Consider the following 57,671-nt stretch of genomic DNA (forward strand, 5'->3'; position numbering starts at 1 on the left):
ACAAATAGAAACTAGTCGATCTTTCCCGTCTTTAATTTTGATCTCCCATAGCTGAGTAGTTCTCCCTTTGTGTAAAAATCGGGCGGTGGCGTACACAAAACCATCCTTTACGGAACGCGTGTGATTGGCACTAATCTCTAATCCACGAACTATGAATTTCTCTGTATCGAGAAAGATATAGCTCGCGGCGCTGCCTACAGATTCCGCGAGCGCGACACTTGCTCCGCCGTGTAAAACACCATCGGGTTGATGGACTTTGGGAGTGACGGGCATCCTGGCGGTGAGGTAGTCCTCCCCTACATCGACATACTCAATATCGAGGGTTTCCATAAGTGTATTCTTACTTATCTGATTGCAGGTGTCGAGAATAGTTTTAGAGTCCATATCTTTACTTCTTTTAATTGTAAAGGTCGGCAAGAATGGTTAGAACCGTCAGTTATTCTCATACAAATTCGTACGAAACAGTCAATGAATTGACAGAAAATACTAAGAACATCTGGCTGTGTTTTCACGGGTTGGGTTACCTCGCGACTTATTTTAAGAAGTATTTCCAGAGTTTGAGTACAGACGAGAATTATGTTATCGTTCCTCAAGCGCCTTCAAAATTTTATCAAGGTAAGGATTTTAAACATGTGGGAGCCAGCTGGCTCACACGCGTAGATACTCAGCAAGAAATGAAAAACAATCTCAACTATATAAATGCCGTGCTTGAAGCTGAGAAGATCCAAGGCGATCAACGTCTTATTCTTTTCGGTTACTCTCAGGGCGTTTCCATTGCTACCCGATTCCTGAAAAACTATAATGACCCTATCAAGGCACTAGTTTTACATAGCGGTGGTGTTCCTAAAGAACTGACTGCGCAAGATGGAGATCATTTTAAATCGCTATGCTACAACTTCTACCACATCATGGGAACTAAAGACGAATATGCGACTCCAGAACGCCGTAGAGAAGAACTGCCTCGATTAAAAATGCTTTTTGGTACGGATTGTGAAATGCTAGAACCAGAAATCAAACACATTGTACACGTGCCCACTCTAGAAAAAATTGCTATGCAACTAAGCTCATGAAAATAGTATTTGCCACCCACAACCGTAATAAGCTGGAAGAAATTCAGCAACTGGTTCCAGATAATATCAAACTTGTCAGTCTGGATGATTTAGGCCTAGACGAGGAAATACCAGAAACGGCCGATACCATCGCCGGAAACGCCATCCAAAAAGTGGAGTTTTTGAAATTGCGAACAGACCTACCCATTTTTGCTGATGATACCGGTTTGCTGGTAAACGCGCTGGATGGTGAGCCAGGAGTTCACACCGCTCGATATGCTGGTGAGAACAAAGATAGCAATGACAACATGAGGTTGTTATTGAACAATCTAGAGCCTTTTAACGATCGCAGTGCGAGATTTGTTACCGCCATAGCTCTAGAAATAGACGGTTGTCAAAACCTCTTTGAGGGGGTTTGTGAGGGCACGATTGTCAACAAACAACAGGGAACCATGGGATTTGGTTACGATCCTATTTTTCAGCCTGAGGGTTATGACATCACTTTTGCAGAAATGAGTATGCAGGAGAAAAGTAAAATAAGTCACCGCGCCAAGGCGTTTAAAAAACTCGTTGCTTATTTGAGCGAGGAAGTTAATAAGTCTTAACAGAATTATTATTACCCGTCCACGCGACGTATTTTAGCAGCATCAATGAAATACTACTTTATTCTTTTATTGACTTGTCTCTTATCAAGTCAGCTTGCATTCTCTCAAGAGCCTGAAAATAACGGTACTGAAAAGTCCATGGTTAGAGGTCAAGTCCTCAATGCTAAAGACAATCAAGAGCTTGATAACGTGAATATCGTAAACCTGAACCAAGTAAAAGGAACGATCACCACACCCGACGGCAGGTTTGAAATACCCGCAAAAGTGAATGACACACTTTTCTTCTCTTATTTAGGTTTTGAAACAATTAACGTACGCGTGACTGAAGACTGGCTTAAATATGGTGACGTTACGATCTCCATGACCGAGAAAGGAATCGCCCTTGAAGAAGTGGTTGTCAAAGAATCTACTTTAACCGGATATCTTGAAATAGACGCTAAGCGCGCCCCTATCTACAACACGCGTCGCTACAGCATCAATGGACTGAATACAGCCTATGAAGCAGGAGACCAAGAACCAGGAGCGGTTACTAAGGTCTTCAACTCTATTTTTAATCCAGCCGATTTCCTTTATGGCGTATTCAGTAGAAAAGGAAGTGAAATGCGCAAACTGCGTCAGATTAAAAAGGAAGATGAAATCCGAAACTTGCTTCAAAGTAAATTTGATCGAGAAACACTCGTGAGTTTATTGGGAATGGAAAAGGCAAGCATCGATCGTATTTTAACCAACTGCCAGTATTCTAAAAAGTTTATTGAAGAAGCAAACGATCTTCAAATCCTCGATGCCATGAGTGAATGTTACGAGGAGTACAAAGTTCTAAAAAAGTAAATCAATGAAATATCTAGTTCTAGCCAGTTTGGTTTTGAGCCTCGCCACATCTTGTGGTTCCAAAAAAGAAAATGCCAAAAAAAACATCGCAGACGCACCGGTCTCCAGTTATGCAGAATCCATAACGGTAGATGAGTTGAAGGAACAACTTTATTACTACGCTAGTGATGAAATGGAAGGTCGCTATACTGGTGAACCTGGTCAAAAAAGAGCGGTTGAGTATCTAAAGTCCCAATATGAGAAAATGGGAGTTTCTGGTGGTATGACCGATGGAAGCTATTTCCAGACCATTCCGGAATCCTACTTCAAGCGAATTGAAAACGATTCTGAAAATGTGCTTGCCTTCATTAAAGGAACTGAAATGCCTGAAGAAGTTTTGGTACTTTCTGCGCACCTGGATCACGTGGGTATGGAAGACGGACAAGTCTTCAATGGAGCAGATGATGATGGTAGCGGAACTATCGCTCTACTCGAAATCGCAGAAGCTTTCAAAAAAGCGAAAGACGAAGGTTACGGCCCAAAACGAAGCATACTATTCCTTCACGTAACTGCTGAGGAAATAGGACTGCACGGTAGCCGTTATTATTCTGAAAATCCGGTATATCCATTAGAAAATACGATCGCCAACCTCAACATCGATATGATAGGCCGCATTGATCCAAGACTTAAAGATGATCCAAACTACGTGTATTTGATTGGTAGTGATATGCTTTCCCAAGATTTACACGACATGTCTGAAATGGCTCATAAAAAATATAACAGTCCTTTAAAGTTGGATTACAAATACAACGGTAAAGAAGATCCCAACCGTTTTTACTACCGTAGTGATCACTACAACTTTGCCAAAAACGATGTACCTGTAATCTTTTACTTTAATGGAACCCATGAAGATTACCACAGACCTTCAGATACTCCAGATAAAATTGAATACGAACTCTATCAAGACCGCATTCAACTGATCTTTTACACGGCATGGGAATTGGCAAACGCTGAGAAAAGGCCGGCACTGACGGTCACGGATTAAAAACTTAAAAGTTTAGAACTGAGGCAGTCTTTTAGCTGCCTTTTTTGTTTTGGAACTGAGCGAATCTTTTCTTCTATAAAAAGAAATATTCGCTATAAACTTATGATGTTATATTTACTTCATTGTTCACGAATCATAACTCGACGATAACAGATGGAGAAGAATTTCAACCAAATAACCTAAATATTGATTCTAAAATAAGTTTATTACTGGTAGCTATTTATGCTTTACTCAGTTCTTGCTCTGAAGAAAATAATTTGAAGTCTATATCACAAGATTTTGAAGATAATAGAGATTGTTTTGAATCAGTTCTGGAATTTATAGAATCAAAATACATTCCTGTTTATTTAGAAAACAATTATTCTAGACTAGTAATTCATCCTTCAAAAGCTAAAATAAAGGCACGAGGGAACATACGTTACGATAAAATTCTTGATAGCTTATTTAAGAATTATAAACTTCAGACCATAAAGATTAGTAATTCATATTGTAATAGCAACGAAGATTTACAGATTAACTTTACGTTCTCTTCTAATTTTGTTTGGAAACACGACTATTTTGTAATTTATCGATCCTGTGATAAATACACTGAGGCTAGTGGGGAGAACAATAGCTATTCTTATCTAAATATTGACGAAAACTGGACAATTGAAGAAGATAGAAATTCCTTATTTTAATATGCTTTAAGTTACTCACGCTGCCAGCGAGATACACCCAGCATCCACTCAAGATCAAAAATCACAAAACAACAATCTCTGTTGCTCGAACAGAGATTTTTTGAATTCTTGAATTCCCAAAAAATGAAAGTGAATCATAAATAGAAAATGTGGTCTAAATTTTTGATGTTATATTCACTCATTAATCACAGAGTACAACTCCGTGCCAGCCGAAAAGATATTGTTAAGAAAACCAATGGTAACATAGATCTTGAAAAAATATTTTTTTTAGAAGGTAATATAGTCATATTTGTGGCACCTCGAAAAGCCGGTGAATTACTAGTTGTAAAACACTTTTCATAAGGTTTCAGCAAAAAGAAATGATAATATCAGACAGTTCAAATTATAATTACAGCATATCCACTTATGAAGATGGAATTTATATACCTATTGAAATAATATTAGAGGGTTTTCTTGCATATGAAACTATTACAATAGAATATAAAAGTCACAATGGAAGTTTTGTTGAACTATCTTTTTGTAAAGAAACAGGGATTCTTTACAACATTTCGTTTATAAACATACACGATTCCGTGTCTCAAAACAGTACTTTTTTAAACAATCTGACTTCATATGGAAAGGAAAAGAGCTTATTGAGATTAACTTGCGTAGATGTTAAAAACATGCAAAATCTTCAATTACTTGATAAGGGATTATCTCTATATCAAGTTTCATCAAATACGTTGGTTATTTGTTTTGATTATCTCGGAACGCCATCATACTATTCTGTAAATAAATTTGAAAACGGATTGGATTATTTGATAGAGGCGGAGGGTAATGTGATCGGACTCATACTAAAGTTTAAAGATATCATAATCTGGAATGACTTTAAGTAAAATCAGTCCCTACGCTACCAACGACCTGCCCTCGGTGTTCACACAAGAGTATAATCCTAATTCAAATCAAAGCTTCTGTAATATTACCCAACGCTGGCGCCGAGTTGCACTCGGTGTCCACACCTGAGTAAACTGAGAATCTGATTTAGGAAACCTTACTAACCATCACTAACTTCTTTTAACAACACCTTTTAAACTTCGTTTTGTTTAGGTTATATCTTTATACCTTAAACAAATTAAGGTGTATCTACAATCCATAAAAACAGTTCAGAAGTTGCCCATCCCGCTCACAGAGGCTTGGGACTTCCTCACCAGTCCAGACAATCTCAAGTTGCTAACGCCTGAGGAGCTGGACATGAACATCCACTATGGCAGCGAGCGCAAGATCTATCCCGGCCAGCTCATTGAGTACACCCTCAAGCCCCTACCCTTTTTCAAAACCAACTGGGTCACGCATATCACGCAGGTGAAGGAATTGGAATTTTTTGTGGATGAGCAAATGTACGGGCCCTACGCCACCTGGCACCACAAGCATTTTATCAGAGAGATTCCCGGCGGCACGCTCATGGAAGACGTAGTGCATTACCGGTTGCCTCTAGGCTTCATCGGCAAGTTGGGGTTGCCGCTGGTTCGTAAAAAGCTGGAAGAGATATTCCGCTTTCGCGAAAGCGCACTCATCTCACACTTTGGTGCATTTCAAGAGCCCACAGATCATCAAACCACACCAGAAGAATCTACAATGAAACACGAAATACTTAATTAAATGTCTAAAAACATATTACTCATAGGCGGAAGCCACGGAATAGGAAATGCGATTGTAGAACAAATCCATGAGGGAAACAACGTATTTGTAGCCTCACGTGAAAATGAAAATCTGCCTGACGGTGTCACGCACATCAAGTTTGACGCCCTCAACGATGAACTGGACGCTAGTCAGCTACCAGAATCGCTGGACGGATTTGTCTACTGCCCAGGAAGCATCAATCTGAAACCTTTTAAGATGTTGAAGCAAAAGCATTTTGAAGATGACCTGCAAATCAACTTTCTATCCTTGATCAAGGTCACGAGAGATGTGCTGCCATTGCTGACTAAATCAGGTAACGGAAGTGTAGTCTTCTTTTCCACCGTTGCTGTGGGCAGGGGAATGCATTTCCATACCAGTGTCGCCGCTGCAAAAGGTGCTATCGAGGGCTTTGCCAAAGCACTTGCCGCAGAATATGCTCCTACCGTGCGTATCAACGTGATCGCGCCGTCGCTTGTGGATACACCACTAGCAGGTCGCTTGTTGAGCAGCGAGGACAAAAAAGAAAAAATGGCAGACCTGCACCCGCTCAAGCGTGTGGGAACTCCTGAAGACATTGCCGCACTTTCCGTATTTTTATTGGAAGACAAATCCAGCTGGATCACTGGACAAGTTCTAGGGGTCGATGGTGGTAAGTCTACTTTGAATATGGGATAATGGCAGATAAAGTAAATGTATTTTGGTTCAGGCGTGATTTGCGTTTAGATGATAATGTGGGCTTTCTAGAAGCCTTGAAATCAGACCATCCCATCTTACCTATTTTTATTTTTGACAAAGAGATTCTGGATAAACTCCCAGAAGACGACGCTCGTGTCACCTTTATTTTTGGGGAACTGCAGCGCATGCGGGTTCATCTTCAAGATGAAGTAGACAGCTCGCTCGCGATGTACTACGGTAAACCAGAAGAAATTTGGAAGGAACTTGTTTCAAATCACGATATTGCTGCGGTTTACACCAATCGGGATTATGAGCCGTATGCCAAAGAGCGAGACGAGAAAATCAAAAATCTGATAGAAGACAACGATATTGAATTTCACACTTTTAAAGACCAAGTCATCTATGAGAAGGATGAGGTCGTTAAGAACGATGGCGCTCCTTATGTAGTCTATACGCCCTATAAAAATAAGTGGCTGGAACACTTTCGTGAAGAACACGGGTCTGGGGAGGATCTTAAAATCTATTATACCAGTAGCAATTTGGATAATTGTATTAAAAACAGCCGATTGCCCAATCTCTCTTTAAGCGACATGGGGTTCAAGAAAAGCAGCATTGAGATTCCAGAATATACAGTCACACCTACTCTGATTGAGAATTACGATAAAACTCGTAATTATCCCGCCAAGGAAAATGGAACCTCACGACTAGGTGTTTATTTGAGATTTGGTGTGGTGAGCGTCAGAAAGATGGTCAAAAAAGCAGATCAAGCCAAAGACAAAACTTTCCTAAGCGAACTCATCTGGAGAGAATTTTTTATGCAGATTCTCTACCATTATCCGGAAACAAAGGACAACGCTTTCAAATCAAAATACGATCGCATCGACTGGCGCAACAATGAGGACGAGTTTGAAAAATGGAAAAAAGGCGAGACTGGCTACAAACTAGTTGATGCTGGTATGCGTGAACTCAATCAAACCGGTTATATGCACAACAGGGTACGGATGCTGGTGGCAAGCTTTCTATGTAAGCATTTGCTAATTGACTGGCGCTGGGGTGAAGCTTATTTTGCGGAGAAATTGTTGGATTATGAAATGTCCAGCAACGTAGGAAACTGGCAATGGGCCGCAGGTAGTGGTGTAGATGCTGCCCCTTATTTCAGAATCTTCAATCCTGTTACTCAAAAGGATAAATTTGACAAGCAAAGAGACTATATTAGTACCTACGTTCCCGAACATGATACTGATGATTATCCAGAAATGATGGTCGATCACAAAGAGGCGCGGGAACGGTGTTTAAAAACCTATAAATCTGCACTCAATGATTAAGTTTTACCTAAAACTTGTATTTTCTATCGCTATAATTGGCTGTTTAGCTTCTGGCTGCAAAGACAGTGATGCCGATTCTGATCAGAAGATCACATCACCTAAAAATCAATCTTCAGAACTAACTACCGACGTTTCAGATTCCAAAGAGACGACAGAATTGCGTGTAATCAGCAGTTCAAATGACGAAGGTAATGATAACAATTCCACTTACAATCCTAATAAAGTCCCAGCAGATTTAAGGGCATTCAGCTTGTCCGAGGCTATGGTTCACAATGATATGAAAGGTATCCAATTAAGGATGACCTTAGAAGAGCTAGAGGCCTACAATGTCAAAGCTAATCAGGTCGTTGAGAAAATTAACACGACTGATGTCAATGGCAATCTGCGCACGCGTCGAGTCACCATAGGAGGTGTACCAGTTATCGAGCTTTCTCTATCAGGAAACATCGTTAATGCGATTACTTTTTTGAGTCCTAATGCCACTCCCAAAAATATGATAGGAGTTGATCACATGTACAATGCTCTAAAAAGTAAGTATCCTAACCCTGCAGTAAGCGGCAATCAAGTGAAGGTTTCTAATGATGGAAAGAGTTTAATTTTCACCATGGAAGCCGATAGTCCAGACGGAGTAACTATGCCTGATAGCGCTCAGATCGTTGAATTTACGGTAATGAATCAAATTGAATCGTGAGGAAATTAATATTGTCTGGTTCAAGCGTGATCTTAGAATTCTAGATCATGAACCGCTTATTTTAGCGGCACAGTCAGAATTGCCTCTGCTCTGCATTTACATTTTAGAACCCATGATAATTAATGACGCTCATTACAGTGAGCGTCATTATAATTTTATAAAGGAATCTATCCAAGAGTTGCAATCTCAATTAAAGTTGAAAGGTGGCCATTTACTAACTATACATGGAGAGGCGGTCAAGACTTTTAAGTCGCTCAGCAAGTTGTTTAAAATCAAGACTATTTTCTCTTACCAAGAAACCGGGCTCTGGAACACTTTTCAGCGTGACTTGACATTAAAAAAATGGTTCAAACAGAATCATATTCAATGGAATGAGTCAGTGTCAAACGGCGTTATTAGAGGACTGAGCAATCGCAAAACCTGGAAGGACAACTGGATCGATTTTATGAATGCGCCACTTCAAAATCCTGATTTGAATGAGGCAAATTTTATATCTACTGATACCTTCAAAAAACTAGAATCCCGATTTGAATTGGTTGATCTCAAAACTCCTAACGATCATTCATTTCAAAAAGGCGGGACCCAAACCGCTCTCAAATACCTGGATAGTTTTTTCAAGCACCGCATTCTGGAATACAACAACCAGTACTCTAAGCCCTTGACCAGCCGAAAGCACAGCAGCAGGCTATCGCCTTATCTGGCTTGGGGTAATCTAAGCGTGCGCATGGTCATCAAAATGGCGGGACAGCAAAGAATAAGTGCTGGCAAGAAAAGAATTTACGATTCATTTCTATCGCGCATGCGCTGGCAGGCGCACTTTATTCAGAAGTTTGAAATGGAACCAGAGATGCAGTTCCGCAGTGTGCACAGCGCTTATCGTGACCTCAACAAAATATCTGATTCAGAACTTCAGAAAGCTTGGCGTGAAGGGAAAACAGGCTACCCTCTGGTGGACGCTGCAATGCGATGCCTTAACGCTACGGGTTTTGTCAACTTCAGGCTTCGGGCGTTATTGGTGAGTTTTTTCACGCATCATTTATGGCAGCCGTGGCAAGATTGCAGCGAGCATCTCGCACAGCAATTTTTAGATTTTGAGCCCGGCATCCATTACCCACAGTTGCAAATGCAGGCTGGGGAGACAGGTATCAATACGGTGAGAGTTTATAGCCCGGTGAAAAACAGCTGGGATCATGATCCAGAAGCCAAGTTTCTCAAAAAATGGGTGCCAGAATTAGCTCATCTACCTGTTCCTTATATCCACGAGCCTTGGAAAATGCCGCCTTTAGAGCAGCAATTTCACAATTTTGATTTAAAGCGCGATTACTATGAGAGGATTGTAGATGTTTCGCTTTCGCGAAAGCGTGCTCAAGACACACTCTACGGCATTCAAAAATCCTTTAAAGCACAGGAAGAATCTCGCCGTATCGTGGCCAAGCATACTAATCCCAAACGAAAAGTTTGGGTAGGCAGTGAGGGGTTGAAATAAAAATCCCGAGGGTTGACCTCGACAGGCACCGGGTTACCGAAGCCTTAGAAATGAAAGTTATTACCCTAAAATCGACAATCTCTTAACTAATAACATTTACTTTTCAGCTGCTTCGAGGCATTTGCAATACAATGGAACATAAGTGCAACTGTTATCACAAAACCTAACCACCACGATACAGGTAACTCTCCACTAGAATATAAAAATCCGAACCAAGTAACAATGAGTATGCATAAATTATATACGCAAACACCTATTAAAGCTAGGTTTGTCATACCTAATATCCAGTAAGTGGCAAAGTGATCTTTGAGATCTATAAAAATCTTGACTGCAAGTAAAATTGTGATACACATCACATATTTGCCTTCTAAATTGAATTCATTTGCTCCGAAATATATCCATTGTAAAACAACGATCGCAGCAATGCAAATGATATACTTATATATTCTATTTAGCTTTAAATTTTTAATTAGATATCACTTTAAAATTTTTTAATTTAATTCTTAATTATTTGAGTACTTGCAATTAGTTTAATCTTTACAAAGTAAAATAAAATGTCAGTTCGTGCGCAGTCGAGAACGATTTAATATCTCAAATTCAAAACTGTCTCGACTGCGCTCGAGGTGACAATTATTTTACACGTCTAGCTCCACTAAAAAAACCTGCCAAGTATTAAACTTAGCAGGTTGAATTTTAACTTCGACTTCAATTATGATAAAAATTGATAGCTTTCATCATCAGGTATTATGGTTTTGATTGTTCCTTTTTATTCTTAACATATTTCTCAAGCCACTGATGTTGTTCCCACAAGACGTGCATCAAGCTTTCTTTAGCAGCGTATCCGTGAGATTCTTTGGGCAGCATCACGAGTCGGGCGGTAGCACCTAAACCTTTCAATGCGTTGAAATAACGCTCACTCTGTAGCGGGTAGGTTCCTGAATTATTGTCTGCTTCACCATGGATGAGGAGTAAAGGTTCATCCATTTTCTCAGCATTCATAAAGGGTGACATCGTGTTGTAGATATTGGGATCGTCCCAATAACTACGCTCTTCACTCTGAAAACCAAATGGTGTCAATGTCCTGTTATAAGCACCAGAACGAGCGATTCCCGCCGCAAAATCATCACTATGAGAAAGTAAATTTGCTGTCATAAAGGCACCGTAACTGTGACCTCCCACTCCTACTCTATTGCGATCGATGTAACCTAGATCATCTACGGCATCGATAGCTGCGCGACCATTTGCCACGAGTTGGGGTATGAATGTGTCGTTAGGCTCCTCTTCTCCTTCTCCCACAATCGGGAAAGCGGCATCATCAAGAACTGCGTAACCTTGAGTCAACCAATACACAAAACTCCCATAATAGGGATAGATGAATTCGTTTGGATTTTGAGTATTCTGACCTGCGCTGTTTTTGTCCTTATATTCTCGAGGATACGCCCAAACCAATAAAGGCAGCTTCTCGCCACCGTCCTTATCATAATCGGCTGGTAGGTATAAAGTTCCCGAAAGATCCAGTCCATCATTACGTTTGTAGTTCAAGACTTCTTTATGAACACCACTCAACGCCTTAAACGGATTCTCAAAATCGGTGATTTGCTGGGGTGCTTTTTTACTGTCCAGATCCCTTATGTAATAATTGGGATAATCAGTAGGGGATTCAATCTGGACCAGCATGGTTTTATCATCAAAATCGATCATGTCGACCAGACTTTCCTTCTTACCTTCCATTTTTGACGTATAGATTCTTTTGGTTTTTTCCGTTTTGAGGTTTTGCTCAGCCACGAAAGGGAACTGTCCATCTGGAGTGTAGCCATCTCCCACGAGAAATGCTGTGTTCCCATCAAGAGCTAGAACTGATCTACCGTAGTCATTTTGTTTGGTCGCAAAACTGCCGGGATCTGCGTAGGCGTCTTGGTAATTCAGATCATAAAGCACTTTGGGCTTTGCAGGTAATTTGCTAGGATTGAAATGATAGACCTTACGATTTCTCGTATTCCACCAGTAATCGTAAGCAATTGCATTATTCTTGTCTCCCCAAGTGATACCGCTGTAACGGTTGATAGTCCTTAAAATCTCTTGTGGTTTTCCATTATATGGAGATTTCAATTGATACACCACATCTCTGTATTCTACCTCATTTTCAGGATCGCCTTCGTCCAGCGCTTCTGCATAAACCAGCGTCTTGGGCTGATCGGCACGCCAGGAGAAACGTCTTTTTCCTTTACGGGTCGCCATGAATCCTTTGGGCATTTCTTCCATTAGAGGAACCTCATTGACTTGTTTCACCAAGTTTGCATTGGTATCATAAATCTTCACCGTGTAGGGAAAACGACCGTAAGTCACTATGTAAGAAAAGGGACGCTGCATTTCTCTCACCATAATTTCAGAACCATCTGGAGAGAAACTCAGGCTGCGGTACATACCCGCTGGCAAAAAATCGTAAGCGGTACCGTTCATGTTAACTTTAATAATCTCGCTACGCGCCAGCTGCTCAAAATTCTGCTCGTCATTAGTGTTTTTGAGCAGATCTTGATAGGTGCGGTTTTGTGCCTTGCTTCCATCACTTACTGATATGGTAGGTCCGGTAGGCGTTATATCACCTGTTTCAATTAGTGGCTTGCGATCCGCGGGAAGCATTTTGACCAGTATCGCGCTGTTGTCTTTCATCCAGCTTATAGGATTCCCCATGTTTGCATTGACTGCGGCCGGAGTCATTTTTTTAGCACTCGCTTTATCAACGTTCAGCATCCAGACTTCGGTACCGTCAGAAACCGTATTTGTAAATGCCACCATTTTGTAGTCTGGTGACCAGTTGAGATTGGAAATTTTTGCCTTTGCTGGCAATCCTGAAATCTTGCGTGGCTCGCCACCAGCGACATCAGCTACTTCCATTCGTGTGATGAAAGTCGTTCTACTCCCTATGTTTGTTTTGGGGTTGATACGCAAACCTCCCAACCGCAATTCTTTTTCAGACAGCTGGTCGATGCTTTTATAGGTATCCCGGTAGGCTAGGATCATTTTATCAGCATCTTTGTCCATAAGCACGCTGGGAGGACGCTCAAAGTCAAAGAGTTCCATGATTTCTTTGGGTGGTTTTTGATACTCAAGATTTATTTGAGAGTACGCTTTCGCGAAAGCGAGAACTCCCAGAACTGCAGTTAGAATCCGGTTTTTATTCATGATTAGAAATTTTCCTAAAAATTAAGGCTAGAAATCGATTGCGGGAAAAATCGAGTCGTTAAAATAATCTTAACCCAAAATCGGGCAGCTCCCCTGTATCTTTGTAATCTATGAAAATGGATACCATTACTGCACTTGCGACTCCACCAGGAGCTGGAGCCATAGCTGTCATACGCATCTCGGGACCAGAGGCTCATCAAATTGCTGATGCGCTTTTTATCCCGATCGGGAAAAAGTCGGCTGGGAACTATGTGAGTTCTATGAAAGGGCATACGGTTCAGCTAGGGCATATTGTTAACTCTGGACGCACAATAGACGAGGTATTGCTGACTAAGTTTGCCGCGCCTCGTTCCTACACTGGTGAACATGTGGTGGAAATCTCGTGCCACGGTTCTATTTATATACAGCAGGAAATCATAGCTGCCTGTCTAGCTCACGGAGCTCGCACGGCACAAGCTGGTGAGTTCACCTTGCAAGCTTTTCTCAATGGAAAAATGGATCTCTCTCAAGCCGAGGCTGTATCTGACCTGATCGCGAGTGAAAGTGAAACCGCTCACCAAATCGCGTTACAACAAATGCGCGGTGGGTTTTCTAGCGAACTTCAAGGGCTGCGGGCGCAACTGCTCAATTTTGCCAGTCTCATCGAGCTGGAACTTGATTTTAGCGAGGAAGACGTGGCCTTTGCAAATCGGGATGATTTAAAAAAATTACTGGCCGAGTGCCAAGCGACCTTAAAAAAACTGATCGACAGTTTCGCTCTAGGAAATGTGCTCAAATCTGGGATACCCGTCGCCATTGTAGGTGAACCTAATGTAGGAAAATCGACTTTGCTGAATGCCTTGCTTAACGAGGAAAAAGCCATCGTAAGCGACATTGCGGGTACTACTAGAGATGCTATTGAAGATGAAATCAATATCGAGGGCGTGCGCTTCCGTTTAATTGACACCGCAGGAATACGGGAAACAAAAGATACCATAGAAGGCATGGGAATCCAGCGTTCCTATGCAAAAGCAGAGCAATCTAAACTGGTGCTCTATCTACTCGACGCCACCCAACTCAACACGCAGCCTCGCATCGTTCATTGTCTGATGCGCATACAAATCATGCGTGAGAAGTTCCCAGATAAGCCGCTGGTAGTCATTTTGAACAAGATCGACCAGATCACGGGACTGGAACATGCCGAGCTTACCAAAAAAATCCACGACAAATCACCGTCCACGATTTTGATATCGTTAAGCGCAAAAGCCGGTAATGGCGTAGAAGAACTAAAAAAGGCCTTAGTAGAAAGTTTCAAAAGCGGTGCGCTCTCCAGCGATCAGAGTATTGTGAGCAACGCCCGTCACTATGATGCGTTACAAAGTGCCTATTCCAGCCTTATGGAAGTCCAGCAAGGCATCGCAGAAGATGTATCCAGCGAGTTCCTAGCCATAGATATACGCGCCACGGCAGAATCGCTCGGTTTGATCACCGGCGAGATTACAAATGATGAACTGCTTGGGAATATCTTTAGTCAGTTTTGTATCGGGAAGTAATCAACTTTCTTTTTATACTCAACTAACTGTTTTTCTTTACTTTAAATATATTTATCTATTCTTTTTTGTTGCCTATTTGCCCTTTTTCAGCTATATTTGTTGTCTAATCGTTGCCTACTTTGTGTATTTGTTGCCCAAAAATGATGATTAGGAAACAAAGCGAAATGATGCACCATAACGCCCCACGTTGCACCACTTCTGCATAAATAGCACCATATATGAGTACCAATTTACACATCCCAAAAACCTGTGAATACTGCGGAAACCTTTTTACTGCTCGTACCACAGTTACGCGATACTGTTCGCACAAATGCAACAGCAGGCACTACAAACAGATCAAGAGAGAAGAAAAAGTAAAGCAAGCTTTACGAGAAACCCACAATCAAGCAACCACTACCCCACAAGTAGTTGAAACCTCAACTATTAATGTTGCCAACAAAGATTTTTTAAGTGTTACCGAAGCATCAAAATTAATAGGTGTAAGTAGATGGACCATACAACGTATGATTAAGCGCGGACAGCTAAAGGCGGTTCCCTTTGGACGCAAACATATAGTCGCACGATACCAGATTGAAAACCTCTTTAATTAATAGCCTTATGAAAGTCACACTACGCGAGCGCAAGAAAAACGGAAAAATAGCTTTGTACCTTGATTACTACCATAAGGGCAAAAGAAAAACAGAGTACCTAAAATTGTATTTATCCCTTAATCCTAAAAGTAAAGCAGAAAAAGATCTCAATAAGAAGACTCAAGAACTGGCAACGACTATTTGTGCACAGCGACAAATCGAGATACAAAACGGACACTACGGATTTCAGGATATTGAGAAATTAAAGGGAAGTTTCATAGCTTATGTTACCGCACTTGCAGAAAAGAAAAATACCAGTAAAGGTAATCACGGCAATTGGTACAGTATGTTGAAACATCTAAAGGCATTTCAAACAACTGACATAAGTTTCGACCAGGTTGATAAACAATTTGTAGAACGGTTTAAAGAATACCTCGATAAGACTGCTATTGGTAGAGCGAACAAGCCATTATCACAAAATTCTAAATATTCATATTACGGTAAATTCACAGCAGCTCTAAAGCAAGCTGTGAAAGATGGTATATTAAGAGTAAATCCAGCAACAGGTGTTGACCATTTCAAACAAGGCGAACCACAACGTGAATTTCTAACATTATCTGAATTACAGCAAGCTGTAAATACAGAATGTGAATTACCAGAACTAAAGAAAGCATTTATATTTTCTGCCCTTACCGGTTTAAGGTGGTCAGATATTGAGAAAATGCTATGGTCAGAATTGCAGCACTCTAAAGAAAACGGCTACTACATTAGATTTAGGCAAAAGAAAACTAAAGGAGCTGAAACCCTACCTATTTCAGAACAAGCTGTTCAATTATTAGGCGACCGAAAAGACCCAACAGATAAAGTTTTTCAGGGTTTACATTATAGCGCCTGGACAAATCTAAAATTACAGCAATGGATGATGAAGGCTGGAATTTCTAAAACAATCACTTTTCACTGTGCAAGACATACTTACGCTACGCTTCAGCTTACTTTGGGAACTGATATATATACAGTATCAAAATTATTAGGTCATAAAGAATTGCGTACCACACAGATTTATGCAAAAGTAATAGATGACAAAAAACGTGAAGCTTCTAACCGTATTCAACTTGATTTATAATGAGCAAAGATTTATTTTCTGATATACTTTATGTTGATACTTATTTAAAAGACCAACGTAGCGAAGTAAAATTTAAAGAGCTACTTCCAAAACTTGATAAAGAGTACAAGGAAACAACGCCTACCCAAGAAATCCGCTTTCCTAAAAAAGCATTTTCGGCAAAGCTCAAATATTATGAGAAACTCATTGATAAAACGACGGCAACGCATTTTAATGAAATGATTTCTGAACTTGATAGGACTTCAACAAATGAGCACTTACAATTTCTTTATCAGAAATGGCATAATAGATTTGTGAGTTATCTAATAAACATACAGCAGTATATCCAGAATAATGAAATGCAAGAAAAAGCTTTTGTTGTACCAGGTGCATCTGCTGATGCAGATCACACACACGCTATATTTTATTTGAAGGCAAATGCTATCTTATTGTTTCTTGAGTTACAAGAACGGTTTAATGAACACAGTAATGAAGATATTTTAACCCAAGAACAAATTCACGAACTTTACTTTAAAGAGCTACCACCACAAGACCTATATGTGGTCGATTTCAGCGGAAAGCCTATTAGTAATCCAAAACCGTCAAAAAATGTAGGCGGTAAATTCAATGCGATTAAAGCAGACCTTGACTTTAGAATACCTAATGATAAAATCTTGACTTATGCAGAGCTGGTCAAACAATCAAAAGCTGATGCGTTAGCACGTCTCGAAGAAAGACTGGTGGAAGAAAATCTTATTGATAATAAATATTCATTCATTGACAAACGTGGCAACAAACAGGTAATAGCTGCATTTTTGCTCTCATTATTTGAAAAAGGTTACTTCAACGAGCGAATTTTTCCCGATAACAAGCCGTCAAAAAAGATTGAAAGAAAGCATATCACAAAATTCTTCGCTCACAGATATGGCCCAGGTAGTAATGCTGATAAAGAGTACCGAAACTTTGAAGGTACTATGCGACCAAAATATGACAATCTACTTATCAAACATCCTTGGCTTGACCAAATAAGCTAAAAAATCATTATTTCTTAAAGTGGTATTATAACTATATAGTACCAATAGTTAATACCAATTCTATTTCAAAACGCTAATATACAGCGTGTTGTTAATACCATTTTTGCCTTTTTCTACAGTACCAAGCACATCTTCCCATATTGCACTTGCAGTTGACAATCAGCTGTGATGTTTGCGCAAACGTCCTTAATTATTTATAACAATAGAAATAATGGACGATAACATTATTGAACAATTAGACCGCATCGAAAAGATGCTGCAACAGCAACAGGCGTTGCAAAAAACGGTATTGAATTTTAACGAGACTTGTGCTTTTTTAGAACTTTCTCAATCGCATCTGTACAAACTAACGAGTACAGGAGCCATACCACATTACAAACCCAACGGAAAGAAAATCTATTTCCATAGGGAAGAACTTGACCAGTGGTTGCTACGCAACCGTATGGATACGCAGGACGAGATCGAACAGCAAGCTGCCGATTACCTAATCAATAAAGGAAGGGTACAGCTATGAATGATTTAATCCCACTTATCCTTGCGCTCTCTGAACAAATAAAGGAACTGAAAGTCTATATCCATCTCATAAGAAAATCGAGAGCAGAAGTCTTAAAAGACAATTGGGTGGATAATCAGGATGTGATGCAGATGCTTCACATTAGTAAGCGAACACTACAGACTTTTAGAAGCAACGGCACTTTGCCTTACAGCAAAGTTTCTGGAAAGTTTTATTACAAGGTATCTGATATCGAAGCACTGTTTAAGAACAATTACTATAACCATAATTTCAAAAACAATGGTAAGTAGAGCTGCAATTATAGATAAAACACATTACGGCTTAAATATTTATGCCTACGTGTTAAGACAATACTATCCCGGCACAACCGTCCTTTCCCTTTCGGGAAGGGATTGCGGGATAACGAGAAACCCCTTCAACGATGATAAGGAAACGCTTTCTGTCTGCATTAAAGATGGTATGGCAATACATACAGATATAGATCTACCAACTTTTAAAGGAGATGTGTTTGACTTTGCTGCCAAATATTTCAAGTCTAAAAATGAAGATGACTTACTGCTATGTATTTGCGATGCGTTGCATCTTAATATTAAAGTGAAAGATGACGAAGATCCACTTGCGTGGCTCAATGATGACGATAATACGTGGCACACAGATATAAGCTTTTTCAAAGCACCTATACGGAACGTTTTTCCATCCGAAACGCTTCGCCTGCATCACATTTACGAGCTTATCTCAAGTGATAAGTACAGAAGTGTAACTATTGATTTGAGAGCCATTACAGACCCTAAAATCAAACGTAAAATCAAAGCAAACAATTTGGATTACGTAACATTTTCGGGAGTTTTTGAAAGGAGAAACGACAACAATCTGGTTAAGCATTCTAATCTCATCACGATTGACTTCGACCATCTGGAAAACTTGGAAAAAACAAGACAGTTATTGTTAGCCGATAAAGCTTTTGACACAGAACTTTTATTTGCATCGCCATCTGGCGATGGCCTTAAATGGATTGTTCGCGTTGATCTTGAACAAGCAACACACGCACAGTATTTTCAAGCAATTACAAATTATTTACAATATACGTACAACATAGAAGTAGATGCATCTGGTAAAGATGTTTCCCGGGCTTGTTTTTTATGCCACGACCCTAATGCATTTCTTCACAAAAGACATAGAGCACTATGAAGAATTTTAATCCTTTAGAATGGCTGGATAAGCCTGCAAAGCAGGCACCACCCAAAGAACCTATCGTTCAGCAACCTGTACCTACAGCACTTACAAGTACTGATATTGAAAGCTATGTTTCGAGCATTGAACAGTCTGGAATTGACATTACAGGAGACTACGCAACCTGGCGAAATATAGGTTTTGCGTTGGCATCTGAATACGGCGAACAAGGCAGAGATATGTACCATCGTGTGAGCCGCAACTATACAGATTACAATCACAAGGAATGTGACGACCAATTTACCAAATGCCTTACGGCATCTGGTCACGGTATTAATATCGCAACCTTTTATCATCACGCACATAACGCTGGTATTAAGCTTGCAAAAAGCGAGAGCATCAATCCTACAGAACAAGCAGTTGAACAAAAAAGGGAACTAATGCCTGTGATACCGCAAGCGGTACACGACACGGTTCCTGAATTTCTCAAAGGAGTAATTCAGCCTGCAAGCAGTCCAGAAGAAAGAGATATTTTGTTGTTAGGAGCATTGACCGTATTAAGTGCCTGTTTTCCTAATCTATACGGTTTTTATGATGAGCGCAAAGTTTATGCAAACCTATACCTGTTTGTAACCGCAGCAGCTTCAGCAGGAAAAGGCAAGCTCAACCAACTTAAAAAGTTGGTAATGCCTATTCATAAAATGTTTAGGGAACAATCTAAATCCTTAAAGCAACAGCACGAAGCTGAAATGGCAACCTATAATATGAACAAGAACAAAAGCGACAATTTGGAAAAACCTGTTAAACCACCTGAAAGAATGCTATTTATTCCTGCCAACAACAGTACAACAGGAGTTTATCAGTTAATTTCAGATAATGAAGGACGCGGGTTAATGTTTGAGACCGAAGGCGATACGCTTACACAAGCATTCAAATCGGATTATGGTAATTATAGCGATGGTTTTCGTAAGGCATTTCATCACGAAAACATCAGTTATTATCGCAGAACAGATCGTGAGTTGGTAGATATTGAAAAACCCTGTCTATCTACCCTATTGTCAGGTACGCCCAAGCAGATTGCTTTATTGGTTCCCAATGCAGAAAACGGCTTATTCAGCCGCTTTGTATTCTACTATATGAATATTAAACCTGAATGGAAAGATGTATTTGCAACACATAGTAAGGTAGGTTTAGAAGAGCATTACACAAATTTGGGAAATCAATTTTTAGGCTTGTTCAAGACGCTCAAAAACAATCCTGAAATAAGGGTTACGCTTTCGCGAAAGCAGCAACAACGTTTTAATGAGTATTTCTCAAAAATGCAAGCTAAATATATCAGCATACAACCGATGGAGTATATCGCCACGGTAAGAAGATTAGGATTGGTGGCATTTAGAATGGCAATGATTTTTACAGCCTTACGTACAATGGAAGATGGCGACGTAAATACGGTAAAGGAATGTGAAGATGCAGATTTTGAAAATTGCTTAAAGATTATTACGGTCTTGGTACAACACAGTAGTGCAGTATTCAATGATTTACCTACTGAACCAGCAAAAAAGCGCAGACCCAATAAAAAGGAACGTTTCTTACAAGGTTTGCCTAAAAAGTTTGACCGCACCAAATATCTCGAAATCGCAGATGCCCACAACATTCCGCATAAGACGGCAGAAGGATATATGACCAAGTTTGTAAAAGATGGTATTATACATCGTGAGAGCCACGGTCAATATTTAATTCCTGACGAATAGCAGTAAATTGATCTTAAGTATAAAGAAAATCGGGCAAATCCCGATTTCTTTATTTCCGCAAATCCTGAACATTCTAAATACCCTAAATCATTGGTGTGATTACAGTTGTAAACGATATTGACAATAATTTGTTGATAACGCATATTTGTTTTTGGTTGTTTCTTTATTTCCTTTTATTAGTTTTGGACAAAATATGACAAGTCTAAATAATTCCAGTTATGGATTTTGGTATTCAAATTAGAAAAATCCGAGAAGAAAAACAGATGCTCTTGCGAGAGCTGGCCGCTGCCGTTGAAATGGATGTTGCCTATTTAAGCAAAATTGAACGTGGTAATCGTGAAGCTCGTAAAGAACAGGTTATTGCTTTTGCCAGAGTACTGGAACAGGATGAAAGTAAATTATTAATGCTTTGGATGGCAGATAAAATCGTGAACGCCATCGGCGATGAACAGGATGGTCTTAAAATTCTAAAATATGCCGAAGAAAAAGCACAAAATCTTAAATCAATGACAGAGAGTTTATTCTACAATGCACTAACATTTGATATTCCCATCGAGCCTATAACAATGTATTTTTCTAAAGAAAAACACGATCGTAATCGTAAACTGTATTCAAATAAATTCCCTTCAAATATTGAAGAGATTTTTCCAGGCATTACCACAGATGGAACCGACACGATTTACACTTCTTTTTACTTTCCAGATGATAACTATAAAGCTCTTGACATTGTTCTAAAAGACCAGAATTCTGACTTTTTAAAGGACTACTATAACTTCACTATCAAGCGTTTCTTTAGAAAAAAGGGTAAGGTGGTTAAAAGAAATTTTGTCAAGGATAACCAACTGTGGCTACGAGATCGAGATTACTCTAATCCAACGTTTGCGCGCTATGACAAGTTCACATTCAAATTTCAATTTAAAGAGTTGAGTGATTATGGAGAATTAATAATTGCTTATGATGGAAAGAGCAAGATAATTAAAGAACCTGTTTCGGAATTGGTCAAAAAAGTGTCTGCCAAGAATTTCAGCGGAATAATTCACAACGCCACATATCACAAATATGAATATATAAGGGATGAAGATGATATCGACTATACAAAATCCTATGCCATATTAAATGCAGAGTTAAATAGTGAATTGGGTTTTGAAGCAGAAGTGTTCAAGCCAGAGAACAAATACCTAGAGTTCAAGGAAAAAATTGATTTCCTGTGTAGTAAATATGTCTTTAAAGAAGATTTCAAAAAAGAAGTTCCCATCAACAATGAAGATTTCCTTCCAGTAGATAGCAGTTCAGTAGGATATGTAAGTGATGAGTGTAACGACCTACAATTTAAAAATGGTGTTGGACGAGTGCCTAAATTTGACTTTAAGAAGTACAAACCATATAAATCTACCCCTTATAAAAACATTCATTTGTTCTTCATTCTACACGAAAGCTTTGCGGAAGAAGCCGTAAAGCTTGAAAGCTATCTCAACAAACAACATAGTTGGTTTAAAGGTTTGCTGGACTTCACAGGTATTCTTTATCACGTAGAGAAGGGCTTTAGCATAGTTTTCAAAGATTTAGATAACCCAATGCCTGAAATATCAAATGGTATTAAAAACCTTGATCTTGATCCCGAGATTACGTATGCGGCAATTTATTTAAGTCCATTTAGCAAATTCGAGCCCAATCTCGCAAAGCGTGAAGTCTATTACCAAGTGAAGAAAGAACTCTTACAACGCCGTATCATTTCACAAGTGATAGACTATAAAAAGCTGGAAAGTAAGATTGATAATTTTGTGTACGAGTTGACTAACATTTCATTAGCACTACTCGCAAAGCTCGACGGCATACCTTGGCAACTTACTGTACAACCTAAACGAGAATTGGTAATAGGTGTAGGTGCATTTAAAAACGTGAGAGAAGATGTTCAATATGTGGCCAGTGCCTTTAGTTTTCAAAACAATGGAAAATTTAATGGGTTTGAGTATTCTGCAAAATCTGACACAGCACAATTGGCAGGAGCTATAAGTGATGCCATAGATAAATTTGTAAAGGTTGAAAACAATCCTGATAAGGTAGTCATACATTTTTACAAAGAAATGAACGACAAGGAACTAAAGCCTATTCTCAAGATGATGAATATGCTTAAAATGGAATGTCCTTTATACATCGTTAATATCAATAAAACCAAGTCTGAAGATTTGATTGCTTTTGATGAAAATTGGCAAGGAAAGTTAATGCCTAAAAGCGGTACATTCATCAAGATTGCAAAAAAAGAGTATAAATACCTTCTTTTCAATAATGCGCGTTATCCAGGAGTAGAGAAATATCCACATTATGAAGGTTATCCCTTTCCTGTAAAGCTTCGCATTACAAGTCCAGATAAAAAGGCAATGAATGACACGGCAATGATCAGAAAACTCATTGAGCAAGTGTATCAATTTAGCCGTTTATATTGGAAATCCTTGCGACAACAAAATGTCCCGGTTACAATTAAATATCCTGAAATGGTGGCTGAAATAGCACCTCATTTTGGCAAGGATATGCCGCCTTATGGCAAGGAAAAATTATGGTTTTTATAATAGAGTAACAATGGCAATACACAGCATTAATGGCATTATTTCAAACATCAGTACTTAAATCACATCTCGCTTTGCTTAATGAAGCAGCGGTAGATAAAGCATATAAAAAATATCAAAAATACTTCTGGAACACGACGATACAGGAGAATATTAAAAGTGCAAAGGAAGAACAATATCAGGCAACTTTCTTAAACGAATTGTTTGTAAATATTCTGGGCTATACACTATTCCCAAACCCTAATTCTAACCTTACCACCGAATTTAAGAATGAAAAAAACGCCCGTAAAGCAGATGGCGCAATTCTTAAAGACGGTACAGCAATAGGAGTTATAGAGTTAAAAGGAACAAATACAAAGGACTTGGAGAGCATAAGGCGACAGGCATTTGATTATAAAGCTAACCAGAAAGGCTGTGTGTATGTGATAACATCCAACTTTGAGAAGCTACGCTTTTACATTAATGATGCTACCGAGTTTGAAGAATTTGATTTGTTTACGCTTTCGCGACAGCGGTTTAACCTACTCTATTTGTGCTTACATCTGGATAAGGTACTCAATAATACACCGCTAAAGATTAAGGAAGCATCCATTGTAGAAGAAGAAGAAATTACCAAAGCATTCTATAAAGATTATTCAATTTTTAAACGGGAGCTGTATCGTGACCTTGTAAAAAAGAACTCTAAAACCGTTAAGTCAAAACTCGCAAATAATAGCGCAAATGTAAACGAGAACGACAATCAAGATGAAATACTACGACTTGAAAAAAATGTCAAATTAACGCTGTTTCAAAAATCACAAAAGCTCATAGACCGTTTTCTGTTTATCTTCTTTGCAGAAGATAGAATGTTATTGCCTTCCAACTCTACGTTACAGATTTTGAACAAGTGGAAAGATGATTGGGATTTTGGCGATGAACGTCCATTATATGGTCTTTTTAAGCAGTATTTCAACTTTCTGGACATAGGGCGAAAGGGAACAGAGAAACGTGCTGAAATCTACGCGTACAACGGTGGTTTATTTAAACCAGATGCCATACTCGATGCACTCGAAATAGATAACGACCTATTATATAAATACACGCTTAAATTATCTAACTATGATTTTGAAAGTCAAGTAGATGTAAATATACTGGGCCATATTTTTGAAAACTCACTCAATGAGATTGAGAGCGTTAATGCAGAGATTGAAGGTGGCGAGTTTGACAAACAGACCAGTAAGCGTAAAAAGGATGGTGTATTCTACACGCCTAAATATGTTACCAAATACATAGTAGAAAATACCATAGGTAAGCTATGTGATGAGAAGAAACGAGAATTGAGTTTTGACGAAGAACAATACTTTAAAGGGCGTAAAAACCGTAATAAAACAACCATTGAAAAATTGGTTAGTATTCTCGATACCTATCGTGAGTGGTTGCTGCAAATTACAATTTGTGATCCTGCCTGTGGTTCTGGGGCATTCTTAAACCAGGCACTTGATTTTCTTATAAAAGAACACACATATATAGACGAGCTTAAAGTGCGTGTATTGGGTGGTGGTTTGCAATTTCCTGATATTGAAAACACCATTCTGGAAAACAACATCTACGGTGTGGATCTTAATGAAGAAAGTGTGGAAATAGCAAAGCTATCCTTATGGTTACGTACCGCACAGCCACGACGTAAGCTTAATGATTTGAGTAGCAATATAAAATGCGGTAATAGCTTGATTGATAGTAAAAGTGTTGCTGGAGATAAAGCTTTTAAATGGGAAACCGCTTTCGCGAAAGTGTTTGAAAATGGTGGTTTTGATGTGATTATTGGTAATCCGCCTTACGTGGTTTATATAAAATCTATTTTCGGGCAGCCTACATTAGATTATATAAACAAGCATTATAAATATGCGGAATATAACCCAAACACATATGCCCTATTTACTGATTTAGCTTTAAGTACTCTTTTAAAAACTGATGGTTATTTAGGGTTTATTATTCCTAATAGTTGGATGGACGGTCAATATTTTTCCAAAATGCGGAAAGATGTTTATAACACATTAATTCAAGAAATAGTTTACTTAAAAAATACTGCTTTCGATGAAGTTGTTGAAACAGTGGTAATTCACATAAGAAATAGTGACACTATTCCAAGTACAATAAAACTTACAACTGATATTAAAGAGAATGTTTACGGTTCTGCAGTTTTCGAAAAAGATCGTTTTACCAATGGCTATAATCCATTTATATACTCTTCAAATCCTCTATTAGAAAAATTGGATAATGATTTTGAAAAATTAAAAGATCACGCGATTGTCTATCGTGGTTTAGAAACACGAAATAATAAATTATGGTTATCAGAAGACAAAAAAGATGAAAATCATTTACCAATACTTTTGGGTAGGGATGTTAGTAGGTATGACATAGAATATACAGGCACGTACGTAAACTTCATACAAAGTGAAATGAAAAGTAATGCTAATCTTGATATGTATTTACAACCAAAGATACTTATGCGTCGTACAGGCTCGTCAATTATTGCTACCAAGGACGAAGATAATATGATGGTATTGAAAAACTCTTATTTAATAATTCCTGACGATATAAATAAATTAGATCAGTTACTGGCACAACTTAATTCATCTTTATTTGGATTTTATCACAAATCAATGACAAGTGCTGAAAACAAAGCATTTGCCCAATTTAAAGGGACATATATATTAGATTTTCCAATAAAATTTGATAAGTCGATAGATTTCTCAAAACTGGTTAATGATACAATCAAGTATAATGCAATCCTGACAAAACTAAAATCATATTTCAAATCATATTTCTCTGGTCAATATAGCCTTTTAAAGGTCACAAGAACTCTTGAGTATTGGTATGAGCTTGATTTCACTAAATTTATAAAGGAACTCAACAAGGCTATAAAAGCCACCAACAAATTAAGAGCAAAAGAAAACCTTGATCCTATCACTACTCTTACCAAAAAAGATGAATTTGAATGGATGGAACTTTTTGAAGATAACAAGAAAAAGGCTGTTGCGCTTCAAAACCAAATAGCGGCCACCGAAAAGGAAATCGACCAAAAAGTGTACGAGTTATACGATCTCACAGAAGATGAAATTGCAATTGTTGAAAATAGTTAAGGATGGAAGAAAAAGTATATATCTACGGCGACGAATTCGGTACGAGTTCTATGAACTTACAGGCACGGAACGAAGTTTCACATTTTGTGTATTCTGCAATTGTAGTTTCAGAGAGTAATCTCAATAAAGCGTATGAAGTAAGAGATTATATTTCCAAGAATTTCTTTCAAGGCCAAAAAATAAGATCTAAATCAAGAGCGGTAAAAAAAATTGATAAACGCCTTAAAGCACTTCAATATTTAAGCAATAATCTCGACTTTAAGATATATACTGTTGTCGTAGATAAATCCAAAATTGACAGTGCGGGTTTACAAATAAAGGAAGTTTTCTATAAGTACTTTCAAAAGATATTTGCTTCTAACATCATTTCAGATTATCAGAATTTTGAGATCTACGTTGACGAACTCATTTCTGAAGAGTACAAGCAAGAAATGTATTCATATTTGAATAAAAATTTAAGTATCCAATCATTGTTCAGCAACTACAAAATGGTTGATGATAAAAATGAAGTATTGGTTCAGTTAGCCGATTTAGTGGCTGGTTCTTTGGGAAGAGTATTTGCACATTCACATTACGTTAAAGAAGCGTCGGATATTGTTGATGTTCTAATAAGTAAAATGACGCCACCAGAATATTTCCCATATCGTTACCAACTACCAACTACAAGTAAGTCCACTAACAGTTCCTCTATATTGGTTACACGGTTTGTAATTAATGATGTAATACTATATATCAATCAAAATTCTAAATTAGACCCTAAAGTTGATTTATTGAAGTTTCTGTATTTCTGTTTCAGAATTAACCCCAATCAATTAGTCGATGTACACTCAATTCAAGGTAGTTTATCAAGGCTTCATAAAAACATTACTGTTGAACAAATAAGAACTTTGATAAGAGATTTGCGATACGATGGCATTTTAGTAGTAACAGCAGCCGGGCGTAGTGGCTACAAGTTGGCAAAAGACGAAAATGATATAAGTGCATATTTTAATCACTATTTAAATTACGTAAAACCGATGCTTCGCAAAATGGAAGTGGCAAGTAATAAGTTAAAGAAACTTGATGTAGATAATCATTTAATGGATAGTCAAGAGTTCCTTCTACTTAAACAGCTAATAAACGTGAATGAAAAATTCTAAATATGAATAAGATTTACTTTGATGAAGCAGGTAATACGGGGCAGGATATGTTAAATAAAGATCAGAAAGTTTTTGTTTTAGCTTCTGTCAATTATAATGCAACTGCACAAAATGAAATAAAATCGATTTTCAATATAGATGGCGAAATCCATTTTAAACAATTAAAAAATAGTGGTAATGGTAGAAGAAAGATTTTAAATTTTTTAAACAGCCCTTGGATCAAAGAAGATCATATAATCTTATACTATGCAAACAAGGAGTTTGCTACTTGTGGCCAAATTGTTAATCTACTTATTGAAACCGTATTTCATCATAATGGATATGACTTATACCTTCACGGTCGCCATTTAGCTTATACAAATTGGATATTCTACTTTGGTAATTTCTATTGGAATAAACATTTATTCAACATATTTCTCGAAGCATTTGTTGCGATGATTAGAAATAAGGACACTTTATCAATCAATAATTTTTACACTATAACTAAAGAATTGTATAATCAAATTGATGAAAAGGAAATTCTTGAACCTGTTTTAAAAAGTAAAAATCATATTGATGAAGTATTGAGTACAGTTGATCAATTCTCTATAGATGTTACGTTTTCAACTTTTTTGGTACTCTGTGATAAATGGGCGAAGCAAATCGGTAATACAATTGACGTAAGGTTTGATCAGTCAAAGCAGATTGAACATTACAATAGATACATAGAAAAAACGCTTGAATTAATCCCCAAGATTGAAAAGACTATTGAAATAGGTTACGATAATCGTACTATGAGTTTTCCTCATCAAATTTCTTCTGTAGAGTTAGTGAACTCTCAAGATGAGATGGGTGTACAATGTGCTGATTTAATAGCCAGTTCCCTGGCATTCGCTTATAATAATGAAGAAGGTAAAATGGAAAAGTTTTCAAAACAAATCAAAGAAAGTAAATTGTTCCAATTATTAAATGCACAAAGTCTTTGGCCCACAGATGATGTTTCGCCTGAAGCGTTAGGGATGGAGAAAGGGGAAGGTGTTAATCCTCTTGATTTTTTAGTTCGAAATTTTCCACAAGCTTTTGAAGATTAGCATTCGCAATGTCAAAAATAAACCCAACGATAAAGCTCAAAAAGCACTGGCCATCAAATTTCTTACCTGATGAAACTCGGGAATTTAAGGAAATAACGGAAAACTTTCCTGCAATGCTCGCCACGCTCACAGATAAGTCAAGAGTGATAAGCATATATGAGAACTTTGGTAAAGCTGGCGTTGGAAAAGTAACCTCTCGCAATTCCTTAAAATCCTTAATTCCTCAATTAGAGCAAGACGAAGATTTCAAAGGTATTTATCTATTCTGGTTAGACGATGAACCTTTCTATACAGGGATTTCTCGTGGTGTAATTAAACGTATTCATCAACACACGAAAGGATCAAACCATTTCTCATCTTCATTGAGTTACACAATGGGAAAAGAGTTTCATAATGAAATAGAAGGTATTGAGCATACTGGCACAAGAAAGGAATTAGATTTTGATAGATTTTCGGGTCCATTTAAAAAGATTTTGAGAGAAGAATGTCAAGTCTCAATGCTTCCCATAAAAGGTTCAACAGAATTGTATCTATTTGAAGTATATGTTGCGGTTCAACTAAAGCTATCTTACTACAATAGATTTAAAACTCATTAATGCTCTAATATGTCAAGATCAAGAAGATTAAATGACCTAATGAATTATTTCCTACCGCAATGGGTAGGTTTTGAAATGATGCAAATTGACGACTATATAGATGAACAAGAACGTCAATTTGAGCTACAAGGCAAGTCGCTTAAAGATAAATTTCATCAATTGCAAAAGGATATAGAAGCAGGTCAAATTGATGCCCCACCAGAATATCACGAGCACTTAACATCAAGTTTAATAGACGATATGTGGCAGATTGACAACCACTTCAAGCAATTTTTTAGGCAATCTATTGTTATTCAACTTTACTCATTCCTTGAATATAAATTGAAATATGGATGTGATAACTATGCTCGTCAAAAAAACACGGCCTACAAAATGAGTGATCTTAAAGGTAGTAGTGATATGGATAAAGCAAAATTATTTATGTCACGCTCAATGGGTATAGCTGTTAGAGATTTAGATCCAGAATGGAGCTATGTTCAACGCTTGCGTAAAACTCGAAATATATTAGTTCATCACAATGGAGAACTAATGAGTACACATAGGGATTTTAAGGAAATCAAGGCATTTGAGCAAAAAGGGTTTGAACTTGACCATAAAACCAATGCAAAGACAGATTTGAGTAAACCCCAACGTTTTGTTTTGAAGTTTACAGACAAAGCTTTTCTACAAAGCCTATCAAAAAATATTGCATCGCTATTATACAAAATTGGTAAACATCCTGTTGAGTGAAGAAGTATGGCAATTGTAAGTTGTGCGGTAAGTATGGCAAATTAACCTTTGAGCATATACCACCAGAAGGTGCATTTAACTCATCACCAGTTTATTTTCAGGATAGTGAAAATCTTTTGGACAAGTCAAGCTATCGTTACGGTGGTCGTAAGCGAAGTAATAAAGGTGCTGGCGGTTATCATTTATGCAAGTCCTGTAATAACAACACTGGCAGTTGGTACGCAAATGATTATATAGAATTTGTAAAACAAGGTGCTTACGTATTAACACATCGAGTATATGCAAACAACTTCATTTGCGCTGAATATGAAATTAGACCTTTAAATGTTCTTAAACAGGTACTCACAATGTTTATAGCTCTTGAGAACAGCGGATACTTAATAAAAATACCAGGATTAAGAGAGTTTATTTTAGACAAAGAAAGTAATCAGTTACCCTTAAATATCCGAGTATTGATGTATATGACGAGTACAATTAAATTGAGAAACTCACTTTCGTGGTCTAATATGGAAGGCTATGCGAGAACGTTTGGCGAAATTAGTTACACCCCATTTGGGTTTCACATCAGTATTGATACACCCACAATTAATCGACCATTTTGCGATATTACACATTTCACATCTCTTGATTTTAATGAAGATGCATTGGTAAAATTACCTTTGAGACATTTAATTCCAAGCAGTATGTTTCCAGGTATGTATGTATAAACTCACAACCTTTATTGTTCAATTCTAATCTAAACAGTAGAGAATCAAAATATATTGTAATCTAAACTTATACAAAGTCAATCGCTAATTCATTTAAAAACTTATCTCGTGCAGTTTTCCACATTTTTATCAACAGTATATAATAATAAACGGTATATTTGCGTTTAAGACGCAAATAACACCCTTATTATGCTTATTCAGTTTTCTGTAACAAACTATAAGTCGTTCAGAGATAAGGCAACCTTATCTTTAGTAGCCTCTAACTATGACAAAAAAGTAAGAGAAGTCGATAACGTCGCGGCGTTTGAAGATTTTTCTTTCCGTTTACTTAAAAGTGCGGTTATGTATGGTCCGAACGCAAGCGGAAAGAGTAAATTCTTTGAAGCTTTTAATTTTGTACGCCACTATGTTAGGGATTCTGCCACTGATTTTACAGCTGGCGATAAAATTCCTGTAGAACCGTTTCTACTTGATGAAACTTCAAATAATGAACCAAGCGAATTTGAAGTAATTTTTTTACATAATGGTTTGAGATATAGATATGGTTTTGAATTGACAGAAGAAAAAGTGCTTTCAGAATGGCTATATGAAAAAGCTACAAAAGAAATTGAATTGTTTTATCGTGACGAACAATCCATTACTACGCATCCTAAAAAGTTTAAAAAAGGTGGAGTAATTGCCAAACAAGGTTTTGTAAGAGATAATCAACTTTTTCTTTCTCGCGCGGTGCAATTCAATGATGAGATTTCTGAATATTTATATAGCAGTTTGAGCAAACTACGTACACTTTCTGGTCTTGATGAAAAAGGCTTTCAAGGCTACACGATGTCTCTTTTGGATAAAGCAGATTACAAGCAAAAGATTTTAAAATTATTAGAAGCTGCTGATCTCGATATTGAAGATATTGAAGTCGAAAAATTGGATACAAATAATTTACCTACAGACCTACCTAAATCTTTAAAAGAGTTTATCAAAAAAGAATCTTTGGATAATGAAAAAGTATTCGTTTCAGATGTTTTGACTAAAAGATGGAAGTATAATAATAAGGAAGAAAAAGTAGGCCACACTCATTTTTCTATGGATGATATGGAATCGTCAGGAACAAAGAAGTTTTTTGCTTTGACGGGACCTATTATTGACACTTTAGAAAACGGTAATACTTTGTTTGTTGATGAATTAGACTCTAAATTACATCCAAATCTTGTAGAAAAGATTGTGTCACTTTTTAATTCAAAATCTTTAAATCCACATAATGCTCAATTAATTTTCAATACCCATAATACAAATTTATTAGATAGCGGTTTGTTACGTCGTGATCAAATTTGGTTTGTAGAAAAAGATAGTTGTGGTAGTTCAGAACTTCATTCATTGTCTGATTTTAAAAAAATTAGAAAAAATGAAGCTTTAGAATCAAATTATTTGCGCGGTAAGTACGGGGCAATTCCTTATTTAGAGTTTTTTAATTCATTCACTTCAAAATTTCTGGAATATGAAAATGAAGGATAAAAGAGCTGAACAAAGAGAGAAAAGAAAAGAACATCTTGAACGTTTAAAAGCATCCAAAAAAGATAATAGAAGAAAAGAGCCATCACTAAATCGTAAGAGAGCAACATTAATACCTCGAAAAGTAATTCTTATTGCTTGCGAAGGCAAAAACACAGAACCGTCTTACTTCCGCCAATTCAAAGTTAAATCTGTAGATATAGAGCCTATTGGCGATGGTTATAGCCACTTATCCCTTGTGGATTGGGCAACCAAGAAAGCATCACACAAAAAATATGATGAGATATGGGTTGTGTTTGACGCTGATCCTAAACCAGATGATGTTACTTGGAAACAAAACTTCAACAATGCTGTATGGAAAGCTCAAGGATTAAATTACAAAGTTGGGTATTCTCACCAGGCTTTTGAATATTGGTTGCTTCTACATTTTGAAGCTCATCAAGGTGGTAGTATGCCTCGCACAGATTATGATGCAAAAATAAACGGCTATATTAATCCTTTAGGTGCTACCTATGATGGTAAAGGAGATAAAAAAGTGACTAAAGATTTTTTTGACCTGTTGATGGGTATTGAACCAGATACAGGTAAAAGAAGAGTAGAGATTGCAATGTGTAGAGCAAAAACAATCTTTGACCGATTACCACACACTAATTTTGCTGATGAAGAAAGTTCAACGTCAGTATTTCTTTTAGTGAAAGAATTATTGGATATGGATATTGCAAAGAGTAAGCGGGTAGCTTTAGAAGATATTTGCAATTAATTCCCCACCTTCGGCACTTACGCTTTCAATCCATTCCGCAAGCTACACTACTTTCAATCGCAAGAGCCTACGGTTCCGCGCAGTACAGGCAATAGTTTCAAGAAACCTTCTAAAGTATTTAATAAGTAATCTGGTAAAACTATCGCCAGTACTCTTTGCCTTTGCGCTTAAATCCAAATCATATTTCAGTCTTCAAAATGAACTGTAGTGATGACATTAACATTGGGGAAGGCAGGTAATAAGGAGTGCGCCAGTTGTTTCATTTAGTTTCATAAAGCATCCCCACAAGGGTATATAAACAGCATTATCATATAGTTAGAGCAATAAACATAGGTAAGCTGCCCTTGTGGGGACCGCCACCACATCCCACGTGCGCCATCCAAGAGTGGCGGCTTGCTTTATTTCACACATTACACGCCTTTTGCACCCATAGCTACTCTTACACCCACACCCCTTTTAGGTCACGCTATCGCGTGGCTTTTTTAGTGGGTGTAACCGCTATTTCTTGTTTTGCGAGCCTGCGTGTCGCTTCGGGCTAATCAGGGTGTCACAGTTTTTGATAGCACCCAAGTCACAATATGCAATCACCGCTACTACTCAAATTAATTTAGTAACATTTGAATATATTATTTACAACCCGTTGTGCTAGTTAAAATTAAAAAACAGATTAAAAAAAGACCGTGCATTTTGTTGATATTCAGTATATTAATGGTTCCTAATCTGTAATTCTGATACCATGCACGATCTACCTGCAATGTACAAAAAACACCTTTCCTACCTCATTGATCTCTACCAAACCGTCACGGTGGACGGAAACTTCATCAAGCGACCGGTCAACACGAAAATGAATGACCTGGAGGTCATGGCACTCGCCATTACCGGAGAGGCGGCCTCGATCCCCAGCGAGAACCTATTGTTTGCCGAGATAAAGAAGCACTTTCGCGAGGACTTTCCCATGCTGGTCGACCGCACCAGGTTCAACCGGCGCAGGCGCTCGCTCGAGCCACGCTTCAAGGAGTCCGCGGGACTCTTGGGCGACCGTATGGATGATGGCAGATCTGCCCTTCTGGTGGACTCGATGCCCTGTCCCATCGTGCACAACGCCAGGGAGCACCGCATGAAGATCTGTATGGAAGATCTGGGCACGGCTCCGAGAAAGGGCTACTCGGCGGTTGACCGCCGCTACTACATTGGATACAAGCTCCACCTGCTCATGAGTACGCAGGGCATCTTCCATGACATGGCAGTGACCCCAGCAAACGTACACGACATAAAGTTCCTGAAGGAAAGGCAGTACGACGGTAGCGAGGAGAGGCAGATCATCGGCGATCGAGGCTATATATCCAGGGAGCTCCAGGCAGATCTGTTCACAAGCTACGGTATAGAACTTCTCACCCCACCCAGGAAAAACCAGCTGGTCAAAAGCGCATTCTCGCCCGAGAGGAGAAAGAACCGTAAGTTTATAGAGACAAGGTTTTCACAGTTATGCTCCCAGTTCTCCATCAAGATCAACCTGGCAAAGAGCTTCAAGGGCTTCCTGACAAGGGTCTCAAGCAAACTGGCCGCAGTTGCCATGCTGCAGATGTTCAATAGGGAAAACAACAGACCAATAAATAGGATCAGGCATGCATGGAACTACTAGCACAACGGGTTATTTACAGTATAAAATACCCTTAAACCTGAACAGCGGATGATCCCATATTGCAACCGCTCACAAGAGCTACTCATTCCGTCAGCAATGTAAGCCAACACACAGCGGAAGATTTCACATCTCATTATCTAATCAATTAGAATTCTCAATTTCCTTAAAATCCTTATATCTCTCAAACCTTGTCAAGAGATGAAAATCTACCGCCATCCTCAATACATTGCTTCCTGCATTCCCAGCACTTGCCTTTCCAGCCGCATCAAAAAACAGCGCCACCCTTGTGTTTGCAACATAGCCGTGAGAGCCTTTCGCTCGAATTTTGAATAACATTCATACATAGAATATTTGATTAAACCTATTTCTGAACACTCGCTACAGGCTATCACTCACAGCACCCTTGCTCATCTCGCAGGCGGCTCGCGCCTTTTGGATTACCTGCTCAAAACAATATCAGACTAAACAAAAAAACCTTCCAATAAAAAAAGGTTCACCTTGAAGTCAACAACTGAAATTTATACTTCTTCTACTGGTGCTTTAGGCGCATTAGTTTTAACGGACTCAATACCATTTTCCATACCTGCCGCACTTTCGTACATTTCACTTGTTCCAATTACTTGACCATTTGTAGCTTTCAAATTAAAATAATGTTTGTTATTAGACGATTTCTTTCTTTCAAATCTACTGTCGTCTTGAGAATTTTTCCTTACCGATTCAATTCCATTTTCACATCCTGCTTTAGCCGAATAGCCCTCACTGGCTAATATTTTTTGACCATTACTTGCTTTTAATCTAAATCGATATTCTTTTTTTGAATCTTGGTACATTTCGAATTTTGCCATAATAAATTGTTTTTGAATTAGCTATAAAGATAGTGAAAGAAAAAAAAGGTCGGAAAGATACGTGGCTACCGAAGGCCAACGCTAAAATCCAGTAAAGCTCAAGCCACAAGGGTTTTGAAAAAAATAGTACGCTGAAAAATGGCGTACTTTTTTTTAAACCCTATCCAAGCGCACGATTTTTTCCAAAAAGCTTGACAGGATTGCCACGCCACAAAACGATTGCCTTTCTTTTTTCTCTTTTTCTTTTAAAAAAATGTATCCATTTCTTTGTTGTAGGGCAAAACAGCGCAGCCGAAAGCAAAGACTACTACTAAAACCTATTTGCACGAAACTTGCCATACTTTACGCAGGAAGGGTATTGCTTCAGGCCAAAGCCGTACCAAATCCGAACAATAATTATTAACCCCAAAATCTATAAACAAAATGGGAAAGATTGCACAAGGAATTTTAGGTGGGCTTTCAGGTAAGGTTGGAAACGTTATCGGTGGAAGCTGGAAAGGAATTGACTATTTACGCATTAAACCTGCGAGCGTAGCCAATCCGAGAACTGCGGGACAAGTAAACCAAAGAAATAAGTTTACTATCACGCTTGAATTTTTACAGGCTGTGAAGCCATTTATTAAGCAAGGTTACAAAAAGCTTGCGGTAAAGCGAACAGAGTTTAATGCAGCGATGTCTTACATCCTGAACAATGCTATTTCAGGTGTTGAGCCAAACTTTGAAGTGTTTTATCCTGATGCGCTTGTAAGCCGTGGCGGATTAGCGGCACCAATTAACGGTGCGGTTGATTTAACTACACCTGGCGAAGTATCATTCACTTGGGATGATAACTCTACAGGTGGAAACGCCTACGGAACAGATAAAGCGATGCTTTTAGTGTACAATCCAGCAAAGAAGGAAGCAGTTTCTATTCTTGACGGAGCTACGAGAGCAACAGGATCTGATATTGTTGCATTACCGAGCGTTTATGCGGGAGATAATGTAGAGCTATTTATGGCATTTATTACTGCTGATGGTAGCCAAGTATCAAACAGTGTTTATTTGGGTTCTGGTACAGCCCAATAGTGCTTGTATATTGTGTTGAAAGAGACTGCTCTCACGAGCGGTCTTTTTTTTTTGCACCTCTTGAAATATGTTATCTTTGATACAAATAAGGCAACAAATATTTTCCCTTGATTGTTGTGATACTGCCGATTATATGGCTATTCTGTAGCCTATTTGTTGCCTAATCTCTCACAACCCCTTTAAAATATAGGTTAGAAAGATATTGTATTGGGAAGTAAAAATTTGACTTAGCTCAATGACCAAGGAGTCGATGATTCATCCTGTGACTGAATTTAAACTGCGTGAAATGCTTATCCCAGTAAATGCGGCGCGTATTGTATCTAATCAAGATAAATCTCAATAAATCGTGTGTATTTTAACGAATGCTTTGAACCAGTCACTTCCATTTATTATAAAATAACCTTCCTCAACGCCTTCTCCTGAATCTTCCAGATGAAGTTAAAAATGGACCTTCTACGATCGCGCGGCATGGTCGCATCTTTGTTGATTGATTTATCGTTGCTATTTTTCTTTGCTATCAGATTTGCCGCACCAGATAGCAACCATTTGCTGTCGCCATCTTCAGAAAGGAAATCAATTTTAAGATCAGAGTAGTTGATTTGAGTATTGACTATTCCATTATCCTTGCGCGCATCGATAGTGAAAAAATAATCTTCAACTTTACCATGCAACTCGATATTCAATACAGGATTGAGAAATGAGTTCATGCTGCTCAAACTGAAATTGTGCAGATCTGTTTTGATTAAATGAGTGTCTACAGGGTCATACACATTCATGGTCCAGTCTACGTTTACCGTACTTTCCTTCATAAAACGCGACGACATATCGATCTTGATGGGTTGTTGTTCTTGGAAATTAGTGAAGCTATTGATGCTCCCGTTGATTTGATCAAAAGTAATGCTACCTCGGCGGTCGAGCTCAGCGTGTGGCTCGCTGTAATCTACGGTTCCGTTATTGATTTGCAGCTTACGGATGTCTAATTTCAATTTCATATCGCGTAGCAGCTGGTGGTAGGTTGCGGCCGGCTCGCCTTTCTCAAGATTTGCATTGGACCAGCTGGTTAAAACTGGTTGGTTAAGTATTATGCGGTCAGCTGTAAATTTTGAGGGACTCATCAATCCTAAAGTATAATTTGAAACCGTCAACTCAGGCACCTGTAAGTCCAAAATATCATAATTGATCCTCCCGGCGCGCACAAGCTTCTGTACACTGTCATTAGTAACAAACTGTAAATTCCTTACCGCGACAGAATCTTGATATAGATTCAGCCTTGAGGCGTGCAAGTTCTCGCGCTTGTTCAGTTTTAGGAATAAGGAATCTACAGTGATCTGATCCACTTGATATTCCAGGCCTTCCAAAATATTCTCTAGTGGTATATTAACTTTCTTTATACTCGTTTTGGAAAATTTGAAAAAGGCTGTCTCCCGAGCTCCAGAAGTGTTGGAAATTTCTCCTTTGTCCAAAGCAATCTCGTTGATCACGATTACTTTTTGTGAAGACTTAGATTGCTGTTTTGAACTGTCTTTCCCTAAATTCAAAGCGTACCCCTCTGCTTCAAATTTGTCCACCTGTATCGTGTCCGTAGTGAGCAGCTTAAAATAATCCAGTCCTGAAATAGCGGCTTTATCTATGTTAAAATACAGCGCTTCTGCGATAGAGTCTGCGGTTCTAATTCTGGTCGCGGAAGCGTCACCCGTCCACAGGTTAAGGTTTAAATCCTCCACTGCTACCTGACCCGTAAGCAAATCGTTCTCAATAGTGGAATGGAGTCTGTTTTTTACATAAAAATGACCTGCTACAAATACCGCGGCGATAACAACCGAAATAATGATGAATACTTTAAGGAATTTTCGCATGAGTTGAAAATACTCACACGTCACTTTTTAAGATAACAAATTGATCTTAAATTAATTCAATCCAAGAGCTCCACAATCAAAAATTCAGCAGTCAGGTCACCTACATTTTGCACTTCATGGACTGAAATGGAATCCTTGTAAAAACCATAACCTGCTGGCACATCTACCGTGCGTGTACCCGTATCATCAGTGATTTTGAACCTGCCACCTTTGAGCGTATAACCATAATGTCTCACATGAAAGTGCTTTTCATGTCCCACGCCGGGTGGAAATGTACATTTTAAGGTGCGCACATGTTCATTTTCCTCAAGAACTTCACAAACCGGCTCACCCTTCCAGCCAGCCTCCAGCGGATCAGGAAGCTCTGGCGTCTGTTTTTCACATGAAGTGAGGCTTATGAATAGTATAACGGAGAAGAAAGAACGCACAGATTTAAGTTTTGGCAAAGATGGCTATCGATACGATGTCCGACAAATTTCTTAGAAAATCAATTCTATAAATTTTCTCTGCATACTCATTTATCGTAATATTGCAATAAACAAATCAACGTTAGTTTTGGGACTCTCAAAATCTGAAATATTTACGGAACGCTTGAATAAGATTTCCGCTTTCGCGAAAGCGTTATCTCATCCAGCTCGGCTCGCCATATTAGAACACTTGTTCAAACAAGACACTTGCGTTTGCGGTGACCTCGTGGAAGAAATAGGACTGGCGCAGCCCACAATTTCCCAGCACTTGAAAGAGCTCAAAAACTTGGGATTGATCAAAGGAACCATACAAGGAACTCGAGTGTGCTACTGTCTAGACACACAAAAATGGGAATCCCTAGGTCTGGAGCTGGACCAATTTCTCAAACAAAATGTAATTGACAAACAAGATTGCTGCTAAAAAATTTAAACACATTCATCGTAATATCACGATCATTCACAAGTCTGGCTCACTTGAGGCGGCGTGTTGAGCTTGCCGAAATAGAGCTGTCCGCAGGACTGAGGGTGTTCGCCTAAAATAAATTTATATGAAACTATTTGAAATTAAAAAACACTTGAACCATCTTGATAAAATCGCCTTCAAATTACCTGACGGGACACTGGTTCCCGAGCATTTTCATGTTACTGAGGTAGGACAGATCACTAAAAACTTTATAGACTGCGGCGGGACGGTACGTAAAGAAGAGGTGGTGAATTTTCAACTTTGGAATGCAGATGATTACAATCATAGACTACATCCTGAGAAACTGTCATCAATTATAGAGCTCGCTGAGCGCGTCCTTAACATCGGTAATCATGAGATTGAGGTGGAATATCAGGCAGAAACGATCGGGAAATTTGGTCTGGATTTCGATGGACAGTCTTTCATCCTGACTTCAAAACAAACGGACTGTCTTGCCAAAGATCAATGTGGCATACCCGATAAAAAACCTAGAGTAAAGCTCTCTGAACTTCAAAGCGCAACGACTTGTGCTCCTGGAAGTGGGTGTTGTTGATACCCGTTTCCAGTTGATACTTGACAGTTGCAATGAAGCGCACCTGTCTTTGAGATTGAGAGTTTGTGAGTCCTTGAGTTGTGAGTCCTTGAATCGTTAGCGGCGGATCGCATCCGCCTGATAAAAGTAAGTAGTCAGATTAAATATCATTAAATCATATCTATAAATCCATGTTTCAAAAAATTGAAGATTTTCTATCAAATCTAGATACTGCATCGATCTCTGAAGGTCGAAAAGCAAAATTGCAGGCGCTTGTGGATTTTATTCAAGAGAAGAGCGATAAACAAGTACCAGTAAGGCTCAATTTTATTTGCACACACAACTCGAGACGCAGTCATCTATCTCAGGTTTGGGCGCAGACTGCAGCCACATTTCTAGAAGTTCCAAACGTGACCACTTACAGTGCCGGGACTGAAGCTACTGCCCTATTTGCTAAGATCAGTCAGACCTTGGAACAAACAGGCTTTGAAATCATCAAGTTATCTGATGAAACAAATCCAGTGTATGCCATCAAAGCTGGAGAGAATGCTTTACCTATCGTAGGATTTTCTAAAACTATGGACCATGCTTTCAATCCACAGTCTGGTTTTGCAGCAATTATGACTTGTGACTCGGCAAACGAGACCTGTCCATTTATTGCCGGAGCTGAAAAACGAATTCCCATCACCTATGAAGATCCCAAGGTTTCTGACGGTACAACAAAACAGGACGCAGTCTACGCTGAGCGCAGCACCCAAATTGCAACAGAGATGAAGTGGGTTTTTGAGCAGGTGAGATTGTGAGATGGTGAGTTGGTGAGTTGTGAGTTATGAGTAGCGGCGGATCGCATCCACTAGTGAGTATGTGAGTGTGTGAGTGTGTGAGTAGCGGCGGATCGCATCCGCCAGTGAGTATGTGAGTTTGTGAGTATGGGAGTATGGGAGAATGTGAGCAGGAAGGTTTAAAAATCCATCTTGAACCCTACCGATATTACAAAGTATAGCCCACAGCCTAATGCTTAGCGCCTAAAACCTAAAGCCTAAAGCCTAAATAAATAATGAAGAAACTAAATTTCCTCGACCGCAACCTGACTTTGTGGATTTTCATTGCTATGGCTTTGGGAGTTTCAATAGGCTACTTTGCGCCCGATTTCCCAGAAATGGTCAATTCCATGAGTAGTGGGACGACTAATATTCCCATCGCGGTAGGATTGATTCTGATGATGTATCCACCGCTGGCCAAAGTCAACTATGCACTACTGCATAAGGTCTTTAGGAATGTGAAAATCTTATCGATTTCTCTGATCTTGAATTGGATTATAGGTCCAGTCTTAATGTTTCTGCTGGCGCTGCTCTTTTTGCAAGATTATCCAGAGTACATGGTCGGTTTGATCTTGATAGGTCTGGCGCGCTGTATCGCAATGGTGCTTGTCTGGAACGATCTGGCTGAAGGCAGCAGCGAGTATGGTGCCGGTCTGGTGGCACTCAACAGTATTTTTCAGGTATTTGCTTATAGTTTCTACGCTTGGTTGTTTATCACGATACTTCCACCCTATTTTGGTTTTGAGGGTGCGATCGTTGATATCTCGATCGCAACCATTGCAGAGAGTGTGGCGATTTATCTGGGTTTGCCATTTTTACTGGGAATTCTGAGCAGAGTCATTTTAGTTAAGCTCAAGGGCGAGGACTGGTACACGCAAAAGTTCATTCCCACGATCTCGCCGCTGACTCTCATTGCGCTACTTTTCACCATTGTGGTGATGTTTTCGCTTAAAGGCGAGCTTATCGTTGAGATCCCCATGGATGTGGTGATCATAGCCATCCCGCTTTTGATCTACTTTACACTCATGTTTATCATAGGTTTCTTTTTTACCAAAGCCACGGGAGCCGAGTATGATAAAACCACCTCTGTAGCATTTACTGCTGCGGGAAATAATTTTGAACTGGCGATTGCGGTAGCGATTGCAGTTTTTGGGCTGGATTCTGGGCAGGCGTTTGCTGGAGTGATCGGTCCGCTGGTGGAGGTTCCGGCGCTTATTTTACTGGTAAGGGTTTCGTTTTGGCTGAGAAAGAAGTATTTTCCAGCTATTAAAAACTAATACGAGTATATTGAGACTTATTACATTCTGCATTCTGATCATCGTGCTGTCAAGTTGCAAAAACACTACTTGACCTAGCTTTTCTGAATTTGACGATCCTAGGGTTCTGAAGCAAAATGTGACGGATTCACTTGATCAATAGCTTGCTCTGCTCTCTACGACCTCAGAAATGCAAGTATATCTAGAAGAAATATACGCTCAAGATCAGCGAGTGCGAATTGAAAAAAGTAAAGCGGAATTAAATGAAAAATCTGATCCGATGTCTTTTCAAAAAGCACAACAAAATATCTATCATATAGACGCGATCGATAGGTACAAAATCAGAGACTATTTTGAGAAATAGGATTATCCGAACCCTGAAGATTTTAGTGAAAAAGCAGTCAGTACGCCTTGGTTAGTGATACAGCATGCCGGATTAAGTTATAGAGAACAATTCTATCCAGAAATGCAGTCAGCTTATGATCAAGGTTTCATAAACGTAGATAGATTTTCCTTTTATCTGGGACGTACTTATGAAATGAAATATGGTGAAAGATTCAAAATGCCCAGTCCGTTCCTCCCTGAAGAAGAAATCGATTCCCTGATCCAGCTATTGGGTTACAGCAATTGATTGATGTATTACAGTTCTATAGCTAAAGATTATAAGCTTCAAATCAAATATATTGGGTGATTACAGCCGTTTTGGTGGATAAAGAAGTATTTTTAATTTTATGAAGGAGATTGCTATGAGAAGATTTTTATTGCTTGTGATGGGCCTCGCGATTATAGGTTGTTTTGAGGAAGAAACGGCCAAATATCCCAGTAAACAACCCGATTGGGCTACTAGAGTGAGTACGGTTGATGATTTTTCCGCTTTCGCGAAAGCGAAATCCTATCTACCTATCTACTCCCATATATACCACGTGCACGACGAGCGCACCTTTGATCTCACTGCCACGGCAAGCATAAGAAATATCTCGCCCAGCGATACGCTTTATATAATCAGTGCTGACTACTACGATACCAGCGGCAAAATGTTAAGGGAATATGTTCAAGATCCTATCTACGTGAAACCTATGGAAACCCTGGAGATCATCATCGAGGAAAAGGATTATGACGGCGGGTCTGGAGCAAATTTTTTGTTTGAGTATGCACAAAAAGATGGGAGCAGCGCCCCTCTTTTTGAAGCAGTGATGATATCCACCCAAGGCCAGCAAGGCCTATCCTTCACCACTAGAGGTGTACCTGTAAATGACTGAAATACTTACCACCATATTATTTTTGATCGCCGTGATAGATCCCATAGGATCGGTGCCCGTTTACCTGGAGGCGACTAAAAAGTTTGACGCGAGACACAAGCGTAAAATAGCCATCAGAGCATCGCTCATCGCTTTTTGTATTCTATTGTTTTTTATAGTCGTGGGTCAGTTGATCCTTGAAGGGATGGAAGTTTCATTAAACGCCTTCCAGATCTCGGGCGGTGTGATTCTATTCTTATTTGCGCTCACGATGATCTTTGGCGAGGGAAAACCAGAAGATGAAAAGAGTCATATAACCGATTACAAACACGTGTCCATTTTCCCGATTGCCATACCCTCCATAGCCTCACCGGGAGCGATCATGGCCGTGGTATTGATGACTAACAACCATTTATACACAATCCAGCAACAAGCGGTAACCACTGCACTTGTTTTTACCGTCATCGTGCTGACTAGCTTGTTGTTACTTGCTGCAAGTGCAGTCCAGAAGGGAATAGGATCTTACGGAATCACCGTGATCAGTAAAATAATGGGGCTCATTCTCGCATCTTACGCGGTACAGAGCATCTTGAGTGGTTTGAAAGACTTTTTTACGGTTTTGCATTAAAAGAATCCCGCTTTCGCGAAAGCGGAAAAATTTATCTCTTTCCAATTTTTCTGATCTCAAAATTACTTCAAAAATGATTTAACACAACATTAAATTCGATTGGTTCGGAAACAACCGAACTAATCATATTTTTGTCAATAAATTATCTTCTTATGAAGAATCTTCAACAGAAAAAATTAGCGCTGGTAGAAAAGCTAGGTGTTTTTTTTGAGAAAAAAAAGGACATGGCTCCTGTTGCTAGTAGAATTTTTGCTTTCATAATTCTCACTGGCAAACAAGGGACCACTTTTGACGATTTAGTTACAAAATTATGTGCCAGTAAAAGTACTATCTCCACTCACCTAAACCACTTACAAGATCTCAAGAAGATAAGTTACTTTACAAAAACTGGAGATAGAAAAAAGTATTTTATCCATAACAAAGAAACTATGGTTCAAGATTTAGGAAATATTGTTCTAGAATGGAAAAATGAAAAGCACTTGCATATAGAAATCATGGACTATAAGAAGGAACTGAACCTATCTTCAAACGACGATATAAAATTTGAATTGAGACTTCATGAAAACTTTATTGAATTTCTAGATGGTGCAATTTCTTCAGTGACAAAACTTAAAAATACCATTTCAGAACGATTCTAAGTAAAACAAATGAAAATCACTTCTTTATCAAATTCAATAATCTTCGGTTTAACATTCCTATTCCTGGCAAGCTGCGGGAATAAAGAAGAATCCCAGAGCAGCAACGCGACTCAACCTCCCATGTTTCCGGTAACGACAGTAGAAACGAAAACTATCACGGGTTATAATGAATACCCAGTCAATATAGAAGGAATTGTAAATAGCAATGTTCAGGCTAAGACATCTGGATATATTCAAAAAGTACTCGTAGATGAAGGGTCTAGGGTAAGTAAGGGCCAGGCACTTTTCAGGCTGGAAACTCAATCGCTCAATCAAGATGCTGAAGCCGCAAAGGCAAGGATTAATGTAGCACAGGTCGAGGTAGATAAATTAAAACCGCTCGTAGAAAAAAATATAATAAGCTCCGTGCAATTAGAAACAGCCAAAGCTAATCTGGCTCAAGCTAAAGCAAATTATAGCAGTATTGCAGCAAACATAGGTTATGCTACGGTTAAAAGCCCTGTGGATGGTTACGTAGGTGCTATAAATTTAAGAGAGGGTGCACTAGTTAGCGCGACAGATACTACCCCTTTAACTACCGTTAGTGATATAAGTAGTGTATATGCATTTTTCACACTTAATGAAGCTCAATACATTAATTATTTACAGCGAGCTGAAGGTAAAACTAAAGAAGAACGTATAAAGAATTCTCCTGATGTGAGTCTGGTTTTAGCAAATGGGGAAATCTATTCAGAGAAAGGTAGGATTCAAACGAGCACCGGTCAAATAAGTGATGCAACTGGGACTATTAAGGTAAGGGCGTCCTTCAACAATCCTAACGAACTTCTGACTAATGGTAATAGTGGTAAGATAAGAATCCCAACCACCTATGAAGATGCAATAGTTGTACCACAGTCTGCCACCTATGAACTTCAGGACAAGGTTTTCATATATACGCTAGGCGACAATGATACAGTAAGCGGCAAAACTATTGAGATTGAAGCGAGGGTAGATAACCTCTATGTCGTAAGGTCTGGTATAACTGCGGGTGATCGTATAGTGCCATCAGGTGTTTCTAAGTTAAGGGATGGAATGAAAATAACCCCCAAGAGCTAACCTACGACAAAGCTATTCAACCTGTGACAACCCTATTTAAGAACTGAATAGTAACTAACTCTAATTCCTAATCATGTTAAAAACATTTATTGAAAGACCAGTTCTTTCAACAGTGATCTCTATTATCATAGTAGTACTGGGGGTCATAAGTATAACCTCCTTGCCTATAGAGGAATATCCCGATATTGCCCCTCCTACAATTAAAGTCACCGCAAACTATACAGGTGCTAATGCTGAGACAGTACTTGAGAGTGTGATCATCCCTATAGAAGAGCAAATAAATGGTGTGGAAGGGATGACGTATATCACCTCGACTGCTTCAAACAATGGGTCAGCTGAGATTACCGTTTATTTTGATCAAACTATGGATGCTGATATTGCTGCCGTAAACGTTCAAAATCGTGTGGCTCGAGCAAATCCGTTATTACCAGCAGAAGTCATTCAAACTGGTATCGTAACACAAAAACAGGAAACCAGTGCATTAATGTTTTTATCCATGTATTCAGACAGTGACGAATACGATGCGACATTCATTCAAAACTATTTAAAAATCAATGTCATACCTGCCATGCAGCGAGTCAATGGTGTAGGTGATGTTTCTGTATTCTCACAACAGGATTATGCAATGCGTATCTGGTTAAAACCAGAAAAGCTGGCTGCTTATAACTTAATACCTTCTGATATAGCAGCTGCCATCAACGAGCAGAACCTAGAAGCTGCTGCTGGAGCTCTTGGAGAAAATAATGGCGAGTCTTTTTCCTACATTCTGAAATATAGTGGACGCTTTAAAGAAGAAAAACAATACGCTAATATCATAGTAAAAGCTCTGGGCAATGGAGAATACCTAAGACTGAAAGATGTCGCAGTTATAGAATTAGATGCGCAATCATATTCTTCTAATGCCTCAACTAAAGGGAAGCCCTCTGTATTCATGGGTGTTTTTCAAACCAAAGGCTCTAATGCAGCAGAAATTATAGAAAATATTAAAGTAACGATTGACGAAGTAGAAGAGGATCTGCCAGATGGTTTGCACATATTCGTCCCATACGATACGAGTCTATTTCTAAATGCTTCCATTGATAAAGTTATAAGCACTTTAGTAGAGGCCTTTGTTTTAGTATTTCTTGTTGTATTCCTCTTTCTACAGGATTTGCGATCTACGCTAATTCCTGCCATTGCTGTCCCTGTATCAATTATAGGTACATTTTTCTTCCTTAATGTCTTTGGCTATTCCATTAATCTCCTTACACTATTTGCACTAGTGCTTGCCATAGGAATTGTAGTGGATGATGCGATAGTTGTAGTAGAAGCAGTACATGCAAAAATGGAAGATGGTGAAGAGCCTCGCAGCGCAACACTATCAGCCATGAGTGAGATATCTGGTGCCATTATATCTATAACCTTAGTCATGGCTGCGGTATTTATTCCAGTAACTTTTGTAACGGGACCCACAGGAGTGTTTTACGAGCAGTTTGGTATGACATTAATTATAGCTATTCTAATATCTGCGGTCAATGCCTTAACACTAAGTCCAGCGCTATGCGCGCTATTGCTCAAACCTCACAAAAATGATGAATCATTAAAGAATAAGAATGTTCTCCAGCGATTCTATATTTTATTCAATCGTGGATTTGATGCTACTATTAGTAAATATGGAACTTCCTTGCAGTTTTTATATAGAAATAAAATCGTCACAGTATTATTGCTTCTTATCGCTGGGGTGGGCATCTACTGGGCGGCAAATACTACACCTACTGGATTTGTCCCCAATGAGGATCGTGGAATCGTATTTGTAAATATAGAATTACCAGCGGGCGCTTCCCTTGATAGAACTGACGAGGTAAGTCGAAATCTTTATGACAAAATCATTGATATAGAAGGTATTGAGGCTGTAAGCTTCATTAAGGGAAGAAGTTTGATAAGTGGTGCGGGAAGCAACTACGGAATTGGATTTGTTAAGTTAGAGCATTGGTCAGAACGAGAAGATGCATCCTTATCAGCTGAAGCTATTACTGGTAAATTATTTGGTGCGGCGGCTGCAATTTCAGAAGCTAAAATCATCTTTTTCTCTCCTCCTAGCATACGCGGTTTTGGTAATTCTGCTGGATTTGAAGTAAATCTTTTAGACAAGTTTGGTGGAGAGTTCAAAAGCCTCGATCAAGTCAATCAGGAATTTGCAGCTGCTCTGTCGAGCCATCCAGAAATTCAGTATGCTCAATCTGCTTTTAATACTAACTACCCTCAATATGAAATGGAGGTTAATGTCCCGCTAGCAAAAGAAAAGGGAGTAAATGTAAGTAGTATTTTTAGTACGCTACAGGGTTATATAGGTGGTATTTATGCATCAGATTTCAGTAGATTTGGTAAGCAATACCGAGTCTATATACAGTCTCTACCAGAAGATCGAGCCGAAGCAAATGACCTGAATGGCATGTATATTAGGACAGGTTCAGGAGAGATGGCTCCTATTACACAATTTGTAACGTTAAAAAGGGTTTACGGACCACAATCAGTAACGAGGTTTAATTTATTTAATTCTACTTCAATCACGGGAGCTACAAACCCGGGATACAGTACTGGTGATGCCATAAAAGTCATAGAAGAAGAGGTAGCAAACCTACCGAGTAACTACTCTGTCGCATACTCTGGTCTAACAAGAGAAGAAGTGAATGCCGGGAACCAGACTACCTTCATTTTCATATTAAGTATATTATTTGTTTACTTTCTCTTGAGTGCTCAATATGAGAGCTATATTCTACCCTTCTCTGTGTTGTTATCTCTACCCTTTGGAGTATTCGGAGCATACCTAAGTACCAAAATATTAGGCTTACAAAACAACATTTATTTTCAAATTGCACTGATCATGCTCATAGGCTTGTTAGCAAAAAACGCAATATTAATTGTAGAATTTGCGGTTCAAAGAAGGAAAATGGGTGAGAGTATCCTAAATGCTGCCATCGATGGAGCAAAGTCAAGACTAAGACCTATTCTTATGACTTCTTTTGCTTTTATTCTAGGATTATTGCCACTAGTTCTAGCACAAGGTGTAGGTGCCGAAGGAAATAAATCTATAGGAACTGGTGCTGCTGGTGGTATGCTCATAGGAACTTTACTGGGATTATTTGTCATTCCCATCCTATTTATTTTCTTCCAGTGGATACATGAAAAAGTGTCGGGCAAACAAAATGTTCAATCAATTGAAAGTTAAGCTAATGAACGCAATTCAAACTATATATCGAGCAAAATACCTCACCTTAATTGCTATAGCACTCACTTTACAAAGTTGTTTTGTCGCTAAGGATTATGTTCAGCCTGAAATGGAGGAGACTGAAAACTTATATCGTACTGATAACCTACCACAAGATAGCCTATCGATGGCAGCGGTTTCATGGAAAGAGATGTTTCTCGACTCCTATCTGTCTAGCTACATAGAAGAAGGTCTACAAAACAATTTAGACATACGAGTAGCCATTCAGCAAATCGTTGCCGCTGAAGCGTACATGAAGCAGGGTAAGGCTGGCTATTTACCTACACTCTCCACCACCGCACAGGCTACGCACCAGGAACTTTCTAAGAATAGTCAATTTGGTGGTTTCTTTTCTTCAATCGATCAGTATGAACTTTCAGGTAGTTTGTCTTGGGAAGCTGATATATGGGGAAAAATTAGAAGTAACAAACGAGCTGGAGAAGCGAGTTTTCTACAAACTGTTGCCGCTCACAAAGCTGTAAAGACAGAACTCATTGCGGCCATTGCGTCTAATTACTTTAAACTTCTAGCTCTTGATGAGCAACTACGCATTACTAAATCGACCATAAGAACTAGAGATAGTAGTGTTATTACAATAAAAGCGCTTAAAGAAGCAGGTGACGTTACTCAGGTCGCAGTAGATCAATATATCGCTCAGTACAACAATGCAAAAGCTCTGCAATTAGATATAGAATATGAAATTTTCAGGACAGAAAACAGCCTTAATCTCCTATTGGGAAGGCCAGGAAGACTTGTTGAACGTAGTGAACTTACACAGCAAGAAATTAACGCTGATATATCAATAGGAGTTCCTACTGCTCTCTTAAGAAATAGGCCTGATGTTATAGCTTCTGAATATGGCTTGATCAATGCGTTTGAACTTACAAACGTGGCACGGAGCAATTTCTACCCATCCCTAACAATAACGGGATCTGGAGGTTTTCAAAGTCTAGATATTGAGAAAATTCTAAACGCTAATTCCCTATTTGCAACAGTAGTAGGAGGTCTAACCCAACCCATATTTAACCAGCGTAGTATAAGAACGCAACATGAGGTTGCAAAAGCACAGCAGGAACAAGCATTTATAGAATTTAGAAAAACCCTGCTCACAGCAGGTAATGAAGTGTCAAACGCTTTGTACGCCTATAAAACCGAATCTGAAAAATTCAAATTTCGTAAAAAGGAAGTAGAATCACTAAGACAGGCTGAATCTGATTCTGAAGTCTTGCTGAAAAATGGATATGCAAACTACCTGGATTTACTTACTGCAAGAGAAAGCGCACTAAACGCTGAATTAAATGTCATTGATAATAAATTGCAACAATTGTTAACGATCGTTGATTTATATGAAGCACTAGGTGGAGGCTGGAGATAACAGATACTCTCAAGGATTTTAAAAACAAGTAGTTGTTTAATTTTGGCCATAATGTTGACCCTTATGATAAGCAAGTTAGAGTTATTGCAAGCCTCAGTTAAAAATTTCACTCGTTACGGCAGCAAGCGTGTTACGATGGATGAACTTTCTAAAACCTTGGGAATATCAAAAAAAACAATATACCATCATTTTCAAAGTAAAGAGGAGTTAATCAATGCTAGTATTAATCATCTTATAATCCACTATAAGAAAAATATTGACCAAGTCCTTTCTAAGAATCAGGATCCCATTATCAGTATCATATTACTTTACAAAAAAGGTTTTGAAGAACTACGTTCATTAACACCGTCCTTTCTTTATGGATTAGGGAAGTATTATCCAGAAGCTAAGAAGATTTTTGATGACTTCCGTAGATTCTTTGTTGATCATCTTATCCACGGACTCCTAGAAGATGCTAAATCCCGTAATCTAATCCATAAAAGCGTCAATATCAACCTGTTTTGTGACTTGTATTTTAGAAGAATCGAAGACTTATCTCATACAAATGATTCCTTACTGCTCGACTACTCAAACGATGAACTTTTAAAACACATGATCATTTTTAATATGAAAGGAATTTTAACTGAAACGCATTTGAATTCCTTTAACCTTAGTATTGATCTATAAATAACAAGCCATTGTACAACAATCAGTTCAAGCCACTGAAATCAAATTGATCCCGCTTTCGCGAAAGCGGAAACCTCAAAACCACATTATTCCCCAGTCCTACCTCCCAGCCTATCGAGAACCTCTTTTGAAACGTCCAATGTCCTAATGGGGAAAGGAATATTGATATTGTTCTCTGCAAAGACATCATTGATCAGTAAAATGGCTTTGTGCTGGGCATCATACATCTGGCTTTTCTTGACAAACTCAGTCCAGAACCGCACCATAAAATTAATGGAAGAGTCGCCAAATTCAGTAAAATAAAACTCGATGCGCTCTCCTACTTTTTGCTCAAATTCAGATGCGATCGCGTCTTTTACCAGCTGCTCCACTTGTCGCAGGTTTGAGCCGTAAGCCACACCGCAGGTTACGGCAATTCTGGAGCGATTTGCTAGCGAAAAATTCACAAAAGGCTCCTCGATAAACTTAGAGTTAGGCATAATGACATACTGGTTATCAGGTCGTCTCAGGACCAGGTTGCGCAAGCTTATTTCATGAACAAAACCGCTGTGCTCACTGGTCTCGATGTAGTCTCCTATTTTGATTTTAGGTAAAAAGGACAGCATGATCCCTGAAAAGGTGTTGCTCAAAGTGCCTTGAAGGGCAAGTCCTATCGCCAGCGCTACCACTCCGGCACCAGCCAGCAAACTGGTTAATGCCTTATCCAGATCCATGACTCCCAGAGCGATAAAAAATCCTATAACGAGAGTGATCGCATAGATGATCTTTACGATAATGCGGCGTATCGATTGGTTCTTGAGGTACTTTCTAAAAATTTTTCTAAGTACGGCTGAGAGCCCTTTGGCGATGAAGAAAAACACAACCATGACCACGATGGCCAGAGCGAGATTAGGCAGTCGCAAAATTATGGCATCCCACCAGCCATAAAGCTTGTCAGACAGCTTGGACCACATGCCCTGCTCTTGTATCAATCCTATATAATTTTTCATAATCTATGATTTAGAGTAAAGTGGAAAGCAACAAAGTGGCGGTTATCGCCAGCATAATGCTCAGAATACCTCCCACAAATAAAAAATGCCTGAATTTGTAAACACCTGTACCATAAATAAGCGCATTAGTCTGGTAGCCTACCGGCGTGAAGAAACTAAAGTTTGCCGCAAACATGACCGCGAGAATAAAGGGTTTTAAAGGCGCATCAAAACCGGTAGCAAGGCTTATTGCGATAGGTGTCATGATGATTGCTGTAGCGTTGTTTGATATTGTTCCACTCAGTAGCATGGTAAAAATAAAAATGAGCCCCAAAACCATCATGGATGACTGGCCGCTCAAGAGTTTCATGAGCTGCTCCGTGATCCAGGCATCAGTCCCGGTGTTGCTCATGGCGATTCCCAGTGGTATCATACCGGCGAGCAAAAATACGATCTGCCAGTTCACTTTATGGTAGATCTGCTCCAGTGAGATGTTGTTTGTCAACAGCAGGAGTCCCACCCCTGTGAGCGAGCTTGCCAGAATACTGAGTACGCCACTACTCGCCAGCCCTATTACCGCCAGCAATATCATGAGCGTAGAAAGCTTCCTGAACCTAGGGATGGAATCTTCTATCTCGTGCTCGTTTAAAACAGCTACGTTTTCGATTCTTTCCAGATCCCTAAATGATTCACCCTGCATCTCAACCAGTAGCCGGTCTCCAGGTTTGATACGTATATCGTTGATATCCTTGCGTATCAAGCGTGCCTTTGTGTTGCGTATGTTTTTACGTTTTTGCAGTGCCAGCGGGAACGCGTTATAGATTCTAGATTTGCGCACCTTGCGCAAGGTTTTGCCTATGAGGTTAGAACCTGGCAAAATGAGCAGTTCCACATATTTCAATATGGGAGCTTGTTTGACCTTCTCTTTTTTGGTTTGTTCCTCTACTCCATCAAGTGGTTTTCGTTCTTTATGGAGTATGAGATCGTCTTCATGAATGAATTTGGCAAGATCTTCCACTTGTCCCATGAGTACCAGCTCATCCCCCTCTTTAAGACTTATGTATTTACCGGGAGCATTGATCACATTCATATCACGGATCAATTTAATGATACTGATCTCGGGATTGTCATTTAACAGTGTGTCTGAGAGCTTTTTACCTATGAGATCGCTTTTCTCTGTAAGCGTTACCGTGAAGAGGTATTCTTGAATCCCAAACGTATCTGCCGGGTCCAGTTGCACATCTTTGGGAAGCCAGCGCGAGGCTATAGTCATGAATACCACTCCTATCGCAAGAAAGATGAGGCCGTAAACGGTAAACTCAAAAAATCCCAAACGCTCTGCACCCAGATTTTGTGCCACAGAGTTGACGATGAGGTTTGTAGAAGTTCCCATGAGCGTGCAGCTCCCTCCCAAAATTCCAGCAAAAGAGATGGGCATCAAAAGTTTAGAAGCCGAGAAACCGTATTTGCTCGCCAGTTGCGAGACGATACGTATAAAGATGATCACCACCGCAGTAGTGCTTATAAATGCAGAGATACTCGCACTGATCAGCATAAAGACTGGTGTGATTAAAATAAGCGGTAAAATGCTCACTCTTTTAATCGCCTGGGTCAACCAGTCTATAACACCATTATCTTCCAGACCTATTGCAATGATCATGAGGCACAGTACAGTCACAGTTGCTGGATCAGCAAAACCACTTATGGCATCTTCTGGTTCTACCAGCCCCAGAATGATCAAGCTCACGATAATTAAAAAAGCAATCTTGTCTATGGGGAACCACTCTGTGAGGAATAACAAGATCGTCACCGCCAGCACGGCAAACACCAGTATAATTTCTAAATCCATAAGTAAGTAAAGACTGACTAAATGTATCTCTTATGCGAGCTACACCAGTACTAAATAATTATTAAACTTCATGAAGCTGTAAAATGAATTTGTAGGTTTAGGATGAGTTAATGTTCCTGTTTTCAATGAAAAAACGCCGCAAGTTACACCTCAGTTGGCTCTATGCTTTGATGACCAGCCTGCTTATCGTGGTGCTGTCCATAGTCCTGTTTAACATAGGTTTCAAGCAAGAGAGTTACATAAAGGTGCTGTATATTCCAGTATTGGCTTTCAGCATCTTATTGTATACACGCAATATTGCGGCACATGCCAAACATATTTTCTCCTTTAAAAAATTGTTTTTCTATGCCATGCGCACCAGCGTGTTTACGTGCGTTTTTCTTTATCCACTCATCATGCTGTATCTCATTTACTTTTACTCAGACGGTGGCATTATCAAGATGAGGGAAAGCGTGATAGGTGACGCAGGCGATCTACGGGTATTATTTACCCTCGAGCTGGAGATCATGATTGTACTGACCCTGGCCTCACTTGCTGCCAGCGCTATTTATTCCTCAAAAAAAAGCTAGCCTGCCCAGTTGAAGGTATGCACGTTCTTTATGTCGTAGCGGTGCTAGTGGGTGATTACGCTTTCGCGAAAGCGGAAAAACAAATGTACCGGTGCTCCCAAAAATTTAAGAAACTATCCTAAACTAACTAGGAAACCAGCCCCACGAGATTAGGCAGCTTAACCAGCTGATTTGTGGTGATGTGGGTGTAGATGAGTGTAGTCTTGATATCATTATGACCCAGCAGCTGTTGAATCGTCTTTATATTAACCCCTTCATCTAACAAATGAGTGGCATGAGAATGGCGCAGGGAGTGTAGTGTCACGTTTTTATAAATACCGGCCCGCTGCGTCGCCTTCTTAAAGACAGCTCGCAGGCTGGAGGCTGAGTATTGTTCTTGCTGGGCGTTCTCAATGAGATACGTCTTAGGCAGAAACTTCTTGTAATAAGTCCTTAAAAAGATCTTGAGATCATGGGGCAGCGGCAGTATGCGGTCCTTTTTACCTTTTGAGCAAAGGATCTTTACCTGATCGCGCTTGCCATCTATATGTTCTATTTTAAGGTTAAGCAACTCACCAGATCGCAGTCCCAGTGCATATATAGTGAGTATCGCGGTGCGGTGCTTCTCATTTGTGATGGCGGCGAGTATATCTTTAACCTCTTCAATACTGAGTATGTCTGGCAACACCTTTTGAGGCCTGCGTGGCGCGACTGTGGTGAGGTCCAGCTCACGATTATGGACTAGAGACAGGTAAAGTCTTAGAGCGCTTGCGAGCTGCTTCTGGGTGGTATAGGCGAGATTTTGTGATAGGTTTTTCTCAACAAATTTTTTACGCAAGAAACTGGATTCTGCCTGATGGATGGGAATGAGATCTCCTATAAAATTTTGGAAAGCGATCAGTAAACCCGTATAGGTTTTTATCGTGTTAGGACTATATCTTTTGATTTTGAGCAGGGTGGTAAAATCGTCAAACATGCTTATATACCATTTATACCGCAATATAGATATTTGCTTAAAAACTTGCGGATATACCGCTAGAATGAGGTGTATATATGGTAGTTTTTGATATATTGCGGATATACACTAGTTGTCGGTGATTGCCCAAGGGACATGTTGCTCCGCCATGAAATCATCCATCCGAGACAAAGGTCCCCACAATCCAACGAGCGGTGGCACAACCAATAACCAGATGTGCATCAACCAATTTCAAGGCTCCCACAACATTCAATCACCGACAACGCCCACCGCGTGAAAATGCCCAATAAACAAACCAGCCACCTGGGGAAAACCATACCGGTGAGCGCACCACCGACAACAGGGCATAAAGCGAATGTGGCATTTTCAAAAGCTCTCTGTGTGGCGGCCAGAATCCAAAACTATTGCCTACTTTTAGAGGCAACAAACCAATACCACCGATAACGCGAACCAGCCGAAAACGCCACACTCGCTTTATGCGGTGGGCGTTGTGTGTCATATTGAAAAAAAACGAAAATCGAATTTAACAATGTTTAATTGGTTCAAAAAGAAAGAAAAAATAGAAAATCCGATTGAAATTTCAGTTAGCGGAATTAATCCTCAAACCGATAATGAATTTCTATTTTACAACTTTGTGCAATTGACTTTTGCACCTCATTTGCAAAAATGGTATGAGAAAGCAAAGGAAAACGGACTTCAATTTAAACCGCAATACGAACAAGCAATAAAACAAAAAGTAAGTACAGGTAAATTTGAGAATCCACACAAATTTCCTTCATATTTTACAAATGGATTCGATTTTATTGGAATACAGTTTTTAAGTGGAACAGATGATATTTTAAGTGCATTTGAATTAGGCACTCACTTCATAATCGATGAAAAAATAGCATACAAAGAAAAATTTCTTTTTCGTCCACCTAATCAAATTTTAAAACAAAAAGAATTTAAAGAAACTCTCGAAATGTTTGATATAGACGAAGAATTTGTAAAAGATTTTTCATTTGAGGATGTTTGGGACACGTTAGATTTAAAGTTAAGTTTCAATCATAGTTTAGTTGTCTGTTGGAACAAAGAGATTGAAATTCTTGAAGAAATATTAAAAGCCTATAGAATAAAAGATTACAACATAAATTATATACAAATAAGAGAAATAGCTAAAGACAATAATCTTCCAGATTTATTTGATAATCTTTTAAAGCATTTCAATTCTGACCTGAATATTGAAAATGATTTATCTCTTATAGCACCAACTCTTGCGTTGGAATTTGAAGATATGGGAATCAATCTAAATAACTACAGAAAAAACCTAAATCCAAAATCTAGCGAAAATTTCAACGAATTAAATCCTAAACCTTTAAAAAAGCATAAAACAAAGCCAACTACTTTAGACATTCAAAACGAAAACCTATCTCACATTCGTAATTACTCTATTGACCCGAAAGAGATTAGTAAAATTGATATTAAAAACAAAGGATTTATTTTTACTGGAGAAATAACTACAGACAGAGATACAGCAAAAGAATTCATAGAACAAAATGGTGGAATAATAAAATCTGGAATTACAAGCAAAGTCGATTATGTTATTATCGGAGCTGACTTTGGTTGGTCGAAAATCCAAAAAATACACGAACTGAACGAAAATAAAAATTGTAACATAAAAATATTAACCAATTCGGATTTTGAAAATCTGAAAAAAAATACGCCACACAACAATGGCTATAAGTAATTGCTTGTTCTCGCCTACTTCTGAAAATCCTCGCGGATTTTCAGTTTGGTGTGTACTTGCAAAGTTAACCGCAAAACCACGCAACTACTCATAGCCGAGACCGTTGTGGTGCATTTAAAAAAAAATCGAATAAGATAAAATGGCTTTTTTAGGATTTATATTTGTTTTATTGCCAATTTCAATAATCTTATTTCTATTATGGGTTTTCACTAAGAAAAAATATTCGGAATTGGACTTTTAATAATGTGGGGCGGATTAATATCGCTTTTACTTTTATCATTTATCCTGAGACCACTTTGGGAAAAAAAGATTTTAGAGAAATCTGATTTTTATGGAGAATATATAATTGACAGAAATTATTTTTCGGGAAAACAAGCGGATTGGCAATACAATCATTTTCGATTTGAAATTAAAGAAAATGATTCAATATATTTTTACGTAACTGATGGAGAAATAATAAACAAAACTTATAAAGGAAAAATATCAACTCTTACACCATACAAATCAGCAAGACTTGTAATTGAAATGGAAAAACCTACTCATCACATATTTACAACTAATCCAACTATTTATCGTGAAGTTTGGGACTTTTTTATGGTGTTTAATTCACCAAGATTTCATAATATGTATTTCCGAAAAGGAGAATGGAAAAAAATTGAATAGAAGAATAAAACGAAAATAAAAAACGACACCACAACAATGGCTA

At 38.8% G+C, this 57,671-nt stretch carries 54 protein-coding genes (1 of these 54 cut by a window edge); 45 read left to right on the plus strand and 9 right to left on the minus strand.

The window, feature by feature from the left end; all coding sequences use genetic code 11:
• Positions 1–384 carry the 5' portion of a PaaI family thioesterase gene (locus BST97_RS05260; RefSeq protein WP_085768168.1) on the minus strand. 48 nt of this gene lie to the left of the window's left edge, so the window shows 384 of its 432 coding nt (coding positions 1–384); its start codon is at positions 382–384; its stop codon lies beyond the left edge, outside the window.
• 35 nt (positions 385–419) lie between these two features.
• Here BST97_RS05260 and BST97_RS05265 point away from each other — a divergent pair, with 35 nt between their 5' ends.
• The 11 genes from BST97_RS05265 to BST97_RS05320 all read left to right on the plus strand — a co-directional run bounded on the left by BST97_RS05265 (position 420) and on the right by BST97_RS05320 (position 10,019).
• On the plus strand, positions 420–1,070 hold the full coding sequence (locus BST97_RS05265) for an alpha/beta hydrolase (RefSeq protein ID WP_085766247.1): 651 nt from the start codon (positions 420–422) through the stop codon (positions 1,068–1,070).
• Complete coding sequence (rdgB, locus tag BST97_RS05270; protein ID WP_085766248.1) at positions 1,067–1,654, plus strand: RdgB/HAM1 family non-canonical purine NTP pyrophosphatase; 588 nt, start codon at positions 1,067–1,069, stop codon at positions 1,652–1,654. The genes BST97_RS05265 and rdgB overlap by 4 nt, the downstream gene beginning before the upstream one ends.
• Positions 1,655–1,699: 45 nt before the next feature.
• Positions 1,700–2,482 carry a carboxypeptidase-like regulatory domain-containing protein gene (locus BST97_RS05275; protein WP_085766249.1) on the plus strand — a complete coding sequence of 261 codons (783 nt, stop codon included), beginning with the start codon at positions 1,700–1,702 and terminating at the stop codon, positions 2,480–2,482.
• A gap of 4 nt (positions 2,483–2,486) precedes the next feature.
• Positions 2,487–3,506, plus strand: a complete 1,020-nt coding sequence (locus tag BST97_RS05280; RefSeq protein ID WP_085766250.1) for a M28 family metallopeptidase — start codon at positions 2,487–2,489, stop codon at positions 3,504–3,506.
• A 122-nt stretch (positions 3,507–3,628) separates the two neighbouring features.
• Positions 3,629–4,183 carry a hypothetical protein gene (locus BST97_RS15935; RefSeq protein WP_085766251.1) on the plus strand — a complete coding sequence of 185 codons (555 nt, stop codon included), beginning with the start codon at positions 3,629–3,631 and terminating at the stop codon, positions 4,181–4,183.
• Positions 4,184–4,542: 359 nt separating this feature from the next.
• A complete protein-coding gene (locus tag BST97_RS05295) occupies positions 4,543–5,058 on the plus strand; it encodes a hypothetical protein (protein ID WP_085766253.1) in 516 nt (171 codons plus the stop codon).
• A gap of 241 nt (positions 5,059–5,299) precedes the next feature.
• Entirely contained in the window at positions 5,300–5,821 is a 522-nt protein-coding gene (locus BST97_RS05300) for an SRPBCC family protein (protein ID WP_317043462.1), read from the plus strand.
• A complete protein-coding gene (locus tag BST97_RS05305; protein WP_085766254.1) occupies positions 5,822–6,517 on the plus strand; it encodes an SDR family NAD(P)-dependent oxidoreductase in 696 nt (231 codons plus the stop codon).
• Positions 6,517–7,842: a cryptochrome/photolyase family protein gene (locus BST97_RS05310; RefSeq protein ID WP_085766255.1), complete on the plus strand. Its 1,326-nt coding sequence runs from the start codon at positions 6,517–6,519 to the stop codon at positions 7,840–7,842. Before BST97_RS05305 ends, BST97_RS05310 begins: the two co-directional genes overlap by 1 nt.
• A complete protein-coding gene (locus BST97_RS05315) occupies positions 7,835–8,533 on the plus strand; it encodes a hypothetical protein (protein WP_085766256.1) in 699 nt (232 codons plus the stop codon). Before BST97_RS05310 ends, BST97_RS05315 begins: the two co-directional genes overlap by 8 nt.
• Positions 8,523–10,019, plus strand: coding sequence for a cryptochrome/deoxyribodipyrimidine photo-lyase family protein (locus BST97_RS05320; protein ID WP_317043463.1), 1,497 nt, complete (start codon positions 8,523–8,525; stop codon positions 10,017–10,019). Before BST97_RS05315 ends, BST97_RS05320 begins: the two co-directional genes overlap by 11 nt.
• 744 nt (positions 10,020–10,763) lie before the next feature.
• On the opposite strand, the gene BST97_RS05325 is transcribed toward BST97_RS05320, so the two are convergent.
• Positions 10,764–13,202 carry a S9 family peptidase gene (locus BST97_RS05325; protein ID WP_085766258.1) on the minus strand — a complete coding sequence of 813 codons (2,439 nt, stop codon included), beginning with the start codon at positions 13,200–13,202 and terminating at the stop codon, positions 10,764–10,766.
• 110 nt (positions 13,203–13,312) lie between these two features.
• On the opposite strand from BST97_RS05325, the gene mnmE reads away from it, so the two are divergent.
• The 18 genes from mnmE (at position 13,313) to BST97_RS05415 (ending at position 34,706) form a co-directional block, all read left to right on the plus strand.
• A complete protein-coding gene (gene mnmE / locus BST97_RS05330; protein WP_085766259.1) occupies positions 13,313–14,734 on the plus strand; it encodes a tRNA uridine-5-carboxymethylaminomethyl(34) synthesis GTPase MnmE in 1,422 nt (473 codons plus the stop codon).
• 218 nt (positions 14,735–14,952) lie between these two features.
• A complete protein-coding gene (locus tag BST97_RS05335) occupies positions 14,953–15,324 on the plus strand; it encodes a helix-turn-helix domain-containing protein (protein ID WP_085766260.1) in 372 nt (123 codons plus the stop codon).
• Positions 15,305–16,426: a site-specific integrase gene (locus tag BST97_RS05340; RefSeq protein ID WP_245833666.1), complete on the plus strand. Its 1,122-nt coding sequence runs from the start codon at positions 15,305–15,307 to the stop codon at positions 16,424–16,426. The genes BST97_RS05335 and BST97_RS05340 overlap by 20 nt, the downstream gene beginning before the upstream one ends.
• On the plus strand, positions 16,426–17,439 hold the full coding sequence (locus BST97_RS05345) for a DUF6617 family protein (protein ID WP_085766262.1): 1,014 nt from the start codon (positions 16,426–16,428) through the stop codon (positions 17,437–17,439). Before BST97_RS05340 ends, BST97_RS05345 begins: the two co-directional genes overlap by 1 nt.
• A gap of 211 nt (positions 17,440–17,650) precedes the next feature.
• Positions 17,651–17,953: a helix-turn-helix domain-containing protein gene (locus BST97_RS05350; RefSeq protein ID WP_041496505.1), complete on the plus strand. Its 303-nt coding sequence runs from the start codon at positions 17,651–17,653 to the stop codon at positions 17,951–17,953.
• Positions 17,950–18,243, plus strand: a complete 294-nt coding sequence (locus BST97_RS05355) for a helix-turn-helix domain-containing protein (protein ID WP_085766263.1) — start codon at positions 17,950–17,952, stop codon at positions 18,241–18,243. The genes BST97_RS05350 and BST97_RS05355 overlap by 4 nt, the downstream gene beginning before the upstream one ends.
• Positions 18,233–19,141: a BT4734/BF3469 family protein gene (locus BST97_RS05360; protein WP_085766264.1), complete on the plus strand. Its 909-nt coding sequence runs from the start codon at positions 18,233–18,235 to the stop codon at positions 19,139–19,141. Before BST97_RS05355 ends, BST97_RS05360 begins: the two co-directional genes overlap by 11 nt.
• Positions 19,138–20,874, plus strand: a complete 1,737-nt coding sequence (locus BST97_RS05365) for a DUF3987 domain-containing protein (protein ID WP_085766265.1) — start codon at positions 19,138–19,140, stop codon at positions 20,872–20,874. The genes BST97_RS05360 and BST97_RS05365 overlap by 4 nt, the downstream gene beginning before the upstream one ends.
• A 218-nt stretch (positions 20,875–21,092) precedes the next feature.
• Positions 21,093–23,441, plus strand: coding sequence for a Piwi domain-containing protein (locus BST97_RS15940; protein ID WP_169711531.1), 2,349 nt, complete (start codon positions 21,093–21,095; stop codon positions 23,439–23,441).
• A gap of 29 nt (positions 23,442–23,470) precedes the next feature.
• A complete protein-coding gene (locus BST97_RS05375) occupies positions 23,471–26,560 on the plus strand; it encodes an Eco57I restriction-modification methylase domain-containing protein (protein WP_085766266.1) in 3,090 nt (1,029 codons plus the stop codon).
• Positions 26,561–26,562: 2 nt separating this feature from the next.
• Positions 26,563–27,699 carry a DUF3800 domain-containing protein gene (locus BST97_RS05380; protein ID WP_085766267.1) on the plus strand — a complete coding sequence of 379 codons (1,137 nt, stop codon included), beginning with the start codon at positions 26,563–26,565 and terminating at the stop codon, positions 27,697–27,699.
• A 2-nt stretch (positions 27,700–27,701) separates the two neighbouring features.
• Positions 27,702–28,769 (plus strand): DUF3800 domain-containing protein, encoded by a 1,068-nt coding sequence (locus BST97_RS05385; RefSeq protein ID WP_085766268.1) that lies wholly within the window; start codon positions 27,702–27,704, stop codon positions 28,767–28,769.
• Between the two features lie 8 nt (positions 28,770–28,777).
• Positions 28,778–29,365 carry a hypothetical protein gene (locus BST97_RS05390; RefSeq protein WP_085766269.1) on the plus strand — a complete coding sequence of 196 codons (588 nt, stop codon included), beginning with the start codon at positions 28,778–28,780 and terminating at the stop codon, positions 29,363–29,365.
• A gap of 39 nt (positions 29,366–29,404) precedes the next feature.
• Positions 29,405–30,094, plus strand: a complete 690-nt coding sequence (locus BST97_RS05395) for a hypothetical protein (RefSeq protein WP_157111467.1) — start codon at positions 29,405–29,407, stop codon at positions 30,092–30,094.
• Positions 30,091–30,801, plus strand: a complete 711-nt coding sequence (locus BST97_RS05400; protein ID WP_157111469.1) for a hypothetical protein — start codon at positions 30,091–30,093, stop codon at positions 30,799–30,801. The genes BST97_RS05395 and BST97_RS05400 overlap by 4 nt, the downstream gene beginning before the upstream one ends.
• A 189-nt stretch (positions 30,802–30,990) precedes the next feature.
• Positions 30,991–32,307, plus strand: a complete 1,317-nt coding sequence (locus tag BST97_RS05405; protein WP_085766272.1) for an AAA family ATPase — start codon at positions 30,991–30,993, stop codon at positions 32,305–32,307.
• A complete protein-coding gene (locus tag BST97_RS05410) occupies positions 32,291–33,064 on the plus strand; it encodes an RloB family protein (RefSeq protein WP_085766273.1) in 774 nt (257 codons plus the stop codon). Before BST97_RS05405 ends, BST97_RS05410 begins: the two co-directional genes overlap by 17 nt.
• 736 nt (positions 33,065–33,800) lie before the next feature.
• Positions 33,801–34,706: an IS982 family transposase gene (locus BST97_RS05415; protein ID WP_085765563.1), complete on the plus strand. Its 906-nt coding sequence runs from the start codon at positions 33,801–33,803 to the stop codon at positions 34,704–34,706.
• A gap of 141 nt (positions 34,707–34,847) precedes the next feature.
• On the opposite strand, the gene BST97_RS05420 is transcribed toward BST97_RS05415, so the two are convergent.
• Both BST97_RS05420 and BST97_RS05425 read right to left on the minus strand, forming a co-directional pair.
• The gene (locus tag BST97_RS05420) at positions 34,848–35,042 is read right to left on the minus strand and encodes a hypothetical protein (protein ID WP_085766274.1); all 195 of its coding nucleotides are present in this window, start codon (positions 35,040–35,042) and stop codon (positions 34,848–34,850) included.
• A gap of 182 nt (positions 35,043–35,224) precedes the next feature.
• Positions 35,225–35,551: a YegP family protein gene (locus tag BST97_RS05425; protein WP_085766275.1), complete on the minus strand. Its 327-nt coding sequence runs from the start codon at positions 35,549–35,551 to the stop codon at positions 35,225–35,227.
• A 423-nt stretch (positions 35,552–35,974) separates the two neighbouring features.
• On the opposite strand from BST97_RS05425, the gene BST97_RS05430 reads away from it, so the two are divergent.
• Complete coding sequence (locus BST97_RS05430; RefSeq protein ID WP_085766276.1) at positions 35,975–36,616, plus strand: DUF6266 family protein; 642 nt, start codon at positions 35,975–35,977, stop codon at positions 36,614–36,616.
• A 389-nt stretch (positions 36,617–37,005) separates the two neighbouring features.
• On the opposite strand, the gene BST97_RS05435 is transcribed toward BST97_RS05430, so the two are convergent.
• Positions 37,006–38,472: a DUF748 domain-containing protein gene (locus BST97_RS05435; protein WP_085766277.1), complete on the minus strand. Its 1,467-nt coding sequence runs from the start codon at positions 38,470–38,472 to the stop codon at positions 37,006–37,008.
• Positions 38,473–38,528: 56 nt separating this feature from the next.
• On the minus strand, positions 38,529–38,900 hold the full coding sequence (locus BST97_RS05440; RefSeq protein ID WP_245833667.1) for a cupin domain-containing protein: 372 nt from the start codon (positions 38,898–38,900) through the stop codon (positions 38,529–38,531).
• Positions 38,901–39,027: 127 nt separating this feature from the next.
• Between BST97_RS05440 and BST97_RS05445 the strand changes: the two genes are divergently transcribed.
• From BST97_RS05445 to BST97_RS05500, 12 genes are all read left to right on the plus strand, one after another.
• The gene (locus BST97_RS05445) at positions 39,028–39,360 is read left to right on the plus strand and encodes an ArsR/SmtB family transcription factor (protein ID WP_085766279.1); all 333 of its coding nucleotides are present in this window, start codon (positions 39,028–39,030) and stop codon (positions 39,358–39,360) included.
• A gap of 127 nt (positions 39,361–39,487) precedes the next feature.
• Positions 39,488–39,955 carry a DUF6428 family protein gene (locus tag BST97_RS05450; protein WP_085766280.1) on the plus strand — a complete coding sequence of 156 codons (468 nt, stop codon included), beginning with the start codon at positions 39,488–39,490 and terminating at the stop codon, positions 39,953–39,955.
• A 170-nt stretch (positions 39,956–40,125) separates the two neighbouring features.
• Positions 40,126–40,737, plus strand: a complete 612-nt coding sequence (locus BST97_RS05455) for a low molecular weight phosphatase family protein (RefSeq protein WP_085766281.1) — start codon at positions 40,126–40,128, stop codon at positions 40,735–40,737.
• A gap of 254 nt (positions 40,738–40,991) precedes the next feature.
• Complete coding sequence (gene arsB / locus BST97_RS05460; protein ID WP_085766282.1) at positions 40,992–42,032, plus strand: ACR3 family arsenite efflux transporter; 1,041 nt, start codon at positions 40,992–40,994, stop codon at positions 42,030–42,032.
• 397 nt (positions 42,033–42,429) lie between these two features.
• Positions 42,430–42,642: a hypothetical protein gene (locus tag BST97_RS05465; RefSeq protein WP_085766283.1), complete on the plus strand. Its 213-nt coding sequence runs from the start codon at positions 42,430–42,432 to the stop codon at positions 42,640–42,642.
• Between the two features lie 115 nt (positions 42,643–42,757).
• Positions 42,758–43,270 (plus strand): DUF3124 domain-containing protein, encoded by a 513-nt coding sequence (locus BST97_RS05470; protein WP_085768170.1) that lies wholly within the window; start codon positions 42,758–42,760, stop codon positions 43,268–43,270.
• Positions 43,263–43,877, plus strand: coding sequence for a MarC family protein (locus BST97_RS05475; RefSeq protein WP_085766284.1), 615 nt, complete (start codon positions 43,263–43,265; stop codon positions 43,875–43,877). The genes BST97_RS05470 and BST97_RS05475 overlap by 8 nt, the downstream gene beginning before the upstream one ends.
• 152 nt (positions 43,878–44,029) lie before the next feature.
• The gene (locus BST97_RS05480; RefSeq protein WP_085766285.1) at positions 44,030–44,515 is read left to right on the plus strand and encodes a GbsR/MarR family transcriptional regulator; all 486 of its coding nucleotides are present in this window, start codon (positions 44,030–44,032) and stop codon (positions 44,513–44,515) included.
• 9 nt (positions 44,516–44,524) lie between these two features.
• Positions 44,525–45,610, plus strand: a complete 1,086-nt coding sequence (locus tag BST97_RS05485) for an efflux RND transporter periplasmic adaptor subunit (RefSeq protein ID WP_157111473.1) — start codon at positions 44,525–44,527, stop codon at positions 45,608–45,610.
• Between the two features lie 73 nt (positions 45,611–45,683).
• Complete coding sequence (locus BST97_RS05490) at positions 45,684–48,818, plus strand: efflux RND transporter permease subunit (protein WP_085766286.1); 3,135 nt, start codon at positions 45,684–45,686, stop codon at positions 48,816–48,818.
• A gap of 4 nt (positions 48,819–48,822) precedes the next feature.
• The gene (locus BST97_RS05495; protein ID WP_157111476.1) at positions 48,823–50,232 is read left to right on the plus strand and encodes an efflux transporter outer membrane subunit; all 1,410 of its coding nucleotides are present in this window, start codon (positions 48,823–48,825) and stop codon (positions 50,230–50,232) included.
• A gap of 63 nt (positions 50,233–50,295) precedes the next feature.
• A complete protein-coding gene (locus tag BST97_RS05500; protein ID WP_169711532.1) occupies positions 50,296–50,898 on the plus strand; it encodes a TetR/AcrR family transcriptional regulator in 603 nt (200 codons plus the stop codon).
• Between the two features lie 86 nt (positions 50,899–50,984).
• Here BST97_RS05500 and BST97_RS05505 read toward each other — a convergent pair whose 3' ends face one another.
• Both BST97_RS05505 and BST97_RS05510 read right to left on the minus strand, forming a co-directional pair.
• The gene (locus BST97_RS05505; protein WP_085766288.1) at positions 50,985–51,887 is read right to left on the minus strand and encodes a mechanosensitive ion channel family protein; all 903 of its coding nucleotides are present in this window, start codon (positions 51,885–51,887) and stop codon (positions 50,985–50,987) included.
• Positions 51,888–51,897: 10 nt separating this feature from the next.
• Positions 51,898–53,715, minus strand: a complete 1,818-nt coding sequence (locus tag BST97_RS05510) for an SLC13 family permease (protein ID WP_085766289.1) — start codon at positions 53,713–53,715, stop codon at positions 51,898–51,900.
• Positions 53,716–53,840: 125 nt separating this feature from the next.
• On the opposite strand from BST97_RS05510, the gene BST97_RS05515 reads away from it, so the two are divergent.
• A complete protein-coding gene (locus BST97_RS05515) occupies positions 53,841–54,284 on the plus strand; it encodes a hypothetical protein (RefSeq protein WP_085766290.1) in 444 nt (147 codons plus the stop codon).
• A gap of 127 nt (positions 54,285–54,411) precedes the next feature.
• On the opposite strand, the gene BST97_RS05520 is transcribed toward BST97_RS05515, so the two are convergent.
• Positions 54,412–55,239: a tyrosine-type recombinase/integrase gene (locus tag BST97_RS05520; protein WP_085766291.1), complete on the minus strand. Its 828-nt coding sequence runs from the start codon at positions 55,237–55,239 to the stop codon at positions 54,412–54,414.
• Positions 55,240–55,768: 529 nt separating this feature from the next.
• Here BST97_RS05520 and BST97_RS05525 point away from each other — a divergent pair.
• Both BST97_RS05525 and BST97_RS05530 read left to right on the plus strand, forming a co-directional pair.
• Complete coding sequence (locus BST97_RS05525) at positions 55,769–56,965, plus strand: BRCT domain-containing protein (RefSeq protein ID WP_085766292.1); 1,197 nt, start codon at positions 55,769–55,771, stop codon at positions 56,963–56,965.
• Between the two features lie 243 nt (positions 56,966–57,208).
• Entirely contained in the window at positions 57,209–57,628 is a 420-nt protein-coding gene (locus BST97_RS05530; RefSeq protein WP_245833668.1) for a hypothetical protein, read from the plus strand.
• Positions 57,629–57,671 lie beyond the last annotated feature (43 nt).

Origin of the sequence: Nonlabens spongiae, assembly GCF_002117125.1 — a bacterium.
GTDB classification, from domain to species: Bacteria; Bacteroidota; Bacteroidia; order Flavobacteriales; family Flavobacteriaceae; genus Nonlabens; species Nonlabens spongiae.

Bases quoted from the DNA above. Each gene is read 5' to 3' on its own strand.
- BST97_RS05265 (WP_085766247.1), top strand. From the start codon at position 420: ATGGTTAGAACCGTCAGTTATTCTCATACAAATTCGTACGAAACAGTC.
- rdgB (WP_085766248.1), top strand. From the start codon at position 1,067: ATGAAAATAGTATTTGCCACCCACAACCGTAATAAGCTGGAAGAAATT.
- BST97_RS05275 (WP_085766249.1), top strand. From the start codon at position 1,700: ATGAAATACTACTTTATTCTTTTATTGACTTGTCTCTTATCAAGTCAG.
- BST97_RS05280 (WP_085766250.1), top strand. From the start codon at position 2,487: ATGAAATATCTAGTTCTAGCCAGTTTGGTTTTGAGCCTCGCCACATCT.
- BST97_RS05295 (WP_085766253.1), top strand. From the start codon at position 4,543: ATGATAATATCAGACAGTTCAAATTATAATTACAGCATATCCACTTAT.
- BST97_RS05305 (WP_085766254.1), top strand. From the start codon at position 5,822: ATGTCTAAAAACATATTACTCATAGGCGGAAGCCACGGAATAGGAAAT.
- BST97_RS05310 (WP_085766255.1), top strand. From the start codon at position 6,517: ATGGCAGATAAAGTAAATGTATTTTGGTTCAGGCGTGATTTGCGTTTA.
- BST97_RS05315 (WP_085766256.1), top strand. From the start codon at position 7,835: ATGATTAAGTTTTACCTAAAACTTGTATTTTCTATCGCTATAATTGGC.
- BST97_RS05325 (WP_085766258.1), bottom strand. From the start codon at position 13,202: ATGAATAAAAACCGGATTCTAACTGCAGTTCTGGGAGTTCTCGCTTTC.
- mnmE (WP_085766259.1), top strand. From the start codon at position 13,313: ATGAAAATGGATACCATTACTGCACTTGCGACTCCACCAGGAGCTGGA.
- BST97_RS05335 (WP_085766260.1), top strand. From the start codon at position 14,953: ATGAGTACCAATTTACACATCCCAAAAACCTGTGAATACTGCGGAAAC.
- BST97_RS05345 (WP_085766262.1), top strand. From the start codon at position 16,426: ATGAGCAAAGATTTATTTTCTGATATACTTTATGTTGATACTTATTTA.
- BST97_RS05350 (WP_041496505.1), top strand. From the start codon at position 17,651: ATGGACGATAACATTATTGAACAATTAGACCGCATCGAAAAGATGCTG.
- BST97_RS05355 (WP_085766263.1), top strand. From the start codon at position 17,950: ATGAATGATTTAATCCCACTTATCCTTGCGCTCTCTGAACAAATAAAG.
- BST97_RS05360 (WP_085766264.1), top strand. From the start codon at position 18,233: ATGGTAAGTAGAGCTGCAATTATAGATAAAACACATTACGGCTTAAAT.
- BST97_RS05365 (WP_085766265.1), top strand. From the start codon at position 19,138: ATGAAGAATTTTAATCCTTTAGAATGGCTGGATAAGCCTGCAAAGCAG.
- BST97_RS15940 (WP_169711531.1), top strand. From the start codon at position 21,093: ATGGATTTTGGTATTCAAATTAGAAAAATCCGAGAAGAAAAACAGATG.
- BST97_RS05375 (WP_085766266.1), top strand. From the start codon at position 23,471: ATGGCATTATTTCAAACATCAGTACTTAAATCACATCTCGCTTTGCTT.
- BST97_RS05380 (WP_085766267.1), top strand. From the start codon at position 26,563: ATGGAAGAAAAAGTATATATCTACGGCGACGAATTCGGTACGAGTTCT.
- BST97_RS05385 (WP_085766268.1), top strand. From the start codon at position 27,702: ATGAATAAGATTTACTTTGATGAAGCAGGTAATACGGGGCAGGATATG.
- BST97_RS05390 (WP_085766269.1), top strand. From the start codon at position 28,778: ATGTCAAAAATAAACCCAACGATAAAGCTCAAAAAGCACTGGCCATCA.
- BST97_RS05395 (WP_157111467.1), top strand. From the start codon at position 29,405: ATGAATTATTTCCTACCGCAATGGGTAGGTTTTGAAATGATGCAAATT.
- BST97_RS05405 (WP_085766272.1), top strand. From the start codon at position 30,991: ATGCTTATTCAGTTTTCTGTAACAAACTATAAGTCGTTCAGAGATAAG.
- BST97_RS05410 (WP_085766273.1), top strand. From the start codon at position 32,291: ATGAAAATGAAGGATAAAAGAGCTGAACAAAGAGAGAAAAGAAAAGAA.
- BST97_RS05415 (WP_085765563.1), top strand. From the start codon at position 33,801: ATGCACGATCTACCTGCAATGTACAAAAAACACCTTTCCTACCTCATT.
- BST97_RS05420 (WP_085766274.1), bottom strand. From the start codon at position 35,042: ATGTTATTCAAAATTCGAGCGAAAGGCTCTCACGGCTATGTTGCAAAC.
- BST97_RS05425 (WP_085766275.1), bottom strand. From the start codon at position 35,551: ATGGCAAAATTCGAAATGTACCAAGATTCAAAAAAAGAATATCGATTT.
- BST97_RS05430 (WP_085766276.1), top strand. From the start codon at position 35,975: ATGGGAAAGATTGCACAAGGAATTTTAGGTGGGCTTTCAGGTAAGGTT.
- BST97_RS05435 (WP_085766277.1), bottom strand. From the start codon at position 38,472: ATGCGAAAATTCCTTAAAGTATTCATCATTATTTCGGTTGTTATCGCC.
- BST97_RS05450 (WP_085766280.1), top strand. From the start codon at position 39,488: ATGAAACTATTTGAAATTAAAAAACACTTGAACCATCTTGATAAAATC.
- BST97_RS05455 (WP_085766281.1), top strand. From the start codon at position 40,126: ATGTTTCAAAAAATTGAAGATTTTCTATCAAATCTAGATACTGCATCG.
- arsB (WP_085766282.1), top strand. From the start codon at position 40,992: ATGAAGAAACTAAATTTCCTCGACCGCAACCTGACTTTGTGGATTTTC.
- BST97_RS05470 (WP_085768170.1), top strand. From the start codon at position 42,758: ATGAGAAGATTTTTATTGCTTGTGATGGGCCTCGCGATTATAGGTTGT.
- BST97_RS05475 (WP_085766284.1), top strand. From the start codon at position 43,263: ATGACTGAAATACTTACCACCATATTATTTTTGATCGCCGTGATAGAT.
- BST97_RS05480 (WP_085766285.1), top strand. From the start codon at position 44,030: ATGAAGAATCTTCAACAGAAAAAATTAGCGCTGGTAGAAAAGCTAGGT.
- BST97_RS05485 (WP_157111473.1), top strand. From the start codon at position 44,525: ATGAAAATCACTTCTTTATCAAATTCAATAATCTTCGGTTTAACATTC.
- BST97_RS05490 (WP_085766286.1), top strand. From the start codon at position 45,684: ATGTTAAAAACATTTATTGAAAGACCAGTTCTTTCAACAGTGATCTCT.
- BST97_RS05495 (WP_157111476.1), top strand. From the start codon at position 48,823: ATGAACGCAATTCAAACTATATATCGAGCAAAATACCTCACCTTAATT.
- BST97_RS05500 (WP_169711532.1), top strand. From the start codon at position 50,296: ATGATAAGCAAGTTAGAGTTATTGCAAGCCTCAGTTAAAAATTTCACT.
- BST97_RS05505 (WP_085766288.1), bottom strand. From the start codon at position 51,887: ATGAAAAATTATATAGGATTGATACAAGAGCAGGGCATGTGGTCCAAG.
- BST97_RS05510 (WP_085766289.1), bottom strand. From the start codon at position 53,715: ATGGATTTAGAAATTATACTGGTGTTTGCCGTGCTGGCGGTGACGATC.
- BST97_RS05515 (WP_085766290.1), top strand. From the start codon at position 53,841: ATGAAAAAACGCCGCAAGTTACACCTCAGTTGGCTCTATGCTTTGATG.
- BST97_RS05520 (WP_085766291.1), bottom strand. From the start codon at position 55,239: ATGTTTGACGATTTTACCACCCTGCTCAAAATCAAAAGATATAGTCCT.
- BST97_RS05525 (WP_085766292.1), top strand. From the start codon at position 55,769: ATGTTTAATTGGTTCAAAAAGAAAGAAAAAATAGAAAATCCGATTGAA.
- BST97_RS05530 (WP_245833668.1), top strand. From the start codon at position 57,209: ATGTGGGGCGGATTAATATCGCTTTTACTTTTATCATTTATCCTGAGA.